The organism is Paenibacillus sp. GbtcB18, assembly GCF_019091125.1.
Lineage (GTDB): Bacteria > Bacillota > Bacilli > Paenibacillales > NBRC-103111 > Paenibacillus_F > Paenibacillus_F chitinolyticus.
On record NZ_JAGXJX010000008.1, the window covers coordinates 57,672 to 115,342 of the forward strand.

Sequence of the window (57,671 nt, forward strand, 5' to 3'; positions counted from 1 at the left end):
TGGGAACGGGATTGGCCCCGTTGGCCGTACCGACCGCTCTTACGGCTGCGGGGCTGCCTACGCTTGCGGCAATATCGGAGTAGCTGCGCGTCTCCCCGAACGGAATTTCGGCAAGAGCTTTCCAGACGGAAGTCTGAAAAGCCGTTCCCCGCATATCGAGAGGAATGTCGAATTGCTGCCGGTTCCCTTCGAGATATTCTTTTAGCTGAAGGAGATAGCCGGCCATCCGCACTTCGTCTTCAATCAGAACGGCGCCTGGAATCTGTTTGGCGGCCCAGCTTTTCAAAGTGTCCAGACTCTCGGTCGGCCACGTAATGCGGCACAATCCCCGGTCTGTCGCGGCTGCATATAAAGGTTTGTTTCGGAAAAGGGGATGCACCAGGGCAGCCCAGTAAATTTCGGTTGTCTCCGAAAGAGTGTTCATTTTAGTCGCCTCCGTTTGTCTTGTTTCACCCGTCCTCACTCAGGAGTTCGGGGCATTCTGTTCTCTAAATTCATTCGGCGTACAGCCGGCAGTTTTATGAAAGACGGCGGAGAAATGAGAAGCGCTGCGGAACCCGACTGCCGCGGCGATTTCGCCGATAGGCTGTTCACTCCGTGCAAGCCTGTGCTTCGCTTCCTCCATGCGGGTAAGAAGAAGCTGGCGCGAGGGACTGATCCCGGTCGTCCGTTTGAACGTCCGTTGCAGATGGTAAGGGCTTATGTTCAGCTCGGACGCAAGCCCGTGCAGCGTCAGATTTTCGCCATAGCGGGTGCGGATCAGACCGAGTACGGTTTCCGCCAGCTCCGCATCGGGCCCGTGTGGACTCGGGTTTTCGGGCTTGCACCTTTTACAGGGGCGAAAGCCTGCTTCCAGAGCTCTTTCGATACTGTTGTACACCCTCACATTTTCGGGCTTGGGAGTCCGGGACCGGCAGGATGGCCTGCAAAAAATGCCCGTAGACGTAATGCCCACATAATACTGTCCGTCGTGACGGGTATCTCTGCTTAAAATCGTCTCGTAGACGGATTTGAAAATAGCGTCTTTGTTCATCCGTTAACCGCACCTCCTTCTCTTCACATTATAAACTTCCGTCCGGTGCTTGATAATAGGAGTGAAATAGGACAGCAAAAATTCGCTAAGCCCGTGATTGCGCGGGAATCCGGAAGCAAAAGAAAGATAGAGGCCTTGATCGGCCGTGCCGTCCGGTTTTCCTCGGCCCCGCTTTCCACTATAATGAAGGAAGATTTTATACCAAAAGGATGGAGGAGATCAGACAATGAAACGCATAGCGGTTTTCTGCGGATCAAGCAACGGAGCATCTGAAGTCTACAGGGAAGGGGCCGTACGGCTCGGACGCGAGCTTGCGGAGCGGGGCCTCGCACTCGTATACGGAGGCGCCAGTGTCGGGCTGATGGGGGCCGTGGCCGATGCGGTTCTGGAAGCCGGAGGCGAGGTTATCGGGGTTATCCCGAAGATGCTCGAGAACCGGGAAATTTCCCATCACGGGCTGACCGAACTGATTGTCGTCGAGTCCATGCACGAGCGTAAAGCGAAGATGGCGGAGCTTGCGGACGGATTTATGGCCCTTCCGGGAGGACCTGGCACGCTGGAGGAGTTTGTGGAAATTTACACGTGGGGGCAGCTCGGTCTTCACCAAAAACCGTTCGGGCTCGTCAATATCAATCATTATTACGATCCCCTCGTCGCTCTCTTCGACCGGATGAATCAGGAGCAGTTTATGCAGGATAAGTACCGCTCGATGGTGCTGGTGAACGAAGACCCGGCCAAGCTGCTGGAACAGTTTGCTTCCTACGAAGCTCCGGAAGTTAAAACTTACATAAAGAAAGATCAGACCTGAAATTTCAGGCATCCTTAGTAAAACGTACCGAAAAGAAGCATACTAGAGTCGTTTACGGTTTTCTTGGTGAAGAAAACTGTAAGGGGCTCTTTTTTATGCCCGGAAAAAGAGCGGAAGAAGCCCGGAGACACAAAAATGACATGAACATAATTTTACTATGTGTTTTACATATGTTCACGTGTGTGCTATCATGAAGGCATGAAATCCTACACACATTGTCTATTTAAAAGGGCATGATAACTCATAAACAAGGAGTGTAAACACATGAGCATAGCCGGAATGATCGATCACACGCTGCTTCGCGCAGACGCGACAAAGGCTGAAATCACCAAGCTGACGGAAGAGGCGAAGAAGTACGAATTCGCGTCCGTTTGTGTAAATCCGACCTGGGTTGCCTATGCGGCCGAACAGCTCTCGGGATCACCCGTGAAAGTTTGTACGGTTATCGGATTTCCTTTGGGCGCCACGACGTCTGCCGTGAAAGCGTTTGAAGTGAAGGATGCGATCGCAAACGGTGCCGGGGAAGTCGACATGGTCATCAACATCGGCGCCCTGAAAGCAGGGGACGATACGCTGGTGGAAAGCGACATTAAAGCTGTTGTCGACGCGGCCGCGGGCAAGGCGCTGGTGAAAGTCATCATCGAAACGAGCCTTCTTACGGACGAAGAAAAAGTGCGCGCAAGCGAGCTGTCGGTTAAAGCGGGAGCGGACTTCGTGAAGACGTCCACCGGGTTCTCGACAGGCGGAGCGACACCTGCGGACGTAGCGCTGATGCGCAAAACCGTAGGTCCCGACGTAGGCGTCAAAGCATCGGGCGGCGTGCGCAGCCTTGAGGATATGAACGCCATGATCGAAGCCGGGGCAACCCGTATCGGGGCGAGCTCGGGCGTTAAAATCATGGAAGGCGGCCAGTCCACTTCTTCTTACTAAACCCTGACCTTCGAGGAGGACGGATCCATGAAAGACCAGTTGATTCAAGAAGCAATCGAAGCCCGCAAGCAAGCTTATGTGCCTTATTCGGGCTTCCAGGTCGGAGCGGCCGTGCTCACGGGCGGGAAGGTTTACCGGGGATGCAACGTTGAGAATGCATCCTACGGTTTAACCAACTGCGCGGAGCGGACAGCTATTTTTAAAGCCGTTTCGGAAGGCGAAGGCGGGCACAAGATCGAAGCTATCGCCATCGTGGCGGACACGGAAGGACCGGTATCGCCGTGCGGCGCATGCAGACAAGTTATCGCCGAATTCAGCGACCGGAATACGAAGATTTATTTGACCAATCTTCACGGCAATACCGAAGAATGGACGATTGACCGGCTGCTCCCAGGAGCTTTCCAAGCCGACGATATGGAAAAAAAGTAAAAATAAATATGAAATTTGTTCTTGTAAACTGAATGTAAGCGCTTAATAGTTTTTCAGGTTCAGAGAGCTGTACCTGCAACCAAATCTGCTAATGCTCAGCAACCATTGGGGGAAACACTAACATGAAATATTTAGTTGCTATTCTGGGCGTGCTTGTCGTGTTCGGGCTTACTTACGCCGCCAGCAACAACCGTCACAAAATCCGGTACCGTCCGCTGTTCGTCATGATCGCCCTGCAGGTGGTCCTGGCTTTCGCTCTTTTGAATACAAGCGCGGGCGAATTTCTGATCCGCGGTTTCGCGAGTATTTTCGAATCGCTTCTCGCCTATGCTTCCGAAGGGATCAACTTTGTGTTCGGCGGCATAGCGAACGACAAGGCGTCACCGTTCTTCCTGAACGTTCTGCTTCCTATCGTGTTCATTTCCGCATTGATCGGGATTTTGCAGTATACTAAAATTCTGCCGTTCATCGTCAAGTACATCGGTCTGGTCCTCAGCAAGATCAACGGCATGGGTAAGCTTGAATCTTATAACGCCGTGGCATCCGCGATTCTGGGCCAATCGGAAGTATTCATTTCGGTGAAGAAGCAAATCGGCCTGCTTCCGAAACACCGCCTGTACACGCTCTGCGCTTCGGCCATGTCCACGGTTTCGATGTCCATCGTCGGAGCTTACATGCAGATGATCGAGCCGAAGTTCGTCGTAACGGCGCTGGTGCTGAACCTGTTCGGGGGATTTATTATCTCGTCTATTCTTAACCCTTACGTCGTCACAAAGGAAGAAGATATTCTTGAAGTGCAGGAGGAAGAGAAGCAGTCTTTCTTCGAAATGCTGGGAGAATACATTCTCGACGGTTTTAAAGTCGCCATTATCGTGGCGGCCATGCTGATCGGTTTCGTAGCCCTGATCGCTTTGATCAACGGTATTTTCGACGGCATTTTCGGCATCTCGTTCCAGTCTCTGCTTGGGTATATTTTCGCTCCGTTCGCGTTTGTAATGGGTGTGCCTTGGGCCGAAGCGGTCGAAGCCGGAAGCATCATGGCAACCAAGATGGTATCCAACGAGTTCGTCGCCATGCTCGACCTTGCCAAACATACGACTATGTCCCCACGGACTGTCGGAATCGTATCGGTGTTCCTCGTTTCCTTCGCGAACTTCTCTTCCATCGGGATCATCGCCGGTGCGGTTAAAGGGCTTCACGAAAAGCAAGGCAACGTTGTGGCCCGTTTTGGTTTAAAATTACTGTATGGAGCTACATTGGTCAGCGTCCTGTCGGCTACGATTGCGGGGCTGTTCCTGTAAGCTGAATAGGAAAGGAAGCGAGAAGCATGACTACGTTTAAACGGATTCACCTGATTGTACTGGACTCGGTCGGTATCGGCGAAGCGCCGGACGCCGCTAAATTCGACGACTTCGATGTCGATACCCTCGGGCATATCGCCCGTGAGAGGGGCGGCCTTAACATGCCGAACATGGCCAAGCTGGGCCTTTCCAACATCCGTCCGATCGAAGGCGTGCCTGCGGCGGACAAGCCGCTGGCTTACTACACGAAGATGCAGGAAGCGTCGAACGGGAAAGACACGATGACCGGCCACTGGGAGATCATGGGCCTGAACATCGAAACGCCTTTCCGCGTATTCCCGGACGGCTTCCCGGATGAGCTGATCGGGCGCATCGAAGAGAAAACCGGCCGCAAGGTGATCGGCAACAAGCCGGCCAGCGGCACCGAAATCATCGACGAGCTCGGTGAGGAGCACGTGAAAACCGGAGCGCTTATCATTTACACGTCCGCGGACTCCGTGCTGCAGATTGCCGCCCACGAAGACGTGGTGCCGCTTAAGGAGCTTTACGAAATTTGCGAGTTCTGCCGCGAAATTACGCTGGAAGATCCGTACATGCTGGGCCGCATCATCGCCCGCCCGTTCGTAGGCGAAGTCGGCAGCTTCAAACGGACGGCGAACCGTCACGATTACGCTTTGAAGCCTTTCGGACGCACCACGATGAACGAGCTGAAGGACGGGGGCTTCGACGTAATCGCGCTCGGCAAAATCTCCGACATCTACGATGGCGAAGGCGTAACGAAAGCGGTTCGGACCGCTTCCAACATGGACGGGATGGATAAGCTGGTGGACACGCTCGGCGAGTCCTTCACGGGATTGAGCTTCTTGAATCTCGTCGATTTCGACGCTCTCTTCGGCCACCGGCGTGATCCGCAAGGTTACGGACAAGCGCTGGAGGAATACGACGCCCGGCTGCCGGAAGTGTTCGCCAAATTGACGGACGAGGATCTGCTGATCGTCACGGCCGACCACGGCAACGATCCGACCTACCGCGGAACGGACCATACGCGCGAATACGTGCCGCTGCTCGTATACTCGCCGCGTTTTGCGGATGGCGGCAAAGAGCTTCCGCTGCGCCGCACGTTCGCCGATATCGGCGCTACCGTAGCGGACAACTTCGGTGTCACGCTGCCCGCCCACGGCACCAGCTTCCTGGCGGACTTGAAATAAACCGGGACGATAACCCGTCCCTTCTATCCTTTTATAACGGAGGTACACGTTCATGAGCGTTCATATTGGTGCAAAACCGGGCGACATCGCCGAAACGATCCTGCTGCCGGGCGACCCGCTGAGAGCGAAGTATATCGCGGAAACTTACTTGTCCGACGTAATCTGCTACAACGAAGTCCGCGGCATGCTGGGTTTCACGGGCACGTATCAGGGCAAGCGGGTTTCGGTGCAGGGATCGGGCATGGGGATTCCGTCGATCAGTATTTACGTCAACGAGCTGATCAGCCAGTACGGCGTCAAAAACCTGTTCCGCGTCGGCACGTGCGGAGCGATGCAGGAGCATGTCCGGGTCCGCGACGTAATCCTGGCCCAGGCTTCCTGCACGGATTCGAGCGCGAACCGCCATGTTTTCGGCGGCTTCGACTACTCCCCGATCGCGAGCTTCCCGCTGCTTAAAGCGGCTTACGAGCGCGGCGTGGAGAAAGGCCTTAAACTTCATGTCGGCAACATTTTCAGCTCCGACATCTTCTACCGCGACGACAAAACGGTCGTGCAGAAGCTGATGGATTACGGCGTGCTCGGCGTCGAGATGGAGACGACCGCCCTATACACGCTGGCGGCCAAATTCGGCGTGAACGCTCTGACGATTCTGACCGTGAGCGATCACCTTCTGACCGGCGAGGAAACCTCTTCGGAAGAGCGGCAGACGACCTTCAACGAGATGATGGAAGTGGCTTTGGATACGGCGGTTTCGCTGTAGGACGATACTGGCGCCGGGGGATTTAAATACGGCTCGGTTTTTAGGCTTTTAGAATAGAAACACGGCAGTACCAGACAGAGAAGACATTAAGTCAGACGGATGACGGAAAAGCGGGAAAGGGACACAGGTTGTTAACCGGGTCCCCCGCGAATAGGAATTAGCTAGAGTACTTACTGGTAAAGCGAGGAGAAAAGACGATGAGAATGGTCGATTTGATTGCGAAGAAGCGTGACGGCAAGGAACTGACGACGGAAGAAATCAACTTTATTATCGAAGGCTACACGAAAGGGGATATTCCGGATTACCAGGTCAGCTCACTGGCGATGGCGATCTACTTCAAGGACATGACGGCGCGCGAGCGGGCCGATCTGACGATGGCAATCGTCAACTCCGGCGAAACGATTGACTTGTCCGCGATTGAAGGCATCAAGGTAGACAAACACTCCACGGGCGGAGTGGGCGACACGACGACCCTGGTGCTGGCTCCGCTGGTAGCGGCTTTGGATATTCCCGTTGCGAAAATGTCCGGACGCGGCCTGGGCCACACCGGCGGCACGATCGACAAGCTGGAAGCTATCGAAGGCTTCCACGTGGAAATTTCCAAGGACGAGTTCGTGAACCTGGTGAACGAACACAAAATCGCCGTGATCGGGCAGACCGGCAACCTTACGCCTGCCGACAAGAAGCTGTACGCCCTTCGCGACGTAACGGCCACCGTAGATTCCATCGCACTTATCGCAAGCTCTATCATGAGCAAGAAAATCGCCGCAGGCTCGGACGCTATCGTGCTTGACGTCAAAACGGGCGCAGGCGCGTTTATGAAAACTCCCGAGGACGCGAAAGAGCTGGCGCACGCCATGGTCAGCATCGGAAACAACGTGGGCCGCAAGACGATGGCCGTTATTTCCGATATGAGCCAGCCGCTCGGCGCCGCCATCGGCAACGCGCTGGAAGTGCGGGAAGCGATCGACACGCTGCGCGGCCAGGGGCCGAAGGATCTGGAAGATCTCTGCCTCGCCCTCGGAAGACAAATGGTCTTCCTGGCAAACAAAGCTTCTTCCCTGGAAGAAGCCGAAGAGAAGCTCAAAGAAGTGATCCGCAACGGCAAGGCGCTGGAGAAATTCAAGGAGTTCATCGCCAACCAGGGCGGAGACGCGTCGGTCGTAGACGATCCCGAGAAGCTGCCTAAAGCGAAGTTCCTTATAGAAGTACCGGCGCGCGAGGACGGTGTCGTAGCCGAGATCGTCGCCGATGAAATCGGCACGGCGGCCATGCTGCTCGGAGCGGGACGCGCCACGAAGGAATCGGAGATCGACTTGGCCGTCGGCCTTATGCTGAACAAGAAGATCGGCGAGAGCGTTAAAGCGGGCGAATCCCTCGTAACGATCCACGCCAACCGTGATAACGTGGAAGATGTGATCCGCATGATTTACGACAACATCCGTATCGCCGACCACGCGGAAGCGCCTGTCCTCATTCACGACATCGTGACAGAGTAAGACTTGGGCGGAGCCCTGAAAAGCACAGATTTTAAGGTTGGATAAAATCAACCTGTCCGGCCGCAGGCCGAAAAAACCGCCGCATCGTGGGATGCGGCGGTTTTTGGCATGTGCGCAGGCGACTTACCTCCAAGCGCTCGTTTTGGCTCGGAAGCTTCATTCATTTTCGGGGTTGACAACAATTGGAAAGCGGAATAGAATAATCGTGATTGATAGTGAGTACTAACATACATCGAATATAGCGGTTGCTTCGTCTAGTCCCTTAGCGGAGAGAATCGTACACCTATAAGAGGAGGGGAGAGTATGAGCGGCAGCTCATCTTCAAGCAGTTCAGACAAACTGCTTTTAGCGGCCATCGATCTCATAGCCGATAGGGGCTACAAATGCGTCACCACCAAAGAAATCGCCGCTGCCGCGGGCTTGAGTGAAATGACGCTGTTCCGGCACTTCGGAAGCAAGCAGAATTTGCTCGAATCCGCCTTCGACCGGTTTCATTACGCCGGGGAGATGCAGAAGCTTTTTGCAGAAAAGCTGGTGTGGGAGCTGGAAACGGATCTTCTTCTGATCAGCCGGACTTACCACGATATCATGAACCGGAACCGTAAAATGCTCCAGATCAGCCTGAAAGAATCGGGCAGTCTGCCCGGTTTCAGAGAAAAGACGCAGAGGCATCCGCGGCAATTAAAAGAATTTTTGACGGATTATTTCGTGAAGATGGCGGAGCGGGGAAAGATGATCTCGACGAATCCGGAGCTTCAGGCGGTCTCGTTCATGTGGATGAATTACGGTGCGTTTATGAATAACCGGGACGGTTGGGGAGAAGGAACGTTCGCCGAAATTCCGCTTGATGATTTTATCCGAGAAAGCGTAAAGGTGTTTACTAAGGCGCTGGCCCCCTAGTTTTTCCAGCCTGTTATGCTAATGGGCAACTAATGGGCACAAACATAAAAAACTTTAATTATTAACGAGATTAACCGAAGTATTCGGATATCATTTGCATACTGGGGAGGCAAAAGCTGTGTCAACCGCTGTACAAAAAACAACCGGCGATAAAATTATGCGGGTTCTAGCGTTCACTCTGGTTATTTCGGTCATGAACGCCTCGATCTTCAACATCGTGCTGCCGCAAATCAGTGCGGAATTTCATCTGAATTCGGCCCAGGTCAGCTGGGTGGCTTCCATTTACATGCTGGTCTACGCCATCGGGTCGGTCATTTACGGCAAGCTCGCGGATAAATATCCGTTAAAACGGCTGATCACGTTCGGGCTTATCATTTTTGCGCTCGGCTCCGTCATCGGCCTGTCAGCCACCGCTTACTGGATGGTTATCCTGGCAAGGGGATTTCAGGCCGTGGGTTCCTCGGTAATCCCTGCGGCCGCGATGATTATCCCGATCCGGTTTTTCCCGCCGGAGACCCGGGGCAGAGCCCTGGGCATTTCGGCCATAGGGATGGCGCTCGGCAACGCGCTCGGACCGGTTCTCTCGGGCCTGATCATGAGCGTAGCGGACTGGCGCTGGCTGTTCTGCCTGTCTCTGCTCACGCTGGTGACGCTGCCCTTCTACCGCAAATTGCTGGACGACAAGTCCGGTACGGCGGGCAAAATCGACGCGTGGGGCGGCGCCCTTCTGGCGGGAACCGTCAGCCTGCTGCTGCTGAGCATTACGAACGGCGGGTGGGTCACCGTAATCAGCGGAATCGTGCTGCTCGCACTTTTTATTCTCCGCATCATGAAGGCGGAGGAGCCTTTTATCCAGCCCCGGCTGTTTTTGAACAAACAGTATGTAACGGGCCTGGTCGTTTCCCTGATCATTGTCGGCCTCGGTTTTTCCTTATCGTTCCTGATTCCTCAGCTTATGTCGCACGTGAATCATATAGAGCCCGGCATGATCGGCTTTATGATGGTGCCGGGAGCGGCCGCATCCGCCATGATGGGTCTCAGAGGCGGCAGACTGGCGGATGAGAAGGGCAATTCCTTTCTCGTGTACCTCGCGTCCTCTCTGCTGTTTATCAGCTTTGTCCTGCTTTCTTCCTTGTCAGGCGCTCTTCCCGCGCTCGTGTCGGCTCTGCTCATCTTCGGCAACGTAGGAATGACGTTCATGCAGATTGCGCTGTCCAACACCATTTCGCGGTCTCTGGCCAGAGACCAGGTCGGCGTGGGAATGGGGCTGATGGCCATGATGAATTTTATCGGAATCGCGTCTTCATCGGCTATTTACAGCAAGCTTCTGGACAACGGGGCGACGGTGACGTGGAATCCCTTCAATTTTTACGAGGGAGCTTCCGTGTACAGCAACATTTACTTGGGGCTTGCCGTCCTCGTCCTCGCGGCGGCCGGTATTTATTTCTACCGGTTCGGCAGAGCTCAGGCAGCGGCCGGTACGGCTCCTAGAAAAGCGGAAGCTTAAGCTCCGTAGCCAATGCCAAAGAACCCGGAAAGTCCTCCCGAGAGGATCGCTTCCGGGTTCTTTTTGCGTATACGCTCACTCTGTACAGGTTCAGAAAAAACAGTTGAACTTGTTTTTTAGCTGCCTTTGTCTTTGCGGGAAACGGTATAGTGGAGGGAGCGGCATTCTCATGCAAAGCCACGCCCATCACACTTATATAGGAGGTTCCCCTATGTCTTATACGTTTGAGGAATTTGTACTTCCTCATAAGGATTCTGGTCCGTACGGTTTGACGGCCGGCAAGGACGGGGCCATTTGGTTTACCGAGCAGAAAGGCAACCGGATCGGCCGTATGACACCGGATGGGACGATAACGGAATATCCGGTAACCGCCGAAGAAGCCGGTCTCTCCGTGATCATATCGGCAGCGGACGGCGCGCTATGGTTCAGCGGGTATAAAGCCGGTATAGTCGGGCGGATCGGCCTGTCCGGCGAAATTACGGAATTCCCGCTGCCCGCGGCTGATTCCGGGCCGTTCGGCCTTGCCGAGGGACCGGATAGAGCCGTGTGGTTCACGGAAATGACGGGAAATAAAATCGGCCGGATCACGGCGGACGGAACGATTGCGGAATACGGGCTTCCCCTGCCGGGGGCTTTTCCTTCCTTTATCGCACGAGGCCCGGACGGGGCGATGTGGTTCACGGAAAATCAGGGCAACCGGATCGGACGCATCACTTCTGCGGGGGAGATAACGGAATACCCGCTCCCGAGCGGACAGGCAGGCCCGGTGGGTATCACCGGGGGCCCGGATGGCGCCTTATGGTTTGCCGAGATTAACGGCAACCGGATCGGGCGGATCTCGACAACGGGAGAGATCACCGAATACCCTCTTCCGGAGCCGGGGGCAAGGCCTCATGCGATTGCCGCAGGCACGCAGGGGGATTTGTGGTTTACGGAATGGGGAAGCAACAAGATCGGCCGAATCACTACCACCAGTGGAATCTCCGAATATGCGATCCCCAGAGAGAAGGCGGAGCCGCACGGGCTTGCCGTCGGCCCGGACGGAGCCGTCTGGTTTGCACAGGAGAGCGGCCAGATCGGCCGGTTAACGGTCCGGTCGTTCTAAATTCGTTAGGACGAAACGCTCGATACAGGAGATCACTGCGCGTAAGCGGTGGTCTCTTTTTTGCTGCGGAAAGAAGGGTCTAAAGCTCCTAAGTTCAGGTTGATTACGGCTGGATTTTTTTATAAAAAGGTTTTGTGTTATGGAATTTTTTTACTGCAATTGTGCTTGGGTCCTATGGTTTAATGAAGAGAGATGACAAAATGAGCCTTTTTCTCACATTCGGCCCCTGATCTGGAAATGCGCCAGAGTACAGAGGGCCCATCCAACATTTGCGGAGGTTTAGTATGAAAAAGTTTTGGGTACGCAATCTGCTTGCGTTCTCCCTTTTGACCGGAATGGCCCATACATCGTTTATGACCCAAGAAGCTGCGGCAGAGTCTTCCCGGACTGCGGCCGTTCAGGGCTACACCGTACAGTCAGGCACGATAAGGGAAGCGGGCGAAATGACGGCGGCGCCTTTGTTGGCGGACGGTATGAGTGTGGCGGCATCCGACAAGGATGAGAACGTGAATCACATTGGGCTGAAGGAACTCGGAATTTTTGCGGGTATTCTTTTCGTTATCTATCAATCGTTTCGTATTATCCGGCAGCGGAAAAGGAAGGAAAAGCTGCTCGGGGAAGCGCAGGCTTATTCCACGGATCTCTACCGGGACAGCGAGCGGCTAGGGCTGTTGGCCGATCTGTATAAGGGGCCTTCGGCCGAAAAGCGGATCCGTCCCGTAGAAGCCGAATTGAAAGATGTTTCTTCCATTCTGGATGAGATGACGGCGATGATCTCGGGCATCAAGATTTCTTTTATCGGCAATGTCAAAACGATGGAAGAAACGATGGGAGAATGTCGAATGCTGTTGAGGCAGTATCAAGGGGTATACGGCAGTCTGAAAGCGAGCATAGACAAGCTCTGTGAGCTGGAGAAGCAGAACGACAAAGTCGTATCGGAGCTTCAGGCGAAAATCGAATCCCTCCTGGCCCGGGCAAAGGACCGTTCGGACGCCTACCGGGTGGATGATCTGGAAGAGGAACTGCTCAGTCTGCAAAAGCGGATCGGGATCATCGACCGGGAGCAGATGAGCGATTTTATTGACGTGCAGGAGCATCTTGCGCCGGAACGTAAGCAGCTCGCCGAGATCGAACGGCTGCTTGCGGAGCTGCCTGAGCTGCAAAACCGGCAGCAGAAATTCAAAGGTCAGATCGAGAGCGCCCGGGATGACGTGAACCGCTCCGTACGCGAGCACGGACTGGACTCCTCGGATTTGACATCCTTTGCGAGTCTGGATCGTGCGGAGGCGCTCTCGACCGCGATGCTGGAGGCGCTTAACGCAGGCCGAATCCGGGAAGCCGCGCGCATTTCCTCGGACGTGACGGGCCTGATCAAACACTCGGTCATCGCGGCCGGTGAACTGGCAGAACTGAGGGAAAGCTTGACCAAAACGCTCCGGCTTCTGAAAAGCGGCCTGCGGGAGCTGGATTATCCCGAATCGGCCTTTAAGGAAGAACTGAAACGGGTAAAAGCTTATTTCGCGGAATCCGTCTGGTCTTTTATGAGCGGTGAGTTCGATCAGTTTACGGCCCTGGTGCGCGAAATTACGCCAAAACTTCCCGAAGTGGAAAATGTGCTGGCGGAAGGGCGTTTTAACGAGGGCGGCAAAAAACTCATCGTTCTGATGGAGAAATACGAGCTGGCCGAAAAGAAACATGCCCGTCTTCAGGTATATGAAGCGGCCAATAAGGAACTGAACGCTCTGAGGGAGCGCGTGCACGCTTGCTGGATGGATTTTCAGGAGACGGTGTCGTTTATTTCGTCGGAAGGTCTGGAAGAAGCGCTGCACTCCCGCGATCTCGGCGATTTGAAGTACAAAATTCATGACCGGAAAGAAATGATCGACCGCCGGATGAGCAGTCCTCCTATCGAGCTTGACCGGCTCAGACGGGATGCGGAGGCAATGTCCGCCGATATCCAGGCTTACCGGGCGCGCGTCGAGCAAATCGCCGACCAGCAGGAGGAATACGCGGAAGAAGAGGACGGAAAAAGCGTTGTAATCAACGTGAATTTTAAGTGATTTTGCGGGCAGGTGAGGGCTGGAAGCTGTGTTTGAGGATATCTTAATCCAGGCTTTTTTTTCTCAAGAACTGATTTCAACCTGGACAAAACTCAAACATTGAGTGAAATGACAAGAAACCAGAAACCAGAAACCAGAAACCAGAAACCAGAAACCAGTATACAATCTCCGACTTCCTAGAATATGTTTTCGAATAGTCACCTCACCCATTGTATTCAAATTCAAATTTTATTAAGAGGTAGGCGTGCGATGAAAGACACATTTGCAGGATTCTATCAGCCATCTGAAGAAGATTTTCAAAAGCTTTGGGCTGAATGTATTTTCGTTTTCGATACAAACAGCTTGCTGAATATTTATCGTTACCCAAAAGATTCAAGGGATTTACTGCTGAAAATCCTCGAATCCTTATCTGATCGCATTTGGATACCTCATCAGATTGCATATGAGTATCACAGAAACATTCACGGTGAATTCATCAATCAGAATAACGCATACAAAGAAACAAAAGAAATCATTACATCGGCTACAGGTTCATTGAGACAAGAACTAAACAAGCTCAGACACTCTAACATTCAGGTTAATGAGATAATAGAAAAGATTGCCGCATTAGAAAGCGAAAGCATCAATATGTTAGACAATCAAAAATTGTCTCAACCAGATTTGAATAAGATCAAAGAACAAATCAGCGCCATAATTAGCAACAAAATAGGAAAAGAATACTCGCAAGCACAATTAGATGAAATATATGTCGAGGGTTCGGACAGGTATCCAAAAGAAGTTCCACCGGGATACAAAGACTTGGCAGAAAAGAAGGGTAAAATCTCCTATTATAACGGAAAGATGTACAAGGATGAATATGGAGATTTGGTGTATTGGAAGCAACTCTTAGAACATGCCAAAAAAGCAGAAGTAAAATCAGTCATCTTGGTAACTGACGATAGAAAAGAAGATTGGTGGTACAAAGTCAAAGGTCAAATTCAGGGTCCGGCTACAGGATTGGTGCATGAATTCAATAAAGAGGTGCAAAAAAAATTCTATATGTACCAGACTGAACAGTTCATCAAGTATGCCAGAGAATTTCTAAAGTTAGATGCTGATGCTGACATGGATAAGGCAATTAAAGATATACAGGAATATAAAAATACGGATTCCGAATTTACGGGTCAAATGTTTATAAAGGGATTTATGGAGCTTTACATCTACGAAGCAACGCTCAAGTATAGTGAAAAGATGAACTATTCGAATTCTCATTTTCAAATTGAAAAAGAGTTTTTGCACATATTAGAGAAATTTCAACGCACATCTATTAGTATAATTAAGGTTTGGGAAAGCAAAGAGCACGGGATAATTTTTATAGATTTTCAGACATCTAATCCACTCCCCCTAAACTCTGAAAAAACTTTAGTCACAAAATCAATAATTGATTTACTTAACGTATTGGGCAGCACTGATTTTGAACTGTTACAGATAAAATATAATGGGTGCTATGAGGGTATTGATTTAGACTCTGTCTCATGAATCACCTAAATCCACGGAGGCTCATTCATGCAGATAAGACCAAGACTATCTGAAATTTTAGCTGAAAGAGGTATGACTCAAACAGCTTGTGCAGAGCTTGCTGGTATTCCCCAAGCAGCTATCTCTCGTTTCGACAAAAGTACTCAGCACAAAGATGAGCATGTTTTCCGTATTGCACATGCCTTGAATATCAGCGTGGAACAATTGTTTGTTGTGGAAGATGACAAATAGTTTCGTATTAAATCCCACAGCAATATACGGTAATACTAGATTGTGAAGTGGAAAGCATCCATTTCCGAGGGAAGAACAAATTTTCGTGAGGCACACGATTGTTTGTTCTTTTTTTGTTGCAATCATCGTTGTATATCCTCCTTTTTCACTAAATTCGACATACTGGTCTGACACAAGCAAAAACCAAGTATATTCCTAAACACGAGGTTCAGAAGTATACTTGGCAGTCCCGAAGCGGCTGTGATTTAGAGCCTGTCACATACGGGGGAAGACCATTGACTTTTTATCAGTTTAGTAATAAACTTATAATCATCAAGGGAAGCGAGGTGAGCCGATGGAAAAGAATAAGAAGGAGTCATTTCTCTCCAAACAGGAGGAAAAGCTCGGGGTGCTGATCTGGTTCCGGCTGTCTCGCGTGTACAATCAGAGCATCCGGCAGTCCAACCAGCATTTGAAGGCCTGGAACTTATCGGCCGCGCAGTTTGACGTGCTGGTCCAGGTCGGCTCGCACGAGCGGCTGACTCAGCAGGAATTGGCGGACAAGCTGCTGGTCACCAAGGGAAATATTACGCAGCTGCTGAGTAAAATGGAGGAACTGGGCTGGATCAGACGCGAGCAGGAATGGAAGACCAAATATATTTCCCTGACGGCGGAAGGACAAGCTTTGTTTGACGAGGTCGTTCCGCAGCAGGAACAGTTTCAGGCTTCCCAATTTGACGGCTTGGACCGGGAAGAGAAGAAGCAGCTTCTGGAACTGCTGAAAAAAGTCCAGAAACAATCCTGACAACATAACCGGGGAGGGCATCATCATGGAACTTAAAGGTATTCACCACGTATCGGCCATCACGGCGCAGGCACCGGAAAATTTCGAGTTTTACACTAAGGTTCTGGGGCTTCGTCTGGTGAAGAAGACCGTTAACCAGGACGATATCAGCGTGTATCACTTGTTTTACGGGGATGAGAAGGGCAATCCGGGAACGGAATTGACATTCTTCGAAATTCCCATGGCAGCAAGGAACCGCGAAGGGGTCAGCAGCATTTCGGCCGCATCCCTGCGGGTTGCCAGCGATGAAGCTTTGAGCTGGTGGAAAAAGCGGTTCACCGAATTCGGCGTCGATCACGACGAGATTCAAGAGCGTGCGGGCCGCGCGACGCTGGCTTTCCGCGATTTCGAAGGGCAGCGCCTGATCCTGGTGTCGGACGAGAACAACACGGGAGTTCAGGGAGGCATCCCTTGGGACAGAAGTCCGGTTCCCGCCGAATACGGCATCCTCGGACTCGGTCCCGTCAAATTGACGGTACAGGACCCGGAACCGACGGTGATTGTGCTGACGGAGCTTTTGGGCTTCCGTGAAAAAGGCCGCTACGCAGCGGACGTTCCGGGTCAGCCGGATATCGTCGTGTACGAAACCGGCGAGGGCGGCAGCGGGGCCGAGGTTCATATCGAGGTGAGAAACGATCTTTCCCGTGAACAGCTCGGCCGCGGCGGCGTCCACCACGTCGCTTTCCGTGTGGATAACGAGGATGAGCTGCGCGCCTGGATCAACCGGGTCCGGCAGGTCCGGTTTCCGAATTCGGGCTTCGTGGACCGGTTTTATTTCCGGTCCCTGTACTTCCGCGAACCGAACGGGATTCTGTTCGAGCTTGCGACGGACGGCCCGGGCTTCGATACGGACGAGGATATCCGTCATCTGGGTGAGTCGCTGGCGCTGCCGCCATTCCTCGAATCCAAGCGCCCGCAGATTGAAGCGGGGCTGAAGCCGCTCAACACGAAAGCGGATTAAGCCCGCCGGTTTGACATTGCAACGAATGAACGCCCGCTTGTGTAAGCCTCTCTTTGGACCGAAAGGTTCATGGGGAGGCTTTTTTAGTTCAGTCGGAGGGTACAAGCTCTGTCGTTTACAACTGAGGAGGCGTGATGTACTAGCACGGCATTTGAAATGAATTTTTCCATGTCTTGCAAATGTCTTGCAAACTCCGCGGTCCTTACTATAATTTACTGCGGGCAGGTGCGGTTTTTGCCGTTTACAAACTTCACCAGGGGTATCGTGATTGACGAAAAATCGTAAACGAGCTATAGTATCAATATACCTATACGGGTATATGTATAATCCGAAACTCGCTCTGGCGATAAAAAGTCCCGTTTGAATCTCGGGAGGACAAAACGGCGGAGGTTATGCCTCCGCGGAATAACATCAGGGAGGTACTCGACGTTATGAATATTCAAACTCATCAAATACTCGACGCCAAAGGGCTGGCCTGCCCGATGCCGATCGTACGCACGAAGAAGGCTCTGGAGCAGATTGCTTCCGGCCAGGTGCTGGAGATTCAGGCCACGGACAAAGGTTCCTTGGCCGATATCCGGAGCTGGGCCAAAACGACGGGCCACCAGTACCTGGGCTCCACCGAAGAAGGGGAGGTGCTGCACCATTTTATCCGCAAATCCGATCCTTCCGAGGTCAAAGAAGAGCGGCAATTTCCATATACCGCAACCAACGATGAGCTGGAGCGGTGCCTGCGGGAAAATCCGCAAACGAACGTTCTCGATGTACGCGAACCTGCGGAATACGTATTCGGTCATATACCGGGGGCGGTATCCATTCCCTTGGGTGAACTGGAGCAGCGGATCGGCGAACTGAATGCGCATGAAGAGCTGTATATCGTTTGCCGGACGGGCAGCCGCAGCGATATGGCCGCGCAGCTGCTGGAGCGCCAAGGCTTTAAACGCATCCGCAACGTGCTTCCGGGCATGTCCGCTTGGACGGGTCCGCTGGAGAAGTCGGCGGGCATTTGAGTCCGGGACGCGGGAAGCCTTATACAACCTGAAATTTTAACGGGCTTAAATCCAACATCTTAGAAGGAATTAATCAAAATCGCTTAAAAGAGATAGGGAGGATACACGGATGAATACGAGCAATCGCGAGAAAGGGCGGCTTAGAGGATTAACGGCCGCCGCGCTGGCGGAGAAGGTTCTAAGCGACAAGCCCCTTTTTATATTGGATGTGCGCAATGAAAGCGACTTTGCCGATTGGAAAATCGAAGGCAATCGGGTCGATATGCTGAACGTGCCTTATTTCGAGCTGCTGGACGGGGTGGAGGCCGTAACGGATAAAATCCCGACGGACCGCGAAGTGCTTGTCGTATGCGCCAAAGAAGGCTCGTCGAAATTCGTGGGCGAGCAGCTTGTGGAGGCCGGTTTCTCCGATGTTTCGTACCTGATCGGCGGGATGAAATCGTGGAGCGAGCACCTGGAGCCCGTGAAGGTGGGCGATCTGAAAGACGGAGGGGCCGTCTACCAATTCGTCCGGATCGGCAAAGGCTGTCTGTCCTACATGGTGATCTCGGGCGGGGAAGCCGCGGTGATTGATGCGGTACGGATGACCGGGGTGTTCACCGCTTTTGCCCGGGAGAAGCAGGCCGTGATCAAGCATGTGCTGGATACGCACCTTCATGCCGATCATATATCCGGAGGCCGCAAGCTGGCTGCGGAAACGGGAGCGGCTTACTGGCTGCCGCCCAAGGATGCGGAAGAAGTGGTGTTCGGCTACTCGGAGCTGGAGGAAGGCGCCGATATGACGGTCGGCTCCACACGGATCGCGATCCAGCCGCTGTATTCCCCGGGCCACACGATCGGAAGCACGTCGTTTGTGGTGGATGACCGCTACCTGCTGACGGGGGACATCCTGTTCGTCGCTTCCATCGGGCGTCCCGATCTGGCCGGCAAGGCGGAGGACTGGGCGAGAGATCTGCGCGCCACTTTATACGACCGCTACAAGAAGCTGTCCGAAGAGCTGATCGTGCTCCCGGCGCACTTCGGGCGGTTTGCCGAGCTCGGCGAAGGCGGAAGAGTGTCCGCGAGACTGGGCGACCTGTTCGCGGACAATCCCGGGCTGAATATCGGGGACGAAGCGGAGTTCAGAAAAACCGTGTCGGAGAATCTGCCTCCCCAGCCCAACGCTTATCAGGAAATCCGGCAAACCAATATGGGTAAAATAACGCCGACGGAAGAGGAGCAGCGCGAAATGGAGATCGGTCCGAACCGCTGTGCCGTACACGATCAATAATATACGATTCTTTACAAAAGCAATCCTTAACGGGATAAACGATAGAGGAGGATAACAAGATGGAAGTGAACGTAACGGTTGATACGAAGGGAATGGCATGTCCGATGCCGATCGTCAAAGCCAAGAAGACACTCGATTCGCTGGAATCCGGGGGTATTATGCAGGTTCTGTCCACGGACAAAGGCTCGCTGAACGATTTTCAGGCGTGGGTCAAGCAGACCGGGCACGAGCTGATTAAGCATGAGGAAGATAACGGCGTATATACATTCTACGTGAGAAAAAAATAAGACGTGTGGTTAACCGCCGTCATGTGACGCCGAGTGCGGAAGCGTTGGCACAGGCTGCCTGAAAACGCGATTCTCCGGGATTTTTCGTAACTCCCGTCTCAGTTATCGGTATAAACCACACGGACACCCAGATGGCCGTAGGTCTCTTCGGTGTAATGGCCGCCGGGGCATACTTTGATCACGCAGTGCGCGGTAGCCTCATCGCTTTGGAGGGGCTGCCCGCAATGCGGACATACGGAAACAAATAACCGTTTGAGTTGTTGAATCATGCTTGAAAACCCTCTTTTCCAACTAAAATACTTGGTATTAGTTTATTATAGCCGGATCGGCGGCGCAAGTACAGAGCTTCTTCCTTTTAATTTATGCCGCTGCCGGAATGCTGTGCTAAGATTAGCATCAAGTGAGACAAGGAGGATGTTATGGATGTTTTGTTAGCGGTCATCATGCTGGCGCTGGGGTTGGCCGGGTCTTTTTTCTCGGGCCTGCTGGGAATCGGGGGAGCCATTATTAATTATCCGCTCCTGCTGTTTGTCCCGCCTCTGTTCGGGGAAGCCGCTTTTACGGCCCAGGAAGTATCCGCGATCTCGATGTTCCAAGTATTCTTCGCCTCCTTGTCCGGTGTTCTGTTCCGAAGACGCGGAAAATACGGACCTTCTCTCGTTCATAAAGGGCTTGTCCTGTATATGGGCGGTGGCGTGCTTGCAGGCAGCTTGATCGGCGGATTAGCTTCGAAATATATGCCGGGCGACACGATTAATGTGATCTACGGCGTGCTGGCGATAATCGCGGTGGTGCTGATGCTGATCCCGGTCAAGGGCAAGCGGCAGGAGGAAGGGAGCGGCCTTGCTTTTAATAAGCCGCTTGCCGTACTTTCCGCGCTGGCAGTGGGTCTGGTGTCCGGGATCGTCGGCGCAGGCGGGGCGTTTATTCTTATCCCGATTATGCTGACCCTGCTGAAAATTCCTACCCGCACCACGATCGCTTCTTCGCTGGCCATTGTGTTTATTTCGGCGGTCGGCGGGGTTATCGGGAAAATCGGGGCGGGGCATATCCCGCTGCTTCCGGTTATTTTTACGGTCATCGGCAGTCTGCTCGGAGCGCCGCTCGGTTCCCGGCTGTCGGCCCGGATCAACGTGAAGTACCTGCGGTACGCATTGATTGTTCTCATTGCCGCCACGGCGTTCAAAATATGGCTGCCTATTTTGTTCTAGAAAGCTGGTCCGCTGCGGATCGGCTAAATTTTTCGCGGATTGAATACCTATAGGTGTATATGTATAAAGGAGTGACATGATGGTGGAGCAAAAAGAAGGAACGACGATTGTCTTGTTCAGCGGGGAAATGGATAAAGCCATCGCCGCTTTTATCATAGCGAACGGCGCGGCCGCTTACGATCACGAGGTGACGATCTTTTTCACCTTCTGGGGACTGAACGCGCTGCGCAAAGATGAGCCCGTCAAGCTCAAGAAGGGTTGGCTGGAAAAGATGTTCGGCCGCATGATGCCGAGAGGGCCGAAGAAGCTGGGCTTATCCAAGATGAACTATATGGGCATGGGCCCGAAAATGATCCAGTACGTGCTGAAGAAGCACAATGCGCTGACGCTTCCGCAGCTTATCGAGCTGGCGCAGGAGCAGGGCATCAAGCTCGTCGCCTGCACGATGACGATGGATCTGCTCGGCCTGCAGAAGGAAGAGCTGCTGGACGGGATCGAGTACGCGGGCGTAGCCGCTTACCTGGGCGATGCCTCGCAGGCGAAGGTGAATCTGTTTATTTGACGGCGGAAAAGGAGCGAAGTCGCCGGGCGGAGGCTGATGCCGTCCGGCGCAGCCGCATTGCCCGCGGAAGGCAGGCGCACGGTGTGAACCACGGCGGCAGGACAGGTGGCGCCGAAACGGGAAGGAGTCGGACTCCTTCCCTTTTTTACGTGCGGTATGCGTCATCGTCATGCGGCAGTGTGCTGCAAGCGGGGGCACCTGACGGTGCGTCTGTGCTGTGTACGGGCACGAAGCCCGTCGATGCAAAGCGAGATTGCGGCGGTCTGACCGGCGCACCTGATCGGCGTGCTTAACCAGACGCCGCCGCTGCCTACCGGAGGCTGCGCACAGACGCTCCCTGTACTGCCCGCCGCATGCTCACCGCTATCGGTGCCTGCCGGAAGCTGCGCACAGGCACTCCCTATGCTGCCGCCGCATGCCCCTCGCCGTCGCTGCCTACCGGAAGCTGAGCACAGACGCTCCCTATGCCGCGGCCGCTTGCTTGCCGCCGCTATACCTCGGGCTGCTCACATACGCTGCCCGCTGCGCCACCGCCGTATGCTATCGGCGTCACGCCACACTATCCGGCGGATGCTATCTCTTCGCTACCGAGCAGCGACCATACGGCATTGCCGTGGAGATCTTTGGACTGACGCAGATGCGAGACATGAATATCCCCGTTGGCCCGCTGCCAGACGACCTTGGCTTCCGCTTTGTTGCCCTTCAGAAGCAGCGCATACATAAGATCGCCGGGTTTAAGCCCGCGAGCCGCTGTGATAAAGACTTCATAGAAAGAAGAAGCTTCGTTCCTGCTGAGTTTGCTTTCGAATTCAGCTTCAATATCGGGACCCGCAATCAAGTTCCACTGCTCTTGCGCGAACGCGGTCGGCTGTTTGGAGTCTTCACTTGCTTCCTTAGAAGTCTTGGTATGAAGCGCCTGAACGGCTTTGTTCCAGGAGCTTTCTAATTTCGAATATACGTTGGGGTCGGAAAACTCCTTATAAGGAACGGGTTTAGAGGAGGCCTCCCGGGCAACCGCAGCCGGAAATTTTTCGGTAAACGAACGTGCCGTATCGGCATGAGTTGTTCCGGGAATCGTATTCGCCGCGTACACAACGGTACTAGATATGACGACAGCAGCTAAGGTGGTAATTCCAGTGATCGCTTTCTTAGTCATCTCATCCTCCTGTTACATTTTAACCGCTTGGCACCTGGGTTTGAACGACAAGCCGTATGAACGAAAGACACTTACGGCGGACTCCCCAATGGGACATTTTCTCTAGTGTAACGACTGTCGTTTGATTTGGCAATTAAAGTAAAAATAAGATGAAAGAACCGTGCTGCCGCTGCGCTTTATTACGGAACTGCTCGGCTGGGACGTTAAATGGGGCCGGCAGGACAGATCCATTACCTTGACGAAATCCATATAATACCGGCACCGCGGACCGGCAAGAAAGGTTAACGGCCTTAATATTCGCCGCAATCAATTTTCCGGCTTTATTGGAAAGACGCGGGAAATCGCATGAACAGGACTGCCTTTCGAGGCGGTTCTTTTCTTTTTTCTCCGTAATAAGTCCGGGACTTCGCGCCACGAAACCGACAAAGGCGGTTAGGTTGTATAGGCGGCGGCATGCTATAATCGAGACGGATAACGTTCAGGGAGGGCAGACCGTATGGGAGTCAGGAGAATCTACCGCAACTATTTGAAAAACAACTTGTTTCTGAAAATGATCCTGATGTTTTCCCTGATCACGATCCTGACCATCATTACGCTTTCGTATTTGATGTTTTCTTTCATGTCCCAATCCATCGTGGAGCGGGAGCTGGCCAACCAGAAAAAGGCGATGGAAGGCGTCAGTTCGTACGTTAACGGCAAATTGGAGTGGGTGCAGTCGATGCTCACCGACATTTACCAGAACGACGCCCTGTCGGCCAACATGTCGTATTTCCTCCAGCATCCTTATCAGGAATATGCCGAGCACCGGCTGGATCAATTTTATAAAGATACGAATTTTTCGACGGATGTTCTGAAATATTTGCAGAACAAGCTGGACGCGGACCCGGATATCCAGAATCTCATGCTCTACAGTGCGGAGGAGCAGTATCTCTACACGTACAATTCCAACCGGCTGAGCAAGCTGATTTCAACGAACGCTTCACGTTCCTACATTCCGGACATCATGGCGCAGGAGACCCGCACGATTGCCCTGCCGAATATCTGGATGCGCAAGACGCTGAACCAGTGGGACCCCAGGCTGTATTCCATCCGCGTACCGGTGAACGATAAATATTCGCTCAAAAATATCGGGCAGCTGCTTCTTTATTTCAATTCGGACGGGATAGTCCGGGCTCTCGAAAGCTATAAGCCGGATTTAAAAGGGACAATCTTCGTTATGACCCCCGACGGGGATGTGATGTTTGATTCTTCCGGAAAATACTACGGGAAGAAGTTCCCTTACACCGATAGGATCAACAGCTTGTACGATACGGGCACGCTGCAAAACGGCATGTATTTGACGAAGCTGACGCAGAGCCGGGGCGGCTTTATCGTCATGGGGGCCGCGCCCAAGGAAGAGATCGCGGCTTCCTACCGGGGCCTCCGCAATACGATCCTGCTCGTCAGCGCGATTGCTATTCTGTTCGCGATCCTCATTCCGTCGCTGTTTATTATGAACTTCGCGAAGCGGACGAACCGGATCATCCAGTTCACCCGGCGGGTGAAGCGGGGGGACCTGAAAGCCCGGATCCGCGATACGCGGGAAGATGAGCTCGGGCAGATTTCCAAAAGCTTTAACGATATGCTGGACGAGCTGAACAACTACATCGACCGGGTGTACAAGGCGGAGATCAAGCAGAAGCATACCGAGCTGACCGCGCTTCAGGCCCGGATTAATCCGCACTTCCTCTATAACACGCTGGAAGTGATCCGGATGAGGGCGCTCTCGCAAGGGGCGAGCGATGTGGGCGAGATGATCTACAGCTTGTCCGTGCTGTTCAAAAGCTTCGTGCAGCAGAAAACGATCTATACGATGAAGGACGAAGTCGAGGCGTGCCGGATGTATCTGGAGCTTTTCCGTATCCGGTACAAGGACCGTTTTTCGTACGAAATCGTGTGGGAGCGGGACTTGGCGCACGTTCAGATTTTGAAAATGTCCCTGCAGCCGATTATCGAGAACTACGTCGTTCACGGAATCCGCAGCGACCGCAAGGATAACCGCCTGACGATTACGATCGGCGAAGAGGGTGGATTCGTCCGGGTCCGGGTGCAGGATAACGGCAACGGCATGACGGAAGAGAAGCTGGCCGAGATCACGAAGAAGCTGGACCGGGAGGAGACGGAAGGCGAATCGTTCGGTCTGAGGAGCGTTCACGAGAGGCTGAAGCTGCAGTACGGGAGCGAATACGGGATTGAACTTCACAGCGAGCCGGGACAAGGCACGACGGTAATCGTGCGCTACCCCGGCGCAGAGAAACAGGAGGCGGCCCATGTATAGAGTATTTCTGGTGGATGACGAGCCGTTTATTATCGAAGGGCTTTACGACATCATAGACTGGTCCTCGTTCGGGCTCGAAATTGTGGGCCAGGCCGAGAACGGCCGGGAGGCGCTGGAGGCGCTGAAGAAGACGCCGGTGGATCTTCTGATCACGGACATTTCGATGCCGGTTATGAACGGGCTTGATCTGATCCGCGGGGCGCGGGAATTTCATCCCGACCTGAAGGTGGTGGTCCTCAGCGGGTTTAACGATTTTGTATATTTGAAAGAATGTATCAGGCTGGGCATCGAAAATTATTTACTGAAACCGATTAATCTGGACGAGCTTAAAGCGACGCTGGACAATACGGTGGAGAAGCTGAACGCTTCAAAATCGGAACGCTTGTTCAACGAATACGGCGTGCAGATTTTGAAGGATAACATGATGCACCGCTGGCTGACGGGGCAGATTGCGTCCGGCGAGTACAGGGAGCGGGCCGATCTGCTCGGCATCGAGATGGACAAGCCGTACATGGCCGCCGCGGTGATGCGGCTGGAAGAGAACTTCATCCAGGTGTTCGAGCTGATTTCGCGGCAGATGAAATACAACGAGTCGATCATCCCGTTCCGGGATGTGGACGGAGACCTCGTGATCCTTTTCGTGATGGACGATCCCGAAGAAGGCAAGCGCGAGATGATCGGCACGATCGAGGAGCTGCTCGACCGGCTGACGACGTACCAGCCCATCCGCACTTCCATCGGAAGCGTGCAGCCGCTCCCCGATCAGGCCCCGCTCAGCTACCGGCACGCGAAGAAGGCGCAGGAGTATTTCCTGCTGTACCCGGAGCACGGCCTCATCGACTACAGCGACCTGCCTTCGGGCAAAGATGCGGGGAAAGCGACGTTCCCGATTGACTGGAGCGAATATACGAAGCTGATCATGGCCAAAGACCGGGAGAAGCTGCTCCTGCGCATCGAAGAGGATTTCGAGGAGATGCAGACGCTGGAGGGTGTCACCCCCGGAGACATTCAGGATATCGCGATGGAAGTGATTATTCTTTTCAAAATGGCGCTGAAAGAGATTAAGCACGTGGAGGAAACCGAGCTGTACAAGGAAGGTTTCGAGAAAGTGCGGCAGGCGGGCACCCTGCGCGAGCTGATCAAGGCCGTCCAGGACGTGGCGGGGCTTACGGTCGATTCGCTGATCCGGGATATCAAGAGCCCGGTTGTCCAGCAGGTGCTCAATTACATCGACGAATCGTATGCCGAAGAGCTTTCGCTGAAAGCGCTGGGCGCGCTGTACAATATCCATCCCGTCTATCTGGGCCAGTTGTTCCACAGGGAGACAGGCGAAACTTTTACGGAATATATCAACAAATACCGGATCGAGAAGGCGAAGGAACAGCTGAAAACGACGCATCTGAAAGTGCATGAAATCGCCCGGAATGTGGGCTACTGGGAAACGGGTTACTTTTACAAACAATTTAAGAAATATGTGGGAATCTCACCTACGGATTTCAAGGGACTGCTCTAGCGGATGGCCGCGGGCAGTCTCTTTTCTTTATTTTAGACACGATAACTTTAATTTCTCTTCTATTTGAAACTGCTTTCATCACGTACAGTAAAGATAGTCCTCGAAGCAAGCGGACAGCGGCCTAAAGCCCATGCATAGGGCATTTCCCGGTTCCGCACAATGAATAGAGCAGAAGATCGCGTAGAAAAGCCGTCTGCCCTGTTCGTGCAGAGATGGCGGATTTATTTCAAGGGGAGGATACACACATGAAAAGAAGCAAGAAAAGTTTGGCTGTCGTACTTGCCATGCTGCTTACGTTTACTCTGGTGCTCAGCGCCTGCGGCGGCAAAGACGGCAAACAAGCCGAAGGTACATCCGATAAGCCGGTTGAACTGATCTGGTACACGATCGGGACTCCGCAGAAAGACACGGACCGTGTCATGGAAGAAGTCAGCAAGTACACGAAAGAGAAAATCGGCGTTACCGTCAAAATGAGACAAATCGATTTCGGCGACTACTCGCAGAAGATGCAAGTAATGGCCGCTTCCGGTGAGCCGATCGATATCATGTTTACCTCTTCGTGGGCATTCGATTATGTCCAGAATGCAAGAAAAGGCGCATTCCTGGCGATCGATGACCTCTTGAATAAACAAGGCAAAGGCATTAAAGACGCCCTCGACCCGGCGTTCCTGGAAGGTTCCAAAGTAGACGGACACAACTACGGTATTCCGGCTAACAAAGAGCTTCCGGCACAGGAAGTATGGCGCTTCAACAAGAAGCTGCTCGACAAGTACAACCTGGATATCTCCAACGTGAACTCGCTGGAAAGCCTGGAGCCGCTGCTTAAGACGATCAAGGAAAAAGAACCGAACGTATTCCCGCTGGCGGCGGACAAAAACTTCGGCCTGTACGTTCCTTACGACTATGTCATCGAAAAAATGCCGATGGCCGTCAAGCTCGACAGCACGGACCTGAAAGTCGTTAACGTTTTTGATACACCTGAAATGAAACAAGCGCTTCAAACGATGAACAAGTACTATAAAGCTGGCTACATCCCGACTGAAGCGGCTACACTGAACTCGCTGAGCGACGTTCAAGCAACGGGCAAATGGTTCGCGGACAAAGCGACCAACCAGCCTTTCGCCGACAACCAATGGTCCGCAAGCTACGGCTACCCGGTTGTATCGACTCCGGCCGGTCCGTCCACGATCTTCAACTGGTCCGTAATGGGCTCCATGCAGGCGATTTCCGCCAACTCCAAGTATCCGGAGAAAGCGATGGAATTCCTGAACCTGCTGAATACCGATCCGAAGCTCCGCAACATGGTTGATTCCGGTATCGAAGGCGTGCACTACAAGAAAATCGGCGACAACGTGATGGAAAACCTTCCGGATGCGAAGAACTACGACATGCCGACGTTCTCGCTCGGCAGCGTTATTATCACGTACCTGAACAAAGAAGACCCTGCCAACAAGTGGGACGAGTTCAAGAAGTTCAATGACGCGGGCAAACCGGCTCCGCTGCTCGGCTTTAACTTCGACACTTCGAAAGTGACAACTGAAATCGCCGCCGTACAGAACGTGAAGGAAGCTTTCTGGACTTCACTGATGACCGGTACGGTAGATCCGAATCAATACCTTCCGCAGGCTAACGAGAAAATGAAAGCCGCGGGTCTGGATAAAATCATGGCCGAAGCTCAGCGTCAAATCGACGAGTGGAAAGCTTCCAAGAAGTAAGAGAATCAGTATCGGATTAGGCGAATGTTTCCCGCATTCGCCTGATTTTTTATGCTCGCGAGCGTTACCGGCTTCGAATTATTTCTCAAAAGGGGTGATAGGGTGTGACAAGGATTACGAATTTCTTCAAAGACATCAACAAAAACAAAGCACTCCTTCTCATGGTACTGCCAGGCACGATCTGGTTCCTGTTCTTCTCCTATCTGCCGATGGCAGGTATGGTCATTGCGTTCAAACAATACCGGTACAGCCGGGACGGCTTCTGGGCCAGCATAGTCGAGAGCAAGTGGGTCGGCCTGCAAAACTTCAAGTTCCTGTTCAGTACGAACGACGCTTACATCATTACGCGCAATACTTTGCTGTATAACTCCGTGTTTATTATCGTCGGCCTGGTCCTTTCGGTCCTGCTGGCTATCGTACTATCCGAAATCGTAAATAAACGGCTCGCCAAAATATATCAGACCGGCATGTTTCTCCCGTACTTTCTGTCCTGGGTCATCGTCGGCTATTTCGTATTCAGCTTCCTCAGCTTCGACAAAGGTCTCGTGAATAAAGTCGGCGCCATGTTCGGCGTAGATCCTACCCAGTGGTACAACAACCCGACCTACTGGCCGCTGATCATCATTCTGGTGTTCCTGTGGAAATCCGTCGGCTACAACAGCGTCGTTTACCTGGCCGCCATTATGGGGATCGACAAATCCTTGTACGAAGCAGCCATGATCGACGGCGCAAGCAAATGGCAGCAGATTCTCCACATTACGATCCCGATGCTGAAGCCGCTGATGACGATTCTGACGCTACTGGCGATCGGCCGCATTTTCTACGCCGACTTCGGTCTCTTCTATCAGGTTCCGAGAGATTCCGGCACGCTCTACTCCGTGACGAACGTTATCGACACGTATGTATACCGCGGCCTCAAAACGACCGGTGAAATCGGCATGAGCACCGCTGCAGGTCTTTACCAGTCCCTGGTCGGGTTTATTCTCGTCATTACCTCGAACTACATCGTACGCAAATTCAACAAAGAGAATGCTTTGTTCTAACAGATCAGCATGTGAAAGGGGGAATTGGCTGTGCAAGCCCAAACGAGAAAAAAAAGCCGCGATTTTCATCAGCTCCCGACCGTCTGGAACGTTGTCTTTAACCTGATTGCAGCCTTGTTCGCTTTTGCCTGCGTCTTTCCGTTCCTGTTCGTTACGATCATCTCCTTCACGGATGAAACGACACTGGCCGCCAACGGCTACCAGCTTATCCCGGAAAAATGGAGCCTGGAGGCTTACCGCTACTTATTCAAAGCGGGCGATCAGCTTCTCCGCTCGTACGGCGTCACGATTCTCGTCACGATTGTCGGGACCGTTATCTCCGTCATCATGACAGCGCTGTTCGCTTATGCCATTTCGCGTAAAACGTTCAAATACCGCAATTTCTTCGGATTTTTCGCTTTCTTCACCATGCTGTTCAACGGCGGTATGGTACCGACGTATATCGTCGTTACCCAACTGCTCGGCATGAAAGATTCGCTGTGGGCGCTCATTCTGCCCTTGGCGGGGAACGCCTTCTACATCATGATCATGCGGACGTTCTTCAGCACCTCGGTGCCGGACGCGATTGTCGAATCCGGTAAAATCGACGGCGCGGGCGAATTCCAGATCTTCTACAAGCTCGTCATGCCGCTGGCTCTGCCGGGGATGGCAACGATCGGCCTGTTCAGTACGCTGGGCTACTGGAACGACTGGTTCAACGCGCTTCTGTACATCGACGATCCGAAGCTGGTTCCGCTCCAATCGATGCTGATGCGGATCGAGAACAGCATGCAGTTTCTGCTGCAGAACACGAACAACCCGTCGCTCGGGATGGGCGTGCTGCAGTCGCTGCCGCAGGATACGTCCCGGATGGCGATGGTCGTTCTGGCGACCGGACCGATTATTCTCGCGTATCCGTTCTTCCAGCGTTATTTCATTCAAGGCCTGACGATCGGCGCCGTGAAAGAATAGGCCGAACGCAGCGCAATAGGCGGCCCTGCAGCATGCGGGGCCGCTCCTGCATAGAGGGCGAAACGACCGCCCGGTGCCGCTTTTGGCCGCATAAGAGCAGAAGCGACATACCGGGTCAAAACCTACACATATAAGAAACGTGATAAATCGAGTACACTAGCAGACAAACTGGTAAATTATTGGAGGAACCGAAGCCATGGAACAATTCAGACTGCCCAAAATTCCGATGCCTAAGCTGGAGCTCCCGCAGGCCATCCAGGAAGTATTGAAGGAAGCCGAAGAAAAGCTGGCGCACCGCCCCAAACTTCTTCAACTGTTCAAGAACTGTTTCCCGAACACGCTGGAAACGACGACGAAACTGCTGGATGACGGCACCACCTTCGTTATTACCGGAGACATCCCGGCCTCCTGGCTGCGGGATTCGGTCGAGCAGGTAATCCAATACGTGCCTTTTGCCAAAGAAGACAAGGATCTGCAGCGTATTATCGGCGGCCTGATCAAGCGCCATATCGCTTACATCCACATCGACCCCTACGCGAACGCGTTCAACGAATCCGCGAACGACTGGCACTGGAACACCACCGACATTACGGACATGTCCCCGTGGGTGTGGGAGCGCAAATTCGAGCTTGATTCGCTCTGCTTTTCGATGCGTCTGGCCTATGCGTACTGGAAGGAAACCGAACTGACGGATATTTTCGATGCGGGCTTTAAAAGCGCGATGCGCAAAATCGTCGAGCTGTTCAAAACCGAGCAGCGCCACTTCGAACAGTCTCCTTACCGCTTCACGCGTGACAACGGCATTCCGACCGATTCGCTTCGCAACAGCGGCCTGGGGATGCCGGTCAATTATACGGGCATGGTCTGGTCCGGCTTCCGTTCCAGCGACGACGCCTGCGACTTCCATTACAACATTCCGGCCAATATGTTTGCCGTAGTGGCGCTTCGCCATATGCAGGAATTCGCCGAGTGGGTTTTCCGCGATATGGAGTTCCTGAAAGAACTGAAAGACCTTGAAGCCGATATCGACCACGGGATTCAACTGTACGGCATTTACCGCCACCCCGAATTCGGACCGATCTACGCGTACGAGACGGACGGCTTCGGCAACTACTGCCTGATGGACGATGCGGGTACGCCGGGACTCATGTCGATTCCGTACCTCGGGTATGTGAATGCGGACGATCCTATCTACCAGAACACGAGACGCTTCGCTCTCAGCAAAGAGAACCCGTTCTACTACGAAGGCACGGCGGCAAAAGGAATCGGCAGTCCGCATACGCCTCCGGGCTACATCTGGCACATGGCTTTGTCCATGCAGGGACTGACTGCCACAACGGCCGAGGAGAAGCTGGAGATGATCGCGATGCTCGAAGCGACCGACGCGGATACGGGCTTTATGCACGAAGGCTTCCATGCCGACGATCCGAACACGTTCACAAGAACCTGGTTCGCGTGGTCGAACAGCCTGTTCTCCCAGCTCGTGTACCGGGCGATGAAGGACGGATTGCTATGAGCGTAAATCAGCCGGTCGTTGTTTTCTATGATCCGTCGTTTCCGATAAGCGCCGCAGACCAGACAGCCGTGAAAACAGGCCGGCAGGCCGTGCCGGTCTTGAAGGAAGAGGTTCGGCAGCCGGACTCCGCCGCAGGCTTAACGGACGCTGCCGGCGCCGCGCTCCAGACCGATACCCTGGCGGGTATCGGGAACTTCGTCAGCGCCGACGGCTTGGCCGAAGCTCTGAACGAAGCGGCCGGCGGCTGCTTCGTGAACCTGCACGCGCCGTATTTCCCGAAGGCGGCGTGGCCGGCTATTCTCGGCTTCCTGTCGAGAGGCGGAAGCCTGATCTCCGTCGGCGGCGCGCCGTTCAAGCATCCGGTGCGCCGCGAAGGCGGCGAATGGCACGTGGAAGCCGAGCAGACGGCTTACCACCAGGAGCTGCACATCCACGAGGCGCTTCGCGTGGACGCTTCCTCCGCGGCGGAACTGTCCGCCTCGGACACCGTCCCGCTGCTGGCGGGGCAAGAATCGCTGTTTAGCGTGACGGACACGTGGAATCTCGTGCCGCACGTGACCAAAACAAGCGATCTCCCGCACCAGATGGGCTCCGCCGGACCGATGAGCACGCAGATTTATCCGCTGCTCAAAGGGATTACCGCGGAAGGCCGCGAAGTGTCGGCTCCCGTCGTGCTCTGGGAAAACTCGCGCGGCAAGTTCGAAGGCTCGCGCTGGCTGTTCGTGAACCAGCCGCTCCGCGCGCAGTTCTGGGAGCAGGGCGGCGCCGCGGCGCTCAAGCAGTGGACGGAATTTTGCGCGGCCGGCGTGACCGAGCTGTGGCTGAAGCCGAATTACGCTTCCTACGAAGCAGGCGAGCGCCCGCAGCTTACCCTGCAGACCCAGCGGATGACGCGCGTAAACGGTGCCGGCCGCGTGAAGAAGGCGGAGGCCTGGACGTTCTCCATCACCGTGGAGCACGAGAGCTCTTCCGATCGTTGGACGTGTGAGCTTCAGCAGGAGGTTACCGGCGAATTCGGCCTCGTCCGTATCCCGGTTCCGCTCGACATTCGAAGCGGCTTGTACCGGGTGGAGTGCCGTGCCGAATCCGCGAGCGGCGAGATTCGCATCCTGCGCCAGGGCTTCTGGGGCCTGGACGCCGAGCTTTTGGCGGAAGGCCAGCCGATCGGCCGGGACCGCGACTACTTCATCCAAGACGGCAGGCCGCTGCCGGTTGTCGGCATGACCTACATGACTTCCGACGTGGCCCGCAAGTTCCTGTTCCTGCCCAACGCGGCGGTGTGGGACCGCGATATGGCCCAGATGGCCCGCGCGGGCATCAATTGGATCCGCACAGGCATCTGGACCGCTTACCGCAACATTATGCAGGTGGACGGCCATGTGTCGGAAGACGTGCTCCGGGCGATCGACGCGTTCCTTATGACGGCCAAGAAGCACGGCTTGCAGGTTACGTTCACATTCTTCTCTTTCACGCCGGAAACGTGGGAAGGGGTCAATCCTTACCTCGATCCGCAGAGCGTGGAAGCGCAGAAGCGGTTTATCCGCTCCATCGTTTCGCGCCACCGGAATACGAAGAACGTGGATTGGGATCTGATCAACGAGCCGTCCATGTTCGAACCGGAAAAAATCTTCTCCGACGGCCCGCGCTCCTGCCGCGATCCTTTTGAGAAAGCAGCCTTTATAGAGTGGCTCCGCAAGCGCCACGGTTCTGTCGAAGCGCTGCAGGAACGCTGGAACATGTCCCCGGAGCAGCTTCCGGATTTTGCGGCGGCTGTCGTACCGGAAGCCGAAGAAATCAACTTCGACGTGCAGGATATGCACCGCGGCAAGAAAGGGACCCGCTGGCTGGATTACTGCCTGTTCTCCATGGACATGCACAACCGCTGGGCCAAGGAGCTTTATGAGACAATCAAGGAACAGTGTCCGGATCATCTCGTGACCGTCGGACAGGACGAAGCGCTCGGAGCCCAGAGACCGTCGCCGTTCTTCTACGAAGAAGCCGTCGACTATACGACCGTTCACTCCTGGTGGCTGAACGATCAGCTTCTCTGGGACGGTATTTTCGCCAAAACGGCGAATAAGCCGAATCTCGTCCAGGAAACCGGCATCATGTACGTGGAAACGCCGGACGGCCGGGCGAAACGGACCGAGACGGAGCTGCGGAACCTGCTGGAACGCAAGTACGCCTACGCGTTCGCGACAGGCGGAGCGGGGGCGGTTCACTGGATCTGGAACACGAACTTCTATATGGATAACGCTAACGAATCGCATATCGGGGCTCTCCGGGCAGACGGCACGGAGAAGCCGGAAGCGGACGTCTCCTATGATTTTGGAACGTTTATGGCCGGTATCCGCGATTTGTTCCGGGAACGGAAACTGGAAGATATCGTTGCCGTTTTCCCGTATTCGAACGATTTTTCGAACCGGAAGCTGGCCTTCGATGCCACGACCCGGTTGACTCGTGTGCTGGCTTACCAGCTTAACCAGCCTTTCCGTGCGGCGTCGGAGTACCATTTGGATGCGCTGGAGCAGGGGCCGGTCAAGCTGATTCTGCTGCCGAGCGCCCATAACGTGGACGATCAAGCGATGGCGGAGCTCGTGGAGTTTGTAAAACGTACGGGAGCCGTGCTGCTTGCGACAGGTCCGCTGGGTATCGACGCTTACTGGAGAGAAACGGTCCGCATGGACGATGTGCTTGGCAGCGGCAAGCTCGCCAATGTCCGCCGGGAAGAAATGCTGAGCATCGGCGGCTCCCTTCAGCCGGTTTCTTTCGGACAGAGACGCATTGCGGAAACCGTCAAGGAAATCCGCCTGAACGACGCAGGAAAAGAAGGCCGCATCGGCGCGGGAGCCGCAACCGGAACCGGTGTAACGGGACAAGAAGCCGGCAGCCCGCAAGGCGATGCTGTTGTGGATATACCGCTCGGCAAGGGCCGCCTGATCTGGAGCCCGCTGCCTGTCGAGCTTAACGAGAGAACCGAAGCCGTTGCCGAGCTCTACCGGTACGCCCTTGAGGCGGCAGGCTGCGAGAGCGGTCTGGAATGGCGCCGCGGGGGGAATCTGCCGGGCGTGTACGGGCGCAAAATCAGCTTCAAGGAAGGCTCGCTCTTCGTATTCGTGTCCGAATTCGCCTGGGACGTCCCGGTAGAAGTGAAGGATACGGAGACCGGAGCGGTCTACTCCTTCCTGCTGGAGAAAGAGCGGTCCGTCCTGTTCGCCGCCGATTCGGCAGGCAAGCTTCTCGCGGTTTACCGGCCGGACGAAGTCCAAATCGGCGTAGGCAGCGAGTAAGACGGGAGGGAGCGTAAGGGTACGTGTTCGGGTACGTCTGCACGTACCTGCGTTATCCTTAACCCGTCAGGGCAGATTCATGTTTTGACTAATGACAATTCAAGCTGGAGAACACGCCGCCCTGACGCGGCGATCTCCGGCCCTTTTTTCAAATAGAAGATCTCACCAAGCATCACCACAAAGAAGGGGAGGCGAACGATCATGAGCAAAAAAAGAACGGCGCACATTATTTCCCACACGCACTGGGACCGCGAATGGTACCTGCCTTACGAAAAGCACCACGTCCGGCTCGTGAAGCTGGTCGATACGCTGCTGGATAAACTGGATGGGGGCCCGGATTACAAAAGCTTTTATCTCGACGGCCAGACCATCATTCTCGAAGACTATTTGCAGGTTCGTCCGGAGCAGAAAGAGCGTCTGGAGAAGTACATCCGTGAAGGGCGTATTTTTATCGGTCCTTGGTACATTCTGCAGGATGCTTTTCTGACCAGCCCCGAGGCGAACGTGCGGAACATGCAAATCGGGCACCAGGACGCCAAAAAGTACGGACAAATATCCAAAATCGGGTATTTCCCGGATACGTTCGGCATTTACGGGCAGGCGCCCCAGATTTTGCGGCAGGCGGGCATCCGCAACGCCTTCTTCGGTCGCGGCGTGAAGCCGACGGGCTTTAACAACACCGTATCGGACTCCGGATACGAATCGTCGTTCTCGGAGCTGATCTGGGAAGGAACGGACGGCTCCAAGGTGCTTGGCGTCCTGTTCGCGAACTGGTACTCCAACGGCAACGAAGTGCCGGCCGGAGAAGAGGAAGCGAAGGAATACTGGGCCCGCAAGCTTGCGGATGCCGAGAAGTACGCGTCCACGGGCGAGCTGCTGTTTATGAACGGCTGCGACCATCAGCCGATCCAGCTCGACCTGCCGGAAGCGATCGAAACGGCGCGGAAGCTGTACCCGGACACGGAGTTCGTCCATTCGAACTTCGCGGCTTACCTGGAGGCGCTGGGCGACAGCGTGGAGCGCGAGCTGTCCTTCGTCAAGGGCGAGCTGCGGAGCCAGCGTACGGACGGCTGGTCTACGCTCGTCAACACGGCGTCGGCCCGTGTCTACTTGAAGCAGATGAACCAGGAAGGCCAGGCGCTGCTTGAAAAAGTAGCCGAGCCGCTCGCTTCCTTCGCGCATCTGCTCGGGGAGCAGTATCCGCATCATCTGTTTACGTATGCCTGGAAAACGCTGATGCAGAACCACCCGCACGACAGCATCTGCGGCTGCAGCGTGGACGAAGTGCACCGCGAAATGGTGACGCGGTTCGAGAAGAGCCGCCACGTGGCGGAAGCCATCGTGGACGACAGCAAGCGTGCCATCGCCGAAGCGATCGACACGAGCGTGTTCGCGGGATTCGGCGAGGATGCTCTTCCGGTCGTCGTGTTCAACACGACAGGCTGGGAACGCACCGGCACCGTCTCCATCGAGCTTGATGCGGCGCGTCTGTACTTCCGGGAAGGCTATTCCCTGGAAGAAACGGCAAGCCGCATGAAGAACGTGGACCTGTCGGGCCGCGTGCTTGTCGACGCGGAAGGCAAGGTCATCCCATGCACGGTGGAGGACCTTGGACTCCTGTTCGGCTACGACTTGCCGGACGACCGGTTCCGCCAGCCGTATTCGTGCCGTAAGGTGAAACTGACGTTCGAAGCGCGGAACGTTCCGGCGCTCGGACTCCAGACCTATGCGTGGGTGCGCAGCGATAAGGCGCCTTCCGCGCCTGCTTCCCTGTTCGCAGGCGAACGCGTGCTGGAGAACGAGAGCCTCAAAGTCGAGATCGCGCAGGACGGGTCGTTTGCGCTGACCGACAAGGCAAACGGACGGACGTACCGCGATCTCGGCGTGTACGAGAACACCGGAGACATCGGCAACGAGTATATGTACAAGCAGCCGGAAGGCGAAACCGCGCTGACCACGAAAGGTCTTCCCGCACAAGTTCGCGTGCTGGAAGACACGGCTTTCCGCGCTTCCGTGGAAATCGTCCACGAGTGGGAGATTCCCGTGTCCGCCGACGAGACGCTGGACCGGGAGCAGCGGGAAATCGTGTATTTCCCGCACCGCAAAGCCCAGCGTTCCACCGAGACGGTGCCGATGGTCATCCGCACCGTCGTCAGCTTGGACCGTGGAGGCAAGGGCGTGGAGCTGTCCGTCTCCTTCAACAATCAGGCGAAGGATCACCGCATCCGCGCGCTGTTCCCGACGGACCTTCAGGCAAGCTCTCACGCGGCCGATTCCGTTTTCGAAATCGCCCGCCGGGACAACGAGCCTGCGGCTGAGTGGGAAAACCCGAGCAACACGCAGCATCAGCAGGCATTTGTCGATGTGAGCGAGGCTCAGGCCGGTCTGACGGTTGCCAACCTCGGCCTAAGCGAGTACGAAGTGCTGCGCGACGGGCGCAACACCATCGCCGTGACGCTGCTCCGTGCGGTCGGAGAGCTCGGCGACTGGGGACTGTTCCCGACACCGGAGGCACAGTGCCTGGGCGAACACACGGTACGCCTGATGCTGATCCCGCACAGCGGAGACGGCATCTCCTCCGGCGCTTATGCGCAGGCGTACCAGTTCCAGATCCCGTGGACCCTCTGCCAGACCGGCGTGCATACAGGCGCTGTTCAGCCTGTCTATGCGCCTGTCCAATGGGAGGGCCGGGAGCTGGCCTTCTCCTCGCTCAAAATGAACGAGGAGTCCGGAGACATCCTTCTCCGCTGGTTCAACATGAGTTCGGAGCAGGCAGAGCTGCCTGTCCGCACCTCGCTTCCTCACAGCGGCTTCTACAAGAGCAGCATCATGGAGGAAGCAGGGGGGGCGATCCCTGCGGAGGGCGGCGCTATCCGCGCCCAGGTCGCGCCTCATGAGATCGTGACCATCGGGCTTCGCCGATAGAAGATCAATCAAACAAATCGGGCAGACTACGGCTTATAAGGCCGGGGTCTGCCCGATTTTATTTTTGTCCTTAAAGAAGGGGCTGTTACGGAGCCTGTTACCTTAATGGAGATGTCTGCGGGTATATCGTTTTTATTCGGCAGCCATTGCGTCTGCTTTCGTTCTATGGACCGTACCGAATGGATGCTGAGGCGGCGCATAAATAGAATAGAGCTTAAGCGGCGTATGGCCCGTATTGGTTATATTGTGCCATTTACCGGCGGGTACCATGATCGCGTATTCGTCATACACTCTTCTTTGAACATTTAAATGATCTTTAGTATCCCCCATCTGAACGAGACCTTGACCCTGTTCAACACGCAAGAATTGGTCAGTTGTGGGGTGAACTTCTAAACCGATGTCTTCTCCGGGGCTGATACTCATCAGCGCGACTTGTAAATGATCTCCTGTCCATATGACAGTGCGATAAGTATTGTTTTGCTTTGCGGCCTCGCTAATATTCACGACAAACGGTGTTTTTCCATAATCTTTTAACTCGATTTTGCCGTTTGTGTTCGAGGGTTGCCGATGACCCAATCGGTCTGCATTCTCTAATGGATGCGGAATAGCCCGGTACACAGGTTGTCTGGCATAGTTATACACGGGTGCGTTAACGTAGTACGGATATGGAAACGTATTTCTGGCGTAATACATGGAGTTTCCTCATTCCCTTCACAGAAGTATAAAATAGGGTATTCATGTGGCTTGGGCATGGGTACTCTTTAAAAATACCCCCAACCGGTTGACGGAGCAGGGGGGGATCTCATGAGATCGTGACCATCGGGCTTCGCCGATAGAATAATAAAATGATTAAAGCCGGAGCGCTCTGCTCCGGCTTGTTCTTTTTGCAACGAATAGTTAAGCAAGCCAAATTTTCCGAAAGTGTACAAGTGGTACCAATCGCACCGGTTGTGCATTATCTTGCTTACTGGCTCGAAGGTGCACCTGCCGGGCTTTTCGTCATAATTGGCTAGATCATTCTACCTTAGTTCAACTGCTCGTACATGGTTATTTGTTTTGTTAATCGTGAGGATTATTCGATGTGCGAATCGTGAAAAATAGGCTAAAGTCGTAGAAGTGAGAAGCTCGTCACTAAAAAGCCAGTTTTGAGGAACTAAAACAATGTTTCCATCGAAATCGAGATGTGTCTCTTTGAAGAACTTCCATAAGGAATCGTCCATCTCGTCAAATTCCACTTTGCAAAGGTTGCGGAATTCTCGAATCATTATTTCAACATTTTCGCAATCGATTGCTCCCTTTGTTTGCGAACCGAGATCTTTCCTCATATAAAAGTCAGAAACAATCGGGCTAATTAGTTTCATATTCTCTTTCTTGTCTTGAAAATAGTTTTGAGTCGCCAGTTTAAGCTCGCTGAGTCTGATCATCGTAAGTTTTTGATTTTCATAGATACCTTGAACGGTATTAAAGTGGCCGGCCACATGATTTAACACGTAAGTTTGTATATCAGGTGTATGAATCGGAATCTGGTAGCACAACCCTTCCTTCTTCTTAAAAAATGGACAAATGATCCACTGCAGAATTAAATCGTCCTTAATTCTATTCCATGCAGGTGAATTAGTAGATGGTAGGGTTGATATAGAAAAATCAGGCTCATCAATTTCTTGGAAACTATCATTTTCGGGTTCCTGAAGTACACTGTACCAAGGCATATGGTTCTCCTTTACAACAAAAGGGCTGCCCTATATTAGGACAGTCCTTTCATCTTTTTTAATTAATATACTGTTACGCTTGCGGCTTTTATAGGCGCAACCCCATAGAGAGGTTGCTTATAAACTTCTTTTGTTCCTACAATATCACGAATTGAGTTTTTACTTCAAAAAAATCCAACTTTTATTTTTTACGTTGGGTGTCTGGTTACAAATAAAAGGAAAATTTAATGAGTTCTAGAATGTTAATGAAATATAGTACGAAGTCTATGATTTTCCGTTTTTTAGACACGGATCAGGCGAGGTGTATTTGTGAAAACACAGTATGAATGGAAACGTTATTGGTGTTCGAGAGAAGGTACTATAAGACTTACTTCCGAAGGTTTTTTGGAAGATCCACATGCATATATGAAATTAGGTCATGTCGTATCCTTTGAAGAAATATCGCAAAAAGAATGCTTAGCATTATTGGGTGAACCTGGAATTGGTAAAACAAATTCATTAAAACAGTTTGTTGAAGCTATGAAGGATGTAAATAAGCCAATTTATTTAGATCTAAGATCATATAGTTCAGATGAAAGGTTAATTAAAGATTTATTTGAGAGTCCGTTATTTCTTGATTGGAAGAGATCAAACAGCGGAGACATATATATTTTTTTGGATAGCTTGGATGAATGTTTGCTTAGAATGGATCATATTAGTTTTCTTTTGTCACAAGAATTTGAAAAATACGATGTAACCCGTATTAAATTGCGTATTGCATGTAGAACTGCTAATTGGCCTAGAGCACTGGAAGAAGAGTTAATAAAGCTATGGGGTAAAAATTCATACGAAGCCTTTGAGCTTGCGCCTCTCCAGAAAAAAGACGTTTATGAGGCTGCTTTAACTAATGGGATCAATGCCAGTCAGTTTATTGCAGATATTATTAAAAAAGGTGTTGTATCTTTTGCTATAAAGCCAGTTACCCTTCAATTTTTGATAAATACGTATACTAGATACAGAGGTTCATTGCCATTAACTCAGAAAGATATTTTTTTAGAGGGCTGCTCTATACTGTGTGAGGAACTTAATAGTAAACATAAAAAACACGGTAAATTATCAGTTAGAGAAAGATTAAGTATCTCCACTAGAATTGCTGCTCTCACCATATTTACTAATAAATTTGCAGTGTGGGCTGATGTTGATTTAGGAAATGTTCCAGAGGAGGATATCACTCTTGGCGAAATAGCGTATGGTTTAAATAGAGGACTTGATCTAAAGCTTGTATTGAAAGAGGAAGATATACTAGAAGTTATAAATACAGGTTTATTTACTTCTCGTGGGTTACATCGTTTTGGATGGGCCCACCAAACATACGCAGAATTTTTAGCCGCTTTATATACAGTAGAGAATAATCTTTCATTTCAACAAATTTTGAATTTAATCGAGCATCCTGATGATCCGCAGAAAAAAATTGTTCCACAATTACATGGAGTTTCAAGTTGGATTGCATCATTCAACTCTGATATTTTTAAACATATATGCGAATGTGACCCGGAAGTTTTACTAAGGATTGATCTTACTAGCGTGGATGACAGAGACAAAGAGTCATTAGTCGATAATATTTTGGAGAGCCTCGGTTCTGGGAGAATTTACTCTATAAATAATGAATTTTCAAATTATTTTTATAATATAAAGCACAGTAACTTAAGTGAACAGTTACGTCCCTATATTACAGACACAAATAAAGGATCGATTGTAAGAAGGGTTGCAATTAATATAGCAAGAGCATCTGAACAGATTGATTTAGTGGAAGATTTGTTGAAAACTTCTTTAAACAAAGAGAACGAATATAATATTAGGATTAGAGCAATTGACGCGTTTTATCATCTGAGCAATGCTGAACAAAAATTAATGTTGATTCCCCTAACTCAGCTTGATGTAAGTGAGGACCCTAATGAGGAATTAAAAGGAATCGCCTTGTCGTCTTTATGGCCAGATTTGATATCTAGCAAGGAACTTTTTCCCTTACTAACATTACCAAAAAGAAAAAATTACATAGGAAATTACCGCATGTTTTTACGTCATGTTATTGTTGATAATCTGAATGATACTGATCTTATTTATGCCCTTGAGTGGATTATTCCTTACATCAGAAATAATAGGGTAAAGAGTGTTGTAGAGCCTTTATTTCATCATGTAATGAACAAATCATTGGATTATCTTAACGACATTAATATTTTAAAAATCTACATTAGAATATTACAGATTAGAATAAGACGTTTTGATCATTTTCACTATCTAGACCGAATTAAATCTGATCATGAAATAAGGAGATATTTAATAAAAGAATTAGTTGGGTCATCAGAACTTAATATTGAAAGAATAGCAATGCTTGCTTTTTCTCATTTCATTACTAAAGATGACTTCCCGTGGTTAATAGAGCAAGTTTTGAATGAAATAGATTTGTTTCTCCAGTACAAGTGGGTTGAAGTTATAGTTAGGAATTTTAGAATGAATGACACCGACCATGTACAATTGATACATAATGCAATGCAGAAGAATAGCATTTTGGATGAAAAGTTTTCCCAATTATTTAATGGTATTTCGTTAGATTCGAAGGAAGCAGGTCTAGCTAAAAAGGAATACTATAAAAAACTTAGAAATGGAAAAAAACTAGAGGATCGGAAACGTAAAACTTCTCCTGCCTCATTACCTGAAAGAATTGAGAAAAGGGTGAACGAAATTCATTCGGGAAATTTAGATGCGTGGCACTTACTTTGTTTAGAGGTGGGAGTGGATACCGAAGGTATAATTCAGGAATTCCAACCTAACCTAACAAAGTATAGCAGTTGGCAAATAATTAGCGATGAGATCAGGGAGGATGTAGTTGCTTGTTCAAAAATTTACCTTTTGGGTGCCCATTCAAATAGCAAAGAATGGTTGGGTGCAAATACAATATATGCGTCCTCACTTACTGCTTATAAAGCATTAAGGCTATTGTACGATTATGATTATCATTTCTTGATAGAGATGCCAAATGAAAGGTGGCACAACTGGTCTGCTGTCATTCTTTCTCAGTGGACGTCCGGTGAAGAAGACATCATACGCTCTAACTTAATCAGTATGGCTTATGAGCGTGTACCCAGTTCAATAATAAGTGATTTACTAGTTATACTATTTAAAAAAAAGGCTGAAAACTCAGATCTCTATATATTAAGGGTTTTAGGGAAATGCTGGGACGAACGTCTAGGCCAGACTTTATTTGATTGGCTTAAGTCAAATGACCTGCAATTAAGGACTAAGCAGAGTTTAACTGAATATTTATTGCACCACTCAGTAACAGGTGTCGAAGAGTATGTAATTAGTGTGATCGATAAATATATCTTATCTCCCAATGAAATGGATAGGGTGAATGCATTAATTTCTTTAGCAGCGCTATGCACACATTATGAAGGTGGATTAAAGATAGCTTGGAGATTTATTGAGGACAACGAAAATTTATTTAAAGAATTAATGCTAATGGTTGCAGGTAATGGTAGTTTTAAAATTAAGACAAATCGTTTGGATGAAAAATTTTTAGCTGAACTTTATATCAAGCTAGGCACACATTTTCCTCATAAAGAAGATCCTAAATTTGATGATGAAGAGATGGGACACTACGTAACTCCAAGAGAAGATGTTGCAGACTTCAGGGATAATATCTTAGATAAATTAATCAATTTTGGCACAAACCAGTCAAGAACTGAAATGCTCAGAATATTAAATGTATTCCCGGAAACTGCATCCTTAAAATGGAATGCTGCAAAAGCGCAAGAAGTAGCAAGGCAAAAATTATGGGTTCCGCCTAGTGCATTAGATATTATACTGTTAACCGGCAATGATGAAGGAAGGCTTATCTATAATGGTGAACAGCTTTTAGAAGTTATTCGTACATCGCTTAAAAAAATTGAAAGAAAGCTTCATGGAAACACACCAGAAGTATTTTTACTATGGAATGACCTAGGGGATAAGAAATTTAAGCCACGGACAGAAAATGAATTCTCTGACTATGTTAAGCAACGATTAGAAGATGATCTCACAGGAAGGGGAGTAATTTTAAATAGAGAAGTTGAAATTCGTAGAAGTTTTGGCTCTTATCCTGGAGAAAGAACAGATATCCAAGTTGAAGCTGTATTAAAGAATGAAAGAGGCAATTACGACAACATAACAGTTGTTATAGAGGTTAAAGGAAATTGGAACAACAATGTTTCTCAGGCGCTTGAAACTCAATTAGTAAATCGATATTTGAAAGAAGAAAAAAATAAATATGGAATATACCTAGTAGGATGGTTTGAAAGTGAGCTATGGGATAAAGAGGACCCACGTTATAAGAAAGCAAATACTATAAAAAAACATGAGCTTGAAGTGATACTTTCTGAGCAGGCCCGAAAATGCTCAACCCATTCTTTAAAAGTGATGCACTATATCATGAATTTAGAATATTAAGTTGAGTTAATCCTGAACCCTTATCTCACCGTTCTTCTTCTCAAATTCCTCAACGTATTGTTCAATTAAATACTCTATTTGCATCGCGATGGAACGCTTGTTTCTTTCAGCGATGTATTTTATTTTCTCGAAGTTTTCTTCCTCTAGACGCAGAGTGAAGACTCTTTTATTGGTAGCCATAAAACGGGCCTCCTTCAAGGTGATGTCATTATTATAGCAAGGTGAATTGAAACGATATACGATCACCTTGACATCGTTATGATGTCACTATAGAATTGGGATTAAGTGACATCACTTTGACTTCTAAAAGGAGTGGGAACTATGCTCGAAAACTTAAACGGCTATTTGAAATCATTTATTGAGAAAAGAACGGATGAATTAGGGCAAAATGTTCTTATGGGACATAAGGATTATCAACTTTTATCTGAGCTACTTAAGGCAAAATTTAATGAAGTTCTTGAGCAAGCCTCGGACGAACAAAGAGAGTTGCTATTGAAATACGAAGAAGAGGGGCATATTCAAACCGCGCTCGCAATTGAGCTTATGTACAAGCAAGGATTAATGGACGGCATCTACATTTATCAACGTGTCTTTGGTAATTAATTGCGGAATAGTTTCTTTTTATTGTCCTACTACTAGAAATATCACATCATCCGGTTGACACCACAGGGGGAGATGTTATAATACTCTACGAACCCAAATGATAATGAATCTCATTATTAATGAGAAACATTCTTACTACAAAGCTACATAACCAAATTACCCGCCCAAAGGACAGCTTATGAAAAAGAGATATCTGGTGATCGCGCTTATCGTTTTATCCGTCGCATCGATCTTTATCGGGGTTAAAGATATCAGCCCGTTGGATCTGTTCAACCTTAGCGACGATAAAGTCCATATCCTGCTTGTCAGCAGACTCCCCCGGTTGATCAGCATCCTGATCGCAGGCATGAGCATGAGTGTCATCGGTCTGATCATGCAGCAGCTGAGCCGCAATAAGTTCGTGTCGCCGACTACGGCCGGTACGATGGATTCCGCAAGGTTCGGTATTCTGGTCTCGATGATGCTGTTCACTTCGGCCGGTCCGCTGGAGAAGATGCTGGTAGCCTTCGTATTCGCCTTGCTGGGAACGTTCATCTTTATGAAGATTCTCGACCGCGTGAAATACAAGGATACGATTTTCATCCCGCTGGTGGGTCTGATGTTCGGAAACATCGTAAGCTCTATCACCACTTTTTTCGCTTACAAAAACAATCTCATTCAGAACATGTCCTCGTGGCTGCAGGGAGATTTCTCGATGGTGATGAAGGGCCGGTACGAGATCATGTATATTTCGATCCCGGTGCTCGTGATCGCGTATCTGTACGCCAACCGTTTTACCATTGCCGGCATGGGGGAGGAGTTCTCCACTAACCTGGGGCTGAAATACAAGCAGGTGGTCAACATCGGGCTCGTTATCGTGGCTCTGGTATCCTCCGTGGTCATTCTGACGGTCGGTACTCTACCGTTCCTCGGGCTGATTATCCCGAACATCGTCACGCTCTATATGGGAGACAATCTGAAGCGGGCGCTGCCCCACACCGCCCTGCTCGGAGCCGTGTTCGTCCTTTTCTGCGACATTCTGGGACGGATTATTATTTTCCCGTATGAGATTTCGATCGGGCTTACGGTCGGGGTAATCGGAAGCGGCATCTTCCTTTACATGCTGCTGGCAAGGAGAAAGGCCTTATGAATTCACAAGCAAAAGTTAAAATCAGCATCCTTGCCGTACTCGCTCTTGTGCTTATCGCGGTCTTTCTCCTGATTGACGCCTCCGGCAACTGGGATTACGTGCTTCCCCGCAGGGGCAAGAAGATCCTGGCGATTGTCATAACGGGCGGCGCGATCGCCTTCTCGACGATGGTGTTCCAGACCATCACGAACAACCGGATTCTGACGCCGAGCATTATCGGTCTCGATTCGCTCTACATGCTGTTTCAGACCGCGATTGTGTTCATGGTCGGCTCTGCGAGCTTCCTGATGAATAAGAATGTGAATTTTCTTATCTCCGTCGGCTTGATGGTAGCCTTCACCGGCGTGTTATATAAGCTGCTATTCAAGAAACAGGGGCAGAACTTGTACTTCCTCCTGCTGGTAGGACTGATCTTCGGGACGTTTTTCCAGAGCATCTCTTCTTTTATGGAAGTGCTGATCGATCCCAACGAATTTCTGATCGTGCAGGACAAAATGTTCGCCAGCTTCAACAACGTCAACACGGACCTGCTTGTGATTTCGGTCGTGATGCTTGCTCTGGTGGGTGTTTATTTTGCAAGATTCACGAAATATCTGGACGTCCTGGCGCTGGGCAGAGAGCACGCCGTCAACCTCGGCATCGATTACGATTATGTGGTCAAAAGGCTGCTCGTCGTCGTCGCCATCCTGATCTCGATCGCTACCGCTCTGGTCGGTCCGATTACGTTCCTGGGCCTGCTTGTCGCGAACGTGTCGCACGAATTTCTCAAGACGTTCCGGCACAAGGTGCTCATCACCGGCTCCATTCTTATCTCCATTATCGCTTTAGTAGGAGGCCAGCTGATTGTAGAGCGGGTATTCACCTTCTCGACAACTTTGAGCGTGATCATTAACTTCATCGGTGGTGTCTACTTTATCTATCTTCTATTAAAGGAGAAAAAATCGTGGTAGAAGTCAAGGGCGTATCCAAACTATACGGCAGCAAACATGTGGTCGAGAACGTGTCGGTCCAGATCGGCAAAGGCAAAATCACTTCCTTCATCGGTCCCAACGGCGCCGGCAAAAGTACGCTGCTGTCCATGGTGAGCCGCTTGATCGACAAAGATCAGGGGGAAGTACTCATTGAGGGCAAGGAGATCGGCCAGTGGAAGAGCAATGATCTTGCCAAGAAGATCTCCATTCTCAAGCAGTCCAATCACATCAACATCCGTCTGACGATCCGTGATCTGGTCGGCTTCGGACGGTTCCCATACTCGCAGGGCCGGCTCACAGCAGAGGATAAGAAGTATATCGACGAGGCCATTCAGTACATGGATCTGGGAGATATCCAGGACAAATATCTGGACGAGCTGAGCGGCGGCCAGCGGCAGAGAGCCTATCTCGCCATGGTGCTTGCCCAGGATACCGAATACATCCTGCTGGATGAGCCGCTCAATAACCTGGACATGAAGCATTCCGTCCAGATCATGAAAGTGCTTCGCAGGCTGGTGAACGAGCTGGGCAAGACGATCGTCATCGTCATTCACGATATTAATTTCGCGTCGTGCCACTCGGACTATATCGTCGCTTTGAAGAACGGACGTGTCGTGAAAGAGGGCACAACGGACGAAATCATCGACTCCGCCGTTTTGAAGGAGATTTACGATATGGACATCGAGATTCACAACCTAAACGGCAACCGGATTTGCACGTACTTCACTTAGGGAGCAAATTCCCGCCAACCGCTTTATTTACAAATGGTAACCAATTAGACGGATGACGCCGGACGGTGTCATGCCCGCTAACTAAAAATCCAATTAAACCTATAGGAGTGATTGCAATGAGTAAGAAACTTTCCCTGCTTCTCATGACCCTCGTACTGGCCGTTATGGCAGCCGCGTGCGGCAATAAAGAGGCGGCTACCACGTCTTCTAAAGAAGGAACGGCTCCAACGGCCGCGGCTTCCAAGGAACTGACCATTAAGCACCAACTAGGCGAAACAAAAGTGAAAACGAACCCTTCCAAAGTAGTCGTATTCGATATGGGCGTCCTGGATTCCCTGGATAAACTGGGCGTAGAAGTAGCCGGCGTACCGTATGACGGCCTGCCGAGCTACCTCAAGAAATACAAAGAAGCCAAGTACACGAACGTCGGCGGTCTGAAAGAACCGTCTTTCGAAGTGATCAACAAGCTGAAACCGGATCTGATTATTATTTCCGGCAGACAGCAGGACGCTTACAAAGAATTGAGCAGCATTGCCCCGACTATTTTCATGGGCGTAGACGCGAAGAGATACATGGATTCCTTTAAAGAAAACGCGAAACAGCTCGGCCAAATTTTCGGTAAAGAAGCTCAAGTGGATCAAGAGCTTGCCAAAGTCGACGAAGCGATCAAAGGCATCAAAGATAAAGTGGGCGCGGGCAGCAAAAACGGTCTGATCACTCTCGTGAACGGCGGTAAAATCAGCGCTTACGGTCCAGGTTCCCGTTTCGGCATCATTCACGACGTATTCGGCGTTCCGGCCGTAGACAAAACGATCGAAGTATCCACGCACGGTCAAAGCATTTCCAACGAATTTATCGTGGAGAAAAACCCGGATTACCTGTTCGTTATCGACCGTGACTCCGCAATCGGTACGGAAAGCGCGGGAGCCAAGAAAGTCATCGAGAACGAACTGGTGAAAACGACCAAAGCGTTCAAAGAAGGCAACATCATTTACCTGAACCCGGACTACTGGTACCTGTCCGGCGGCGGACTTGTATCCGTAGCCGAGATGGTTAAAGAAGTCAGCGCAGGGATTAAGTAAGTTTGCAGCGATTAACGGCCTTACGGGGCCGCCCGCCTTCCTCCCGAGTTCCGGGAGGAAGATGCCAAAAGGCCTCCAGTCACACCCGCAGGGGTGGAACTGGAGGCCTTTTTTGGCGTGGTGCGGCAGCTGCTTTCTTCGGCGCAGTATCGCGGAAGCTGGGCCCCCGCCACTATCGCTGTTTAGCACCGAGAGGAGCCGGTTGTCGCTGACGCCTGCCTAAACATTAGCGGGAGCGGACCTTCCTAATGAGAAGCGGGCCCGTGCTGCTGGTTCGGGTCCAGCTTCTCCCGGCTCATCGCAATGGCGCATACGAGGGCCAGCGCCGCGGGCAGCACCGTCCATGCGAACGTATGGACGATGGAGGAGGACAGCGCCTGCGTGATCTTATCGAGCACCGGAGCGGGGATAAGCGCCCGTTTGGCCGGATCGAGCAGACTGCGCGCATCGCTCGTATCCAGCCCCTGAGGCGCCTGGGCCTGTCCGGCGAACGATTCCGTGAGCTTACGGGTGAACGCGTGGCTCTGGATGATGCCGAAGATCGTAATGCCCAGCGTCATGCCGAGCGAGCGGAGGAAGTTCAGCGTGCTGCTCGCGGAGCCGCGCTGGCGCGCATCGAACAGATGAATCGCGGCATTGCTCAGCACGGAGAAGGAAGCTCCGATTCCGAGGCCGACGATCACCATGTAGATCGTGACCAGCCACCGCGGAGAATCCGCGTTCAGCGTGGTGAGCAGGAGAGTTCCCGCCACGAGAATGGCGGTAGTCGGAATCATGATGGTGCGGTAGCTCACCTTATTCATGAGGAAACCGCCTCCCGTGGCCGTCACGACGGAGCCCAGCATCATCGGCAGCAGAACCATGCCGGAATTCGTGGCCGAGCCGCCGAGTACGCCCTGGATGAAGATCGGGATATAGACGGACGCCGTAATAAAAGCGGCTCCGCTGAAAATCGCGGTCGCATTGCTCGTGGCGTAGAGCCGGTTCTTGAACATGCCGAACGAAATAATCGGCTCGGCCACCCGTGTTTCGATGAACAGAAACAGAACGGCAAGAACCGCGAAACCGGCGAACAATCCCAGAATAATCGCGGAATCCCATGCGTATTCTTTGCCTCCGAGCTCCATAGCGAACATCAGGCAGATAATGGCCCCGACCAGGGTGATTGCGCCCAGCCAGTCGATTTTTTGCTTAGAATGCTCGTGCGATTCTTTGTAGAAGGCTGCGATAAAGACCAGGGCGATTAATCCAAGTGGAAGGTTGATGTAGAAAATCCATTCCCAGTGGATGTAGTCCGTGATATAAGCGCCCAGGAGCGGCCCGAAAATGCTGGACATGCCGAACACGGCACCGAACAGACCTCCGAGTTTGCCGCGCTGCTCCACGGGAACCGCATCGAACATGATCGTGAACGCGATAGGAACGAGGGCTCCGCCGCCGATTCCTTGAATCGCGCGGTAGATGCTGAGTTGGACGATCGAAGTTGCCGTTCCGCACAGGATGGAGCCGATCATAAAGACGATAATGCCGAATACAAAAAATCTTTTGCGGCCGTACATATCCGACAATTTGCCGAAAATCGGCATGCCGGCCATTTCCGCTACCATATAAGCGGAAGTAACCCACACGAATTTGTCGAGTCCGCCGAGCTCCCCGACAATCGTTCCCATGGCCGTCGAGACGATCGTATTGTCCATGGAGGCCATCAGAATGCCGAGCAAGAGCCCCGCAATGACGATGCCCAGATGTTTGGTTTTAGCTGGTGCCATAAAGCTTGTGTCCTCCGATTCAATGAAAAGATTTGCAGGACCGTAACACGGCCCCGGTTTGCTTTGTGTCCTTTAAGGACAGGCCTTTCTTATAGAAGCAGGTCCAGGATATGTCTGGCTGTTTCCCGGTTGTTCTTGTTCCTAGCTTGAGAATAGCGGTATTCATGTGCCCTTCGTATCAAGTTTGAAGTTAACTTGCTGTCTTTATCCACCAAAACCTCGTTTCCCGTATTACAATATAAACAGATGCACGTTGCTTGTCAAAGTAATTTAAGGGTCTGAATCCCGCAAAAATTTTGCTTATTATCTACCGCGTGTTTTCTGTGAAGCTTTCGTGTTTCTTAAGCCTTCTCTGCTGAAAGAGCAGCTGATCGCGGCGACATCGAGCCTGCTTGAATTTTATAAACAGCTGCAGCTTCACTGACCGGAATTGTCAGTTAACCTGGGTTATCCTAAGAAGGCAAGCGAGCTTACGGCGAAAGAAGAGGCCTGGTCCGCGGGCAGTTCCCCGGGCGCAGGATGTCGTCTTTATGATGACATCGCAGGATGGCGGTTACCCGCAAGCGATTATCCGGCTTCGCACACAGTTATGCGCAAGCCGTAAAAGCAAGACCCCAACATATCCACAGGAACAGGGAGGAAGCGGAATGTCAACGGATTCGCAACTACAGGAGCGGGAAAAAGCCGCTTTATTAAGCGGTTACGCGGAGCAGCAGTACGATTACCATGTGTGGGCAAATAGGAAGGTGTTCGCAGGTCTCGAGGCACTGCCCGAGGAACTGTCCTTCGAGCAGATTCAGAGCATTTTTCCGTCCGTCGCGGACGCTTTGAACCATATCTATATGATGGATGAAATGTGGCTGGTCATTATGAAAGGGGGCGGCTATGAAGAAGCCAGGAAAGTCGTGACGGATCTGTACGCGCAGGGTCGCGGAGACTCGCTGGACGAATTGCGGAAGAGATTCGCTCTTGCCGAGGAGAAGTACCGGGCTTTCTTCGCCGAGGGAGAGGGAGCCGCCGCCGAAACGGCTCCGTCTCATCCTCAGTTCGGCCGGCTGGAAACCCATGTCTACGCGTTGGTTCAGCATGTGGTGAATCACGGGACGTATCATCGCGGCAACATATCGGCTATGCTTCGCCAGCTCGGGCATCCCGGCACTCCGACGGATTATATCGCGTTTTTGTTCGAACGCGGTCTTCGCTAACCGTTGCCGTTTAAAGAGATGCAGCGATGGTGCCCTTAAACAGCGGGGAGAAAATACTTGGGCAAAGAACTCCGTTTTCGGAGTTCTTTGCTTTTATTTTGGACAGGATGATGGTAAGATAGAAAACCCGCCGTTAAGCGGGGAGTAACATATACACAGAGTTATACACAAATCAACAGTTGAAAATCGCAGGCTGTGCATAAGTTTAAAATTTTTATAAACATATCCACAGCTAAGGTTGTCCACAGTTTTTGACGCGGACTAGTCTGTAATTTTTATATTGACAGTTAGGGTTTTAAAATCTATCATGGAAGTATACCCATATGGGTATATTATTCAGGATGATAAAGACCACACGATATAGGAGAACTAGAATGGCCTTTCAAATACCTAAGAGCTGTACCCCGCAGGATCTGGCGCGGCGCATTCACGACGGAGAGGATCTATATATCCTGGATGTCCGGGAAGATGAGGAATGGGCGGAAGGGCATATCGAGCAAGCCGTTCATATCCCGTTGGGACAATTGATGCAGAGACTCGGCGAACTCGACCGGGATCGGGAAATTACGGTTGTGTGCCGCAGCGGCAACCGGAGCGGGCTGGCTTGCGAACTGCTGACGGAGCAAAACTTCGACGTCGTTAATATGACAGGCGGTATGAATAACTGGACGGACCGTATTTCATTCGGACGTTAGAACGTGAGCCGAGGAGACGGCGGATAGACAGGCAACCGATTTATAGCTGTCAACAGCGTGAATAGGGAGGAATTGTCGAATGATTATGTGGGAGATCATTGCGGGAATGATGATCTTGGTGCTTGTGCTGAGCTGGCTTCCGGTTAGGGGCCTGTCGTATCTCAGCCAAGAGAAGGCGAGAGAGCTTGTGGCTTCCAGAGAAGAAGAACGGATTAAGGTGCTGGACGTGCGAGACGCCTCGGATTATGAAGAGGCGGCTGGCTTTCCTTCCATTAATATGTCTATCGGCCGCCTCCCTTACTTGTGGAAGGACGAATTCTCTCCGGAAGACCGTGTTCTGCTGGTCGGGGATTCCAACCGTCACATCAAGAAAGCGGCTCGTTTTCTGAAGAGGCGCGGGTTCAAGGGACTCTACGCCATGCATCTTCGTCCCGAACTTCGCGTTTTGGGAACTTGTCGCGAGAAGACCTGCGGGGCAGGCTGTCCTTAACTTTAGAAGCAATCAGCAGCATACGGAAAGGAAGATCGCGATGAACTACGACGAGAGCATAGTCCGTCGGCTAAAGCGGGTGGAAGGCCAGGTACGCGGCATCCTCAAAATGATGGAAGAAGAAAAAGACTGCAAAGACGTCGTCGCTCAGCTTTCCGCTGTCCGAAGCGCGGCCGATAAGGCGATGGCTTATATCGTGGCCACCAATCTCGAGCACTGCATCCGGCAGGAGGAAGAGAAGGGCAAGGATACCGGCAAACTTGTTCAGGAAGCTGTCGAGCTTCTTATCAAAAGCCGCTGACCGGAGCCGGAGCTTATCAGGCATCCGCCGAGGTATTGAATAACAGGAGCTTTCCAATGATCCTTATGGGATTAATGGAAAGCTCCTTTTTGCTTGACATGGGCAAATTTTTAACAATTTATTAAAATATGGTATGATCAAGGCTGTTCCCGATCTCTTTGTTCAGGACCAGGAATTCGTGAAGAAAGGAAGACTTTTTATCGCAATGAAGAATACGAAATTAAACGTTTTGCTGACCCGTTCTTTTCTCGTTTGTCTCTTACTGGCCGTATGCTTCGGTACGGTGGCGCTGCTTGTCAGCCGACGGCAGATTGCCTGGTTCGACGAGACGATCATTTCGTTCGTGCAGGGGGCGGAAAGCCCTGGCTTAACCGCGGCTGCCGGTCTGCTGTCCGAAATCGGTTCCTCCGCCGTCGTTCCGTTTTTAACGATCGCCGCCGCTCTGTATTTATATTTCGTGCTGAAGCACCGGTCGGAAGTCATCCTGCTTATTGCCGCTATCGGCGGCTCCGCTATTTTGAATACGATTCTTAAAAAGATCTTCCAGCGGGAACGTCCGGCTATCCACATTATTATGGAAGAAACCGGATTTAGCTTCCCCAGCGGACATTCCATGGCCGTGGTCGGTTTGTACGGAGTTCTGGTCTACTTGTTGTGGAAGCATATTTCCAGTGCGGCGGGAAGAGCCGTTCTCGTCACGCTGGCCACCGCAATGATTGTGGCGATGGGACTCGCCCGAATCTACCTCGGTGTGCATTATCCCAGCGACGTGCTGGGCGGTTATCTGGCCAGCGGTTTCTGGCTGGGCGTATGCATATGGACGTACCGGAGCTATCGGAGCAGGCGGCAATCGGCCGTGAGGTAGTCCGCGGATGCGGATGTGACAGGAAGCCGCATCCATCATGCGGCCGGCGATAATTTGAACGCTGTGGATGAGCCGCGGGGACCGTTCCGGCCGCACGGTCCTGCCGTGCATGCCCCGCGCCGATAGAACGGCTGCGCCGCCGCGACCCCGCGCAAGCAGGCGGGAGGAGCCCGCATGAGCCTCGCAGCGCTGCCCGTGCATTCCGGCGGCCTCCGGCATGCGTGTCGCCGCCGGCCCCGGCCCGCGGCATGACGGCCGGCGCCAACACGCACGCGTGCCTGCGCCGCAGGCGCACATAAGCAAAAGCCCTTCGCATGTGCGAAGGGCTTTTGCTTTAGGGCTGTTCGGCCTTCAGGCGGTCGAACAGCAGCTTCGCGGCGCCGAACATGCCTGCCGTGCCGCCGAGCTTGGCCGGCACGATCGGGACAAGCGCCGCCGTGTAGGCCGGCATGGTCATGTCCAGGACATGCCGGCGGATCAGATCGAACAGGAAGTCCCCCTGTTCGGTGACGGCCCCGCCCACGACGATGGCGGGCGGGTTGAACACGTGGATGAGACCGCTGAGCCCTGTGGCGACGTACTCGGCGTACAGCCGCACGATGCCCATCGCGGTCTCGTCCCCGGCGCGGGCGCGCGCGAACAGCTCCGGGGGAGACGCTTCTTCCAGCGTCTGCCCGCCCCGTTCGCGTATAAGGCGCTTCAGCGCGGTCACGGACGCGTACTGCTCCCAGCAGCCGCGGTGGCCGCATGTGCAGGGCTCGCCGCCGAAGGCCACGACCATGTGGCCGTAGGCTCCCGCGAAGCCGTCCCGTCCGTGCAGCGGGCTGCCCTCGCGGATGTAGCAGCCGCCCACCCCGGTGCCCAGCGCTACGCACAGGAACGTGTCCCAGCCGCTTCCCGCGCCAAGCCACTGCTCGCCGAGGGCGATGACGTTGACGTCGTTATCGACGGCGGCGGGCAGGCCGGAGAGCTTCTCAATGTCCGCGCGCAGCGTCGTTCCGCTCCAGCCGGGCAAATTATCGGTCGCGAAAGCTACGGTACCTTCGCGGTTGATGTAGCCGGCGCTGCCGATTCCCGTTCCGGCGAGCTTCACGCCTGCGGTGGCGGCCTCTTCTGAATACGTTTGCAGAAGTGCTTCGAGCTTAGCCATGAGACCGGTTTTACCGGCGGACGCTTCCGTCTCGGTTTTGTGGGAGGCGAGCACTTTCCCGTCCGGAAGGATGAGTCCGCTTTTAATATGGGTGCCCCCAATGTCGATGCCGATCGCTGCGTAAGAAGACATGAACCTTTTCCCCCGCTTCGTTATTTTGGAAGAATTAATTTTCCTTAATTAATGATCATAAAAGAAATTTTACTTCTTTATTATAGGAGAAGCGTGCTGCCCTGTAAATGAAAAAACCGGCAATCCCCGTGGCGCCCCCAATTTTGTAACATACGGAAGCCGCCTTTATTCATGCCTCATGCACGAACATGTTTTCAAATTCACCGGCGCTCCCCCGGATCTCCGCCTTTTTACCAGACCACGCGCGATTTCTTTAAAACCCGACAAAGTTTTTTCGAAAAAAAATCGAAAACCCTGTTTCAAGTTTAACGGAAGCGGGTATAAAAGCGCATCAGCGTGCCATAATGTCGAAAAATGTTTCGAAGCCGGATTTTTACCGGGAATTGTTGATGTGACAATTTTTTTACAAACAGAAACTATCTTCACATGAGGACGTATCTACAAAGGACGTGTAAGGACCAAAGGGAACAAACCTGTCATTTGAGCGGAAAAGGGGGATAAACCGACGGTATGTAAGCGGTAACGAAGCGGGGCAGGCTTTCATTAAAAGGGCGCCCGCATGCGAAGAAGTTACCAATTTCCTCTACTTGCTATTGTAATCGATTTTTAGAAACACTACTATTGAAGTTGACATAATTCAAAATTTTCGATTCTTTTTCTATTTATATACAAATTCGGAGGAAAAGCCGTATGTCGGAACAAGACCAGAGATCCAACGATTCCCTAGATGTTTTGGACGAAAAACAGTTGCTTCAGGTGTTGCTGGCGTTTAAGAAGGGTGACTTTTCCGTGCGGATGCCCTATGACCTGAACGGAATGCCGGGCAAAATCGCCGATACGCTGAACGATATTCTCGATATGCAGGAGAACGTGGTGCAGGAAGTGCAGACGGTCGAGCGGGTTGTCGGCAAGGAGGGCAATACGAACCGCCGCTTTATGTGCCGGAGCACGGGCGGAAGCTGGAACGCGTTCAACGATTCCCTGAACAATCTGATCAGTGATCTGATCCAGCCTACAAGCGAGATGGTACGGGTTATCAACGCCGTGGCGCAGGGCGATCTTTCGCAGAAAGTGGAACTTGAGTTTGAAGGGCGCGCTCTTACGGGCGAATTTTTGCGCACCGCCAACAATATCAACCGCATGGTCAACCAGTTGGGCACGTTTGCGGCCGAGGTTACCCGCGTGGCGCGTGAAGTGGGAACGGAAGGCATTTTGGGCGGACAAGCCGAAGTGACGGATGTATCCGGTACGTGGCGCGATTTGACGGAGAGCGTCAATAACATGGCGAGCAACCTGACGGATCAGGTGCGGAATATCGCGGATGTGACGACGGCTGTCGCGAAAGGAGATTTGTCCCGCAAGATTACCGTTAACGCGAAGGGCGAGTTTCTGGAGCTCAAAAATACGATTAACACGATGGTGGACCAGCTCAGCACGTTTGCTTCCGAGGTTACTCGTGTGGCGCGGGAAGTAGGAACGGAAGGAAAGTTGGGCGGGCAGGCCGACGTTAAGGGCGTATCCGGTACGTGGTACGATTTGACGGAGAGCGTGAACGACATGGCGAGCAACCTGACGAACCAGGTGCGCAACATCGCGGTCGTCACGACGGCCGTCGCGAATGGCGATCTGTCCAAGAAGATTACGGAAGAAGCGCAGGGCGAAATTCTGGAGCTGAAGAACACGATCAATACGATGGTGGATCAGCTCAGCACGTTCGGTTCCGAGGTTACGCGTGTGGCGCGCGAGGTGGGAACGGAAGGGATGCTGGGCGGTCAGGCCGACGTTAAAGGCGTATCGGGCACATGGCGCGATCTGACGGAAAGCGTGAATTACATGGCGACCAACCTGACGAATCAGGTGCGGAATATCGCCGAGGTTACGACGGCGGTTGCAACCGGCGACCTGTCGAAGAAAATCGCCGTAGACGCCAAGGGTGAGATTTTGCAGCTGAAAAGCACGATCAACACGATGGTGGATCAGCTCAGCACGTTCGCGTCCGAGGTTACCCGGGTAGCCCGCGAAGTAAGTAACGACGGCAAGCTGGGCGGCCGGGCCGACGTTAAAGGCGTATCCGGCACCTGGAAGGACTTGACCGACAGCGTAAACTACATGGCGAGTACGCTGACCGACCAGGTGCGCAATATTGCCGAAGTCACGACAGCCGTCGCGAAGGGCGACTTGTCCAAACAGATCACGGTTAACGCGACCGGCGAGATTCTGGAGCTGAAGAACACGATCAACACGATGGTGGATCAGCTCAGCACGTTCGCGTCCGAGGTTACCCGTGTGGCGCGTGAAGTAGGAACGGAAGGCAAACTGGGCGGCCAAGCCAACGTGAAGGGCGTATCGGGCACCTGGAAGGATCTTACGGAGAGCGTAAACGACATGGCGAGCAACTTGACGAACCAGGTGCGGAACATCGCGGTCGTCACGACGGCCGTCGCGAACGGCGATCTGTCCAAGAAAATCACGGAAGACGTACAAGGCGAGATTCTGGAGCTGAAAAACACGATCAACACGATGGTGGATCAGCTCA

The 57,671-nt window shown here is 52.1% G+C and carries 50 protein-coding genes (2 of these 50 cut by a window edge); 41 read left to right on the forward strand and 9 right to left on the reverse strand.

Annotated elements, in window-relative coordinates; translation table 11 throughout:
* Together KVT34_RS21630 and KVT34_RS21635 are read right to left on the reverse strand one after the other, a co-directional pair.
* A protein-coding gene (locus KVT34_RS21630; protein ID WP_217560976.1) for a methylated-DNA--[protein]-cysteine S-methyltransferase crosses the window boundary here: on the reverse strand, window positions 1-424 show its 5' portion. It extends 143 nt beyond the left edge of the window; 424 of the gene's 567 nt are visible here — the first part of the coding sequence; the start codon lies at window positions 422-424; the stop codon falls past the left edge of the window.
* A gap of 39 nt (window positions 425-463) precedes the next feature.
* Window positions 464-1,033: a bifunctional transcriptional activator/DNA repair enzyme AdaA gene (locus KVT34_RS21635; protein WP_217560977.1), complete on the reverse strand. Its 570-nt coding sequence runs from the start codon at window positions 1,031-1,033 to the stop codon at window positions 464-466.
* A 226-nt stretch (window positions 1,034-1,259) separates the two neighbouring features.
* Between KVT34_RS21635 and KVT34_RS21640 the strand changes: the two genes are divergently transcribed.
* The 18 genes from KVT34_RS21640 (at window position 1,260) to KVT34_RS21725 (ending at window position 19,640) form a co-directional block, all read left to right on the forward strand.
* Entirely contained in the window at window positions 1,260-1,841 is a 582-nt protein-coding gene (locus tag KVT34_RS21640) for an LOG family protein (RefSeq protein ID WP_217560978.1), read from the forward strand.
* 264 nt (window positions 1,842-2,105) lie between these two features.
* Complete coding sequence (gene deoC / locus KVT34_RS21645; RefSeq protein ID WP_217560979.1) at window positions 2,106-2,771, forward strand: deoxyribose-phosphate aldolase; 666 nt, start codon at window positions 2,106-2,108, stop codon at window positions 2,769-2,771.
* A 27-nt stretch (window positions 2,772-2,798) separates the two neighbouring features.
* The gene (locus KVT34_RS21650; protein WP_217560980.1) at window positions 2,799-3,200 is read left to right on the forward strand and encodes a cytidine deaminase; all 402 of its coding nucleotides are present in this window, start codon (window positions 2,799-2,801) and stop codon (window positions 3,198-3,200) included.
* Between the two features lie 122 nt (window positions 3,201-3,322).
* Window positions 3,323-4,501 (forward strand): NupC/NupG family nucleoside CNT transporter, encoded by a 1,179-nt coding sequence (locus KVT34_RS21655; protein ID WP_217560982.1) that lies wholly within the window; start codon window positions 3,323-3,325, stop codon window positions 4,499-4,501.
* Between the two features lie 26 nt (window positions 4,502-4,527).
* Entirely contained in the window at window positions 4,528-5,709 is a 1,182-nt protein-coding gene (gene deoB, locus KVT34_RS21660; protein ID WP_217560984.1) for a phosphopentomutase, read from the forward strand.
* Window positions 5,710-5,761: 52 nt separating this feature from the next.
* The gene (gene deoD, locus KVT34_RS21665) at window positions 5,762-6,469 is read left to right on the forward strand and encodes a purine-nucleoside phosphorylase (RefSeq protein ID WP_217560986.1); all 708 of its coding nucleotides are present in this window, start codon (window positions 5,762-5,764) and stop codon (window positions 6,467-6,469) included.
* A 197-nt stretch (window positions 6,470-6,666) separates the two neighbouring features.
* Window positions 6,667-7,968, forward strand: coding sequence for a pyrimidine-nucleoside phosphorylase (locus KVT34_RS21670; protein ID WP_217560988.1), 1,302 nt, complete (start codon window positions 6,667-6,669; stop codon window positions 7,966-7,968).
* A gap of 303 nt (window positions 7,969-8,271) precedes the next feature.
* Entirely contained in the window at window positions 8,272-8,868 is a 597-nt protein-coding gene (locus KVT34_RS21675) for a TetR/AcrR family transcriptional regulator (protein WP_217560990.1), read from the forward strand.
* 118 nt (window positions 8,869-8,986) lie between these two features.
* A complete protein-coding gene (locus KVT34_RS21680; protein ID WP_217560992.1) occupies window positions 8,987-10,375 on the forward strand; it encodes an MFS transporter in 1,389 nt (462 codons plus the stop codon).
* Window positions 10,376-10,586: 211 nt separating this feature from the next.
* Complete coding sequence (locus tag KVT34_RS21685; protein ID WP_217560994.1) at window positions 10,587-11,480, forward strand: Vgb family protein; 894 nt, start codon at window positions 10,587-10,589, stop codon at window positions 11,478-11,480.
* Window positions 11,481-11,764: 284 nt separating this feature from the next.
* On the forward strand, window positions 11,765-13,540 hold the full coding sequence (locus KVT34_RS21690; protein WP_217560995.1) for a hypothetical protein: 1,776 nt from the start codon (window positions 11,765-11,767) through the stop codon (window positions 13,538-13,540).
* A 249-nt stretch (window positions 13,541-13,789) separates the two neighbouring features.
* Window positions 13,790-15,058: a PIN domain-containing protein gene (locus KVT34_RS21695; protein WP_217560997.1), complete on the forward strand. Its 1,269-nt coding sequence runs from the start codon at window positions 13,790-13,792 to the stop codon at window positions 15,056-15,058.
* Window positions 15,059-15,085: 27 nt separating this feature from the next.
* Complete coding sequence (locus KVT34_RS21700) at window positions 15,086-15,289, forward strand: helix-turn-helix domain-containing protein (protein ID WP_217560999.1); 204 nt, start codon at window positions 15,086-15,088, stop codon at window positions 15,287-15,289.
* Between the two features lie 334 nt (window positions 15,290-15,623).
* Window positions 15,624-16,073, forward strand: a complete 450-nt coding sequence (locus tag KVT34_RS21705; protein WP_217561001.1) for a MarR family winged helix-turn-helix transcriptional regulator — start codon at window positions 15,624-15,626, stop codon at window positions 16,071-16,073.
* A 25-nt stretch (window positions 16,074-16,098) separates the two neighbouring features.
* Window positions 16,099-17,073 (forward strand): ring-cleaving dioxygenase, encoded by a 975-nt coding sequence (locus KVT34_RS21710; RefSeq protein WP_217561003.1) that lies wholly within the window; start codon window positions 16,099-16,101, stop codon window positions 17,071-17,073.
* A gap of 431 nt (window positions 17,074-17,504) precedes the next feature.
* Window positions 17,505-18,083 carry a sulfurtransferase TusA family protein gene (locus tag KVT34_RS21715; protein ID WP_217561005.1) on the forward strand — a complete coding sequence of 193 codons (579 nt, stop codon included), beginning with the start codon at window positions 17,505-17,507 and terminating at the stop codon, window positions 18,081-18,083.
* A 109-nt stretch (window positions 18,084-18,192) separates the two neighbouring features.
* Window positions 18,193-19,353, forward strand: a complete 1,161-nt coding sequence (locus tag KVT34_RS21720; protein ID WP_217561007.1) for an MBL fold metallo-hydrolase — start codon at window positions 18,193-18,195, stop codon at window positions 19,351-19,353.
* A gap of 59 nt (window positions 19,354-19,412) precedes the next feature.
* Window positions 19,413-19,640, forward strand: a complete 228-nt coding sequence (locus KVT34_RS21725; RefSeq protein ID WP_217561009.1) for a sulfurtransferase TusA family protein — start codon at window positions 19,413-19,415, stop codon at window positions 19,638-19,640.
* 98 nt (window positions 19,641-19,738) lie between these two features.
* Here the strand turns inward: KVT34_RS21725 and KVT34_RS21730 are convergent, their stop codons facing one another.
* On the reverse strand, window positions 19,739-19,909 hold the full coding sequence (locus KVT34_RS21730; protein ID WP_217561011.1) for a hypothetical protein: 171 nt from the start codon (window positions 19,907-19,909) through the stop codon (window positions 19,739-19,741).
* A 150-nt stretch (window positions 19,910-20,059) separates the two neighbouring features.
* On the opposite strand from KVT34_RS21730, the gene KVT34_RS21735 reads away from it, so the two are divergent.
* Together KVT34_RS21735 and KVT34_RS21740 are read left to right on the forward strand one after the other, a co-directional pair.
* Complete coding sequence (locus KVT34_RS21735; protein ID WP_217561013.1) at window positions 20,060-20,851, forward strand: sulfite exporter TauE/SafE family protein; 792 nt, start codon at window positions 20,060-20,062, stop codon at window positions 20,849-20,851.
* 79 nt (window positions 20,852-20,930) lie between these two features.
* Complete coding sequence (locus tag KVT34_RS21740) at window positions 20,931-21,413, forward strand: DsrE/DsrF/DrsH-like family protein (protein ID WP_217561015.1); 483 nt, start codon at window positions 20,931-20,933, stop codon at window positions 21,411-21,413.
* Window positions 21,414-21,972: 559 nt separating this feature from the next.
* Here the strand turns inward: KVT34_RS21740 and KVT34_RS21745 are convergent.
* Window positions 21,973-22,569, reverse strand: coding sequence for a hypothetical protein (locus KVT34_RS21745; RefSeq protein WP_217561018.1), 597 nt, complete (start codon window positions 22,567-22,569; stop codon window positions 21,973-21,975).
* 160 nt (window positions 22,570-22,729) lie between these two features.
* On the opposite strand from KVT34_RS21745, the gene KVT34_RS31970 reads away from it, so the two are divergent.
* The 9 genes from KVT34_RS31970 to KVT34_RS21790 all read left to right on the forward strand — a co-directional run bounded on the left by KVT34_RS31970 (window position 22,730) and on the right by KVT34_RS21790 (window position 37,839).
* Complete coding sequence (locus KVT34_RS31970; protein WP_309244123.1) at window positions 22,730-22,822, forward strand: stalk domain-containing protein; 93 nt, start codon at window positions 22,730-22,732, stop codon at window positions 22,820-22,822.
* Between the two features lie 243 nt (window positions 22,823-23,065).
* A complete protein-coding gene (locus KVT34_RS21755) occupies window positions 23,066-24,886 on the forward strand; it encodes a sensor histidine kinase (RefSeq protein WP_217561020.1) in 1,821 nt (606 codons plus the stop codon).
* Window positions 24,879-26,399: a response regulator transcription factor gene (locus tag KVT34_RS21760; RefSeq protein WP_217561022.1), complete on the forward strand. Its 1,521-nt coding sequence runs from the start codon at window positions 24,879-24,881 to the stop codon at window positions 26,397-26,399. The genes KVT34_RS21755 and KVT34_RS21760 overlap by 8 nt, the downstream gene beginning before the upstream one ends.
* Window positions 26,400-26,644: 245 nt before the next feature.
* The gene (locus KVT34_RS21765; protein ID WP_217561024.1) at window positions 26,645-28,114 is read left to right on the forward strand and encodes an ABC transporter substrate-binding protein; all 1,470 of its coding nucleotides are present in this window, start codon (window positions 26,645-26,647) and stop codon (window positions 28,112-28,114) included.
* 161 nt (window positions 28,115-28,275) lie between these two features.
* Window positions 28,276-29,157: an ABC transporter permease subunit gene (locus KVT34_RS21770; protein ID WP_217561453.1), complete on the forward strand. Its 882-nt coding sequence runs from the start codon at window positions 28,276-28,278 to the stop codon at window positions 29,155-29,157.
* Window positions 29,158-29,187: 30 nt separating this feature from the next.
* Window positions 29,188-30,108, forward strand: a complete 921-nt coding sequence (locus tag KVT34_RS21775) for a carbohydrate ABC transporter permease (RefSeq protein ID WP_009673528.1) — start codon at window positions 29,188-29,190, stop codon at window positions 30,106-30,108.
* A gap of 196 nt (window positions 30,109-30,304) precedes the next feature.
* Window positions 30,305-31,624: a glycoside hydrolase family 125 protein gene (locus tag KVT34_RS21780; RefSeq protein WP_217561026.1), complete on the forward strand. Its 1,320-nt coding sequence runs from the start codon at window positions 30,305-30,307 to the stop codon at window positions 31,622-31,624.
* A complete protein-coding gene (locus tag KVT34_RS21785) occupies window positions 31,621-34,914 on the forward strand; it encodes a beta-galactosidase (RefSeq protein ID WP_217561028.1) in 3,294 nt (1,097 codons plus the stop codon). Before KVT34_RS21780 ends, KVT34_RS21785 begins: the two co-directional genes overlap by 4 nt.
* Before the next feature lie 201 nt (window positions 34,915-35,115).
* Window positions 35,116-37,839, forward strand: a complete 2,724-nt coding sequence (locus KVT34_RS21790; protein WP_217561031.1) for an alpha-mannosidase — start codon at window positions 35,116-35,118, stop codon at window positions 37,837-37,839.
* 132 nt (window positions 37,840-37,971) lie between these two features.
* Here the strand turns inward: KVT34_RS21790 and KVT34_RS21795 are convergent, their stop codons facing one another.
* Entirely contained in the window at window positions 37,972-38,532 is a 561-nt protein-coding gene (locus tag KVT34_RS21795) for a cupin domain-containing protein (RefSeq protein WP_217561033.1), read from the reverse strand.
* 326 nt (window positions 38,533-38,858) lie between these two features.
* Window positions 38,859-39,548 (reverse strand): hypothetical protein, encoded by a 690-nt coding sequence (locus tag KVT34_RS21800; protein ID WP_217561036.1) that lies wholly within the window; start codon window positions 39,546-39,548, stop codon window positions 38,859-38,861.
* A 309-nt stretch (window positions 39,549-39,857) separates the two neighbouring features.
* On the opposite strand from KVT34_RS21800, the gene KVT34_RS21805 reads away from it, so the two are divergent.
* Window positions 39,858-44,012 carry an NACHT domain-containing protein gene (locus KVT34_RS21805; protein WP_217561038.1) on the forward strand — a complete coding sequence of 1,385 codons (4,155 nt, stop codon included), beginning with the start codon at window positions 39,858-39,860 and terminating at the stop codon, window positions 44,010-44,012.
* 6 nt (window positions 44,013-44,018) lie between these two features.
* Here KVT34_RS21805 and KVT34_RS21810 read toward each other — a convergent pair whose 3' ends face one another.
* Window positions 44,019-44,192 carry an Arc family DNA-binding protein gene (locus tag KVT34_RS21810; protein ID WP_217561041.1) on the reverse strand — a complete coding sequence of 58 codons (174 nt, stop codon included), beginning with the start codon at window positions 44,190-44,192 and terminating at the stop codon, window positions 44,019-44,021.
* Between the two features lie 141 nt (window positions 44,193-44,333).
* On the opposite strand from KVT34_RS21810, the gene KVT34_RS21815 reads away from it, so the two are divergent.
* From KVT34_RS21815 to KVT34_RS21835, 5 genes are all read left to right on the forward strand, one after another.
* Window positions 44,334-44,615 (forward strand): hypothetical protein, encoded by a 282-nt coding sequence (locus tag KVT34_RS21815; protein ID WP_217561043.1) that lies wholly within the window; start codon window positions 44,334-44,336, stop codon window positions 44,613-44,615.
* Between the two features lie 178 nt (window positions 44,616-44,793).
* Entirely contained in the window at window positions 44,794-45,744 is a 951-nt protein-coding gene (locus KVT34_RS21820) for an ABC transporter permease (RefSeq protein ID WP_217561046.1), read from the forward strand.
* Window positions 45,741-46,694: an iron chelate uptake ABC transporter family permease subunit gene (locus tag KVT34_RS21825; RefSeq protein WP_217561048.1), complete on the forward strand. Its 954-nt coding sequence runs from the start codon at window positions 45,741-45,743 to the stop codon at window positions 46,692-46,694. Before KVT34_RS21820 ends, KVT34_RS21825 begins: the two co-directional genes overlap by 4 nt.
* On the forward strand, window positions 46,688-47,446 hold the full coding sequence (locus KVT34_RS21830) for an iron ABC transporter ATP-binding protein (protein WP_217561050.1): 759 nt from the start codon (window positions 46,688-46,690) through the stop codon (window positions 47,444-47,446). Before KVT34_RS21825 ends, KVT34_RS21830 begins: the two co-directional genes overlap by 7 nt.
* Before the next feature lie 116 nt (window positions 47,447-47,562).
* Window positions 47,563-48,528 (forward strand): siderophore ABC transporter substrate-binding protein, encoded by a 966-nt coding sequence (locus KVT34_RS21835; RefSeq protein WP_217561052.1) that lies wholly within the window; start codon window positions 47,563-47,565, stop codon window positions 48,526-48,528.
* 245 nt (window positions 48,529-48,773) lie between these two features.
* Here KVT34_RS21835 and KVT34_RS21840 read toward each other — a convergent pair whose 3' ends face one another.
* Entirely contained in the window at window positions 48,774-50,297 is a 1,524-nt protein-coding gene (locus tag KVT34_RS21840; RefSeq protein ID WP_217561054.1) for an MDR family MFS transporter, read from the reverse strand.
* Between the two features lie 647 nt (window positions 50,298-50,944).
* Between KVT34_RS21840 and KVT34_RS21845 the strand changes: the two genes are divergently transcribed.
* The 5 genes from KVT34_RS21845 to KVT34_RS21865 all read left to right on the forward strand — a co-directional run bounded on the left by KVT34_RS21845 (window position 50,945) and on the right by KVT34_RS21865 (window position 53,853).
* The gene (locus tag KVT34_RS21845; protein ID WP_217561056.1) at window positions 50,945-51,502 is read left to right on the forward strand and encodes a DinB family protein; all 558 of its coding nucleotides are present in this window, start codon (window positions 50,945-50,947) and stop codon (window positions 51,500-51,502) included.
* 374 nt (window positions 51,503-51,876) lie between these two features.
* A complete protein-coding gene (locus tag KVT34_RS21850; RefSeq protein WP_217561058.1) occupies window positions 51,877-52,197 on the forward strand; it encodes a rhodanese-like domain-containing protein in 321 nt (106 codons plus the stop codon).
* Window positions 52,198-52,276: 79 nt separating this feature from the next.
* Window positions 52,277-52,687 (forward strand): rhodanese-like domain-containing protein, encoded by a 411-nt coding sequence (locus KVT34_RS21855; RefSeq protein WP_217561060.1) that lies wholly within the window; start codon window positions 52,277-52,279, stop codon window positions 52,685-52,687.
* A 40-nt stretch (window positions 52,688-52,727) separates the two neighbouring features.
* Entirely contained in the window at window positions 52,728-52,988 is a 261-nt protein-coding gene (locus KVT34_RS21860; protein WP_042234291.1) for a metal-sensitive transcriptional regulator, read from the forward strand.
* 205 nt (window positions 52,989-53,193) lie between these two features.
* Window positions 53,194-53,853: a phosphatase PAP2 family protein gene (locus KVT34_RS21865; protein ID WP_254635059.1), complete on the forward strand. Its 660-nt coding sequence runs from the start codon at window positions 53,194-53,196 to the stop codon at window positions 53,851-53,853.
* 334 nt (window positions 53,854-54,187) lie between these two features.
* On the opposite strand, the gene KVT34_RS21870 is transcribed toward KVT34_RS21865, so the two are convergent.
* Complete coding sequence (locus KVT34_RS21870) at window positions 54,188-55,135, reverse strand: ROK family protein (protein ID WP_217561065.1); 948 nt, start codon at window positions 55,133-55,135, stop codon at window positions 54,188-54,190.
* 690 nt (window positions 55,136-55,825) lie between these two features.
* Between KVT34_RS21870 and KVT34_RS21875 the strand changes: the two genes are divergently transcribed.
* On the forward strand, window positions 55,826-57,671 hold the start of the coding sequence (locus tag KVT34_RS21875; protein WP_217561067.1) for a hybrid sensor histidine kinase/response regulator. It continues 3,932 nt past the right edge of the window; 1,846 of the gene's 5,778 nt are visible here — the first part of the coding sequence; its start codon is at window positions 55,826-55,828; its stop codon lies off the right edge, out of view.

Excerpts from the sequence above, each read along its gene's own strand:
- KVT34_RS21720 (WP_217561007.1), top strand. The coding sequence starts at position 18,193 with ATGAATACGAGCAATCGCGAGAAAGGGCGGCTTAGAGGATTAACGGCC.
- KVT34_RS21695 (WP_217560997.1), top strand. The coding sequence starts at position 13,790 with ATGAAAGACACATTTGCAGGATTCTATCAGCCATCTGAAGAAGATTTT.
- KVT34_RS21795 (WP_217561033.1), bottom strand. The coding sequence starts at position 38,532 with ATGTATTACGCCAGAAATACGTTTCCATATCCGTACTACGTTAACGCA.
- KVT34_RS21650 (WP_217560980.1), top strand. The coding sequence starts at position 2,799 with ATGAAAGACCAGTTGATTCAAGAAGCAATCGAAGCCCGCAAGCAAGCT.
- KVT34_RS21740 (WP_217561015.1), top strand. The coding sequence starts at position 20,931 with ATGGTGGAGCAAAAAGAAGGAACGACGATTGTCTTGTTCAGCGGGGAA.
- KVT34_RS21655 (WP_217560982.1), top strand. The coding sequence starts at position 3,323 with ATGAAATATTTAGTTGCTATTCTGGGCGTGCTTGTCGTGTTCGGGCTT.
- KVT34_RS21730 (WP_217561011.1), bottom strand. The coding sequence starts at position 19,909 with ATGATTCAACAACTCAAACGGTTATTTGTTTCCGTATGTCCGCATTGC.
- KVT34_RS21850 (WP_217561058.1), top strand. The coding sequence starts at position 51,877 with ATGGCCTTTCAAATACCTAAGAGCTGTACCCCGCAGGATCTGGCGCGG.
- KVT34_RS21840 (WP_217561054.1), bottom strand. The coding sequence starts at position 50,297 with ATGGCACCAGCTAAAACCAAACATCTGGGCATCGTCATTGCGGGGCTC.
- KVT34_RS21765 (WP_217561024.1), top strand. The coding sequence starts at position 26,645 with ATGAAAAGAAGCAAGAAAAGTTTGGCTGTCGTACTTGCCATGCTGCTT.
- KVT34_RS21820 (WP_217561046.1), top strand. The coding sequence starts at position 44,794 with ATGAAAAAGAGATATCTGGTGATCGCGCTTATCGTTTTATCCGTCGCA.
- KVT34_RS21640 (WP_217560978.1), top strand. The coding sequence starts at position 1,260 with ATGAAACGCATAGCGGTTTTCTGCGGATCAAGCAACGGAGCATCTGAA.
- KVT34_RS21710 (WP_217561003.1), top strand. The coding sequence starts at position 16,099 with ATGGAACTTAAAGGTATTCACCACGTATCGGCCATCACGGCGCAGGCA.
- KVT34_RS21760 (WP_217561022.1), top strand. The coding sequence starts at position 24,879 with ATGTATAGAGTATTTCTGGTGGATGACGAGCCGTTTATTATCGAAGGG.
- KVT34_RS21790 (WP_217561031.1), top strand. The coding sequence starts at position 35,116 with ATGAGCAAAAAAAGAACGGCGCACATTATTTCCCACACGCACTGGGAC.
- KVT34_RS21715 (WP_217561005.1), top strand. The coding sequence starts at position 17,505 with ATGAATATTCAAACTCATCAAATACTCGACGCCAAAGGGCTGGCCTGC.
- KVT34_RS21690 (WP_217560995.1), top strand. The coding sequence starts at position 11,765 with ATGAAAAAGTTTTGGGTACGCAATCTGCTTGCGTTCTCCCTTTTGACC.
- KVT34_RS21725 (WP_217561009.1), top strand. The coding sequence starts at position 19,413 with ATGGAAGTGAACGTAACGGTTGATACGAAGGGAATGGCATGTCCGATG.
- KVT34_RS21835 (WP_217561052.1), top strand. The coding sequence starts at position 47,563 with ATGAGTAAGAAACTTTCCCTGCTTCTCATGACCCTCGTACTGGCCGTT.
- KVT34_RS21675 (WP_217560990.1), top strand. The coding sequence starts at position 8,272 with ATGAGCGGCAGCTCATCTTCAAGCAGTTCAGACAAACTGCTTTTAGCG.
- KVT34_RS21800 (WP_217561036.1), bottom strand. The coding sequence starts at position 39,548 with ATGCCTTGGTACAGTGTACTTCAGGAACCCGAAAATGATAGTTTCCAA.
- KVT34_RS21810 (WP_217561041.1), bottom strand. The coding sequence starts at position 44,192 with ATGGCTACCAATAAAAGAGTCTTCACTCTGCGTCTAGAGGAAGAAAAC.
- KVT34_RS21735 (WP_217561013.1), top strand. The coding sequence starts at position 20,060 with ATGGATGTTTTGTTAGCGGTCATCATGCTGGCGCTGGGGTTGGCCGGG.
- KVT34_RS21685 (WP_217560994.1), top strand. The coding sequence starts at position 10,587 with ATGTCTTATACGTTTGAGGAATTTGTACTTCCTCATAAGGATTCTGGT.
- KVT34_RS21815 (WP_217561043.1), top strand. The coding sequence starts at position 44,334 with ATGCTCGAAAACTTAAACGGCTATTTGAAATCATTTATTGAGAAAAGA.
- KVT34_RS21855 (WP_217561060.1), top strand. The coding sequence starts at position 52,277 with ATGATTATGTGGGAGATCATTGCGGGAATGATGATCTTGGTGCTTGTG.
- KVT34_RS21745 (WP_217561018.1), bottom strand. The coding sequence starts at position 22,569 with ATGACTAAGAAAGCGATCACTGGAATTACCACCTTAGCTGCTGTCGTC.
- KVT34_RS21785 (WP_217561028.1), top strand. The coding sequence starts at position 31,621 with ATGAGCGTAAATCAGCCGGTCGTTGTTTTCTATGATCCGTCGTTTCCG.
- KVT34_RS21860 (WP_042234291.1), top strand. The coding sequence starts at position 52,728 with ATGAACTACGACGAGAGCATAGTCCGTCGGCTAAAGCGGGTGGAAGGC.
- deoD (WP_217560986.1), top strand. The coding sequence starts at position 5,762 with ATGAGCGTTCATATTGGTGCAAAACCGGGCGACATCGCCGAAACGATC.
- KVT34_RS21870 (WP_217561065.1), bottom strand. The coding sequence starts at position 55,135 with ATGTCTTCTTACGCAGCGATCGGCATCGACATTGGGGGCACCCATATT.
- KVT34_RS21705 (WP_217561001.1), top strand. The coding sequence starts at position 15,624 with ATGGAAAAGAATAAGAAGGAGTCATTTCTCTCCAAACAGGAGGAAAAG.
- KVT34_RS21755 (WP_217561020.1), top strand. The coding sequence starts at position 23,066 with ATGGGAGTCAGGAGAATCTACCGCAACTATTTGAAAAACAACTTGTTT.
- KVT34_RS21670 (WP_217560988.1), top strand. The coding sequence starts at position 6,667 with ATGAGAATGGTCGATTTGATTGCGAAGAAGCGTGACGGCAAGGAACTG.
- deoB (WP_217560984.1), top strand. The coding sequence starts at position 4,528 with ATGACTACGTTTAAACGGATTCACCTGATTGTACTGGACTCGGTCGGT.
- KVT34_RS21780 (WP_217561026.1), top strand. The coding sequence starts at position 30,305 with ATGGAACAATTCAGACTGCCCAAAATTCCGATGCCTAAGCTGGAGCTC.
- KVT34_RS21825 (WP_217561048.1), top strand. The coding sequence starts at position 45,741 with ATGAATTCACAAGCAAAAGTTAAAATCAGCATCCTTGCCGTACTCGCT.
- deoC (WP_217560979.1), top strand. The coding sequence starts at position 2,106 with ATGAGCATAGCCGGAATGATCGATCACACGCTGCTTCGCGCAGACGCG.
- KVT34_RS21845 (WP_217561056.1), top strand. The coding sequence starts at position 50,945 with ATGTCAACGGATTCGCAACTACAGGAGCGGGAAAAAGCCGCTTTATTA.
- KVT34_RS21700 (WP_217560999.1), top strand. The coding sequence starts at position 15,086 with ATGCAGATAAGACCAAGACTATCTGAAATTTTAGCTGAAAGAGGTATG.
- KVT34_RS21770 (WP_217561453.1), top strand. The coding sequence starts at position 28,276 with ATGGTACTGCCAGGCACGATCTGGTTCCTGTTCTTCTCCTATCTGCCG.
- KVT34_RS21865 (WP_254635059.1), top strand. The coding sequence starts at position 53,194 with ATGAAGAATACGAAATTAAACGTTTTGCTGACCCGTTCTTTTCTCGTT.
- KVT34_RS21635 (WP_217560977.1), bottom strand. The coding sequence starts at position 1,033 with ATGAACAAAGACGCTATTTTCAAATCCGTCTACGAGACGATTTTAAGC.